The sequence below is a fragment of the Candidatus Zixiibacteriota bacterium genome, from assembly GCA_034003725.1.
Taxonomy (GTDB): Bacteria; Zixibacteria; MSB-5A5; order GN15; family FEB-12; genus WJMS01.
This window is the reverse complement of the sequence record JAVEYB010000001.1, coordinates 1-57,671: the sequence shown is the minus strand read 5'-3', so window position 1 is coordinate 57,671 and position 57,671 is coordinate 1. Positions and strand designations below refer to the sequence as shown.

48 protein-coding genes, 1 tRNA gene and 1 pseudogene (1 of these 50 running past the window's edge) are annotated in these 57,671 nt (G+C 58.5%); 39 read left to right on the top strand and 11 right to left on the bottom strand.

Annotation, left to right across the window (positions count from 1 at the left end; genetic code table 11):
* The 3 genes in view from RBT76_00250 to RBT76_00240 are tightly spaced (each overlapping or abutting the next) and all read left to right on the top strand, a layout consistent with a single transcriptional unit that may run on beyond the window.
* Positions 1-709, top strand: the 3' portion of a protein-coding gene (locus RBT76_00250) for a glycosyltransferase (GenBank protein ID MDX9856201.1). The gene continues 368 nt to the left of window position 1, outside the view; only the last 709 of its 1,077 coding nucleotides appear in the window; its start codon lies off the left edge, out of view; its stop codon occupies positions 707-709.
* Complete coding sequence (locus RBT76_00245; protein MDX9856200.1) at positions 706-1,947, top strand: hypothetical protein; 1,242 nt, start codon at positions 706-708, stop codon at positions 1,945-1,947. The genes RBT76_00250 and RBT76_00245 overlap by 4 nt, the downstream gene beginning before the upstream one ends.
* Entirely contained in the window at positions 1,944-2,849 is a 906-nt protein-coding gene (locus RBT76_00240; GenBank protein ID MDX9856199.1) for a glycosyltransferase family 2 protein, read from the top strand. The genes RBT76_00245 and RBT76_00240 overlap by 4 nt, the downstream gene beginning before the upstream one ends.
* On the opposite strand, the gene RBT76_00235 is transcribed toward RBT76_00240, so the two are convergent.
* On the bottom strand, positions 2,815-5,115 hold the full coding sequence (locus tag RBT76_00235) for a C25 family cysteine peptidase (GenBank protein ID MDX9856198.1): 2,301 nt from the start codon (positions 5,113-5,115) through the stop codon (positions 2,815-2,817). The genes RBT76_00240 and RBT76_00235 overlap by 35 nt on opposite strands.
* A 418-nt stretch (positions 5,116-5,533) precedes the next feature.
* On the opposite strand from RBT76_00235, the gene mraZ reads away from it, so the two are divergent.
* The 16 genes from mraZ (at position 5,534) to RBT76_00155 (ending at position 25,610) form a co-directional block, all read left to right on the top strand.
* Positions 5,534-6,010: a division/cell wall cluster transcriptional repressor MraZ gene (mraZ, locus tag RBT76_00230; GenBank protein ID MDX9856197.1), complete on the top strand. Its 477-nt coding sequence runs from the start codon at positions 5,534-5,536 to the stop codon at positions 6,008-6,010.
* On the top strand, positions 5,991-6,932 hold the full coding sequence (gene rsmH, locus RBT76_00225; GenBank protein MDX9856196.1) for a 16S rRNA (cytosine(1402)-N(4))-methyltransferase RsmH: 942 nt from the start codon (positions 5,991-5,993) through the stop codon (positions 6,930-6,932). Before mraZ ends, rsmH begins: the two co-directional genes overlap by 20 nt.
* 2 nt (positions 6,933-6,934) lie before the next feature.
* Positions 6,935-7,435 carry a hypothetical protein gene (locus RBT76_00220; GenBank protein ID MDX9856195.1) on the top strand — a complete coding sequence of 167 codons (501 nt, stop codon included), beginning with the start codon at positions 6,935-6,937 and terminating at the stop codon, positions 7,433-7,435.
* Positions 7,432-9,543 carry a penicillin-binding transpeptidase domain-containing protein gene (locus tag RBT76_00215; protein MDX9856194.1) on the top strand — a complete coding sequence of 704 codons (2,112 nt, stop codon included), beginning with the start codon at positions 7,432-7,434 and terminating at the stop codon, positions 9,541-9,543. Before RBT76_00220 ends, RBT76_00215 begins: the two co-directional genes overlap by 4 nt.
* Positions 9,483-11,006 carry a UDP-N-acetylmuramoyl-L-alanyl-D-glutamate--2,6-diaminopimelate ligase gene (locus tag RBT76_00210; protein ID MDX9856193.1) on the top strand — a complete coding sequence of 508 codons (1,524 nt, stop codon included), beginning with the start codon at positions 9,483-9,485 and terminating at the stop codon, positions 11,004-11,006. Before RBT76_00215 ends, RBT76_00210 begins: the two co-directional genes overlap by 61 nt.
* Positions 11,007-11,011: 5 nt before the next feature.
* Positions 11,012-12,397: a UDP-N-acetylmuramoyl-tripeptide--D-alanyl-D-alanine ligase gene (gene murF / locus RBT76_00205; GenBank protein MDX9856192.1), complete on the top strand. Its 1,386-nt coding sequence runs from the start codon at positions 11,012-11,014 to the stop codon at positions 12,395-12,397.
* Entirely contained in the window at positions 12,397-13,485 is a 1,089-nt protein-coding gene (gene mraY / locus RBT76_00200; protein ID MDX9856191.1) for a phospho-N-acetylmuramoyl-pentapeptide-transferase, read from the top strand. Before murF ends, mraY begins: the two co-directional genes overlap by 1 nt.
* Positions 13,482-14,873, top strand: a complete 1,392-nt coding sequence (gene murD, locus RBT76_00195; GenBank protein ID MDX9856190.1) for a UDP-N-acetylmuramoyl-L-alanine--D-glutamate ligase — start codon at positions 13,482-13,484, stop codon at positions 14,871-14,873. The genes mraY and murD overlap by 4 nt, the downstream gene beginning before the upstream one ends.
* Positions 14,854-15,951 carry a putative lipid II flippase FtsW gene (gene ftsW, locus RBT76_00190; protein ID MDX9856189.1) on the top strand — a complete coding sequence of 366 codons (1,098 nt, stop codon included), beginning with the start codon at positions 14,854-14,856 and terminating at the stop codon, positions 15,949-15,951. Before murD ends, ftsW begins: the two co-directional genes overlap by 20 nt.
* Complete coding sequence (gene murG, locus RBT76_00185; protein ID MDX9856188.1) at positions 15,948-17,099, top strand: undecaprenyldiphospho-muramoylpentapeptide beta-N-acetylglucosaminyltransferase; 1,152 nt, start codon at positions 15,948-15,950, stop codon at positions 17,097-17,099. The genes ftsW and murG overlap by 4 nt, the downstream gene beginning before the upstream one ends.
* Complete coding sequence (murC, locus tag RBT76_00180; protein MDX9856187.1) at positions 17,089-18,522, top strand: UDP-N-acetylmuramate--L-alanine ligase; 1,434 nt, start codon at positions 17,089-17,091, stop codon at positions 18,520-18,522. The genes murG and murC overlap by 11 nt, the downstream gene beginning before the upstream one ends.
* Positions 18,519-19,241 (top strand): hypothetical protein, encoded by a 723-nt coding sequence (locus RBT76_00175; protein MDX9856186.1) that lies wholly within the window; start codon positions 18,519-18,521, stop codon positions 19,239-19,241. Before murC ends, RBT76_00175 begins: the two co-directional genes overlap by 4 nt.
* A gap of 1 nt (position 19,242) precedes the next feature.
* A complete protein-coding gene (gene ftsA / locus RBT76_00170; protein ID MDX9856185.1) occupies positions 19,243-20,466 on the top strand; it encodes a cell division protein FtsA in 1,224 nt (407 codons plus the stop codon).
* 31 nt (positions 20,467-20,497) lie between these two features.
* Positions 20,498-21,802: a cell division protein FtsZ gene (gene ftsZ / locus RBT76_00165; protein MDX9856184.1), complete on the top strand. Its 1,305-nt coding sequence runs from the start codon at positions 20,498-20,500 to the stop codon at positions 21,800-21,802.
* Between the two features lie 331 nt (positions 21,803-22,133).
* Positions 22,134-22,910 (top strand): flagellin, encoded by a 777-nt coding sequence (locus tag RBT76_00160; protein ID MDX9856183.1) that lies wholly within the window; start codon positions 22,134-22,136, stop codon positions 22,908-22,910.
* Between the two features lie 519 nt (positions 22,911-23,429).
* Complete coding sequence (locus RBT76_00155) at positions 23,430-25,610, top strand: T9SS type A sorting domain-containing protein (GenBank protein ID MDX9856182.1); 2,181 nt, start codon at positions 23,430-23,432, stop codon at positions 25,608-25,610.
* A 127-nt stretch (positions 25,611-25,737) separates the two neighbouring features.
* Here the strand turns inward: RBT76_00155 and rpmB are convergent, their stop codons facing one another.
* On the bottom strand, positions 25,738-25,968 hold the full coding sequence (rpmB, locus tag RBT76_00150) for a 50S ribosomal protein L28 (protein MDX9856181.1): 231 nt from the start codon (positions 25,966-25,968) through the stop codon (positions 25,738-25,740).
* A 260-nt stretch (positions 25,969-26,228) separates the two neighbouring features.
* Between rpmB and serS the strand changes: the two genes are divergently transcribed.
* The 14 genes and pseudogenes from serS (at position 26,229) to RBT76_00080 (ending at position 40,849) form a co-directional block, all read left to right on the top strand.
* Entirely contained in the window at positions 26,229-27,494 is a 1,266-nt protein-coding gene (gene serS, locus RBT76_00145) for a serine--tRNA ligase (protein ID MDX9856180.1), read from the top strand.
* Positions 27,494-28,750 carry a HAMP domain-containing sensor histidine kinase gene (locus tag RBT76_00140; protein MDX9856179.1) on the top strand — a complete coding sequence of 419 codons (1,257 nt, stop codon included), beginning with the start codon at positions 27,494-27,496 and terminating at the stop codon, positions 28,748-28,750. The genes serS and RBT76_00140 overlap by 1 nt, the downstream gene beginning before the upstream one ends.
* 9 nt (positions 28,751-28,759) lie before the next feature.
* Positions 28,760-30,319: a bifunctional response regulator/alkaline phosphatase family protein gene (locus RBT76_00135; protein MDX9856178.1), complete on the top strand. Its 1,560-nt coding sequence runs from the start codon at positions 28,760-28,762 to the stop codon at positions 30,317-30,319.
* Positions 30,320-30,327: 8 nt separating this feature from the next.
* Positions 30,328-30,762 (top strand): tRNA (adenosine(37)-N6)-threonylcarbamoyltransferase complex ATPase subunit type 1 TsaE, encoded by a 435-nt coding sequence (gene tsaE / locus RBT76_00130; protein MDX9856177.1) that lies wholly within the window; start codon positions 30,328-30,330, stop codon positions 30,760-30,762.
* Positions 30,759-31,445, top strand: a complete 687-nt coding sequence (gene tsaB / locus RBT76_00125; GenBank protein MDX9856176.1) for a tRNA (adenosine(37)-N6)-threonylcarbamoyltransferase complex dimerization subunit type 1 TsaB — start codon at positions 30,759-30,761, stop codon at positions 31,443-31,445. Before tsaE ends, tsaB begins: the two co-directional genes overlap by 4 nt.
* Complete coding sequence (gene rimI / locus RBT76_00120) at positions 31,423-31,911, top strand: ribosomal protein S18-alanine N-acetyltransferase (protein ID MDX9856175.1); 489 nt, start codon at positions 31,423-31,425, stop codon at positions 31,909-31,911. The genes tsaB and rimI overlap by 23 nt, the downstream gene beginning before the upstream one ends.
* 9 nt (positions 31,912-31,920) lie before the next feature.
* Entirely contained in the window at positions 31,921-32,763 is an 843-nt protein-coding gene (gene accD / locus RBT76_00115; GenBank protein MDX9856174.1) for an acetyl-CoA carboxylase, carboxyltransferase subunit beta, read from the top strand.
* A complete protein-coding gene (locus RBT76_00110; protein MDX9856173.1) occupies positions 32,763-33,119 on the top strand; it encodes a hypothetical protein in 357 nt (118 codons plus the stop codon). Before accD ends, RBT76_00110 begins: the two co-directional genes overlap by 1 nt.
* A gap of 17 nt (positions 33,120-33,136) precedes the next feature.
* A pseudogene (locus RBT76_00105) lies at positions 33,137-34,042 on the top strand (cyanophycin synthetase).
* On the top strand, positions 34,039-35,469 hold the full coding sequence (locus RBT76_00100; GenBank protein MDX9856172.1) for an ATP-binding protein: 1,431 nt from the start codon (positions 34,039-34,041) through the stop codon (positions 35,467-35,469). The pseudogene RBT76_00105 and the gene RBT76_00100 overlap by 4 nt, the downstream one beginning before the upstream one ends.
* Positions 35,462-37,606, top strand: coding sequence for a GAF domain-containing protein (locus tag RBT76_00095; GenBank protein ID MDX9856171.1), 2,145 nt, complete (start codon positions 35,462-35,464; stop codon positions 37,604-37,606). The genes RBT76_00100 and RBT76_00095 overlap by 8 nt, the downstream gene beginning before the upstream one ends.
* A 109-nt stretch (positions 37,607-37,715) precedes the next feature.
* Entirely contained in the window at positions 37,716-39,146 is a 1,431-nt protein-coding gene (locus tag RBT76_00090; GenBank protein MDX9856170.1) for a sigma-54 dependent transcriptional regulator, read from the top strand.
* A 220-nt stretch (positions 39,147-39,366) separates the two neighbouring features.
* Positions 39,367-39,831, top strand: a complete 465-nt coding sequence (locus RBT76_00085; GenBank protein MDX9856169.1) for a hypothetical protein — start codon at positions 39,367-39,369, stop codon at positions 39,829-39,831.
* A 463-nt stretch (positions 39,832-40,294) separates the two neighbouring features.
* Positions 40,295-40,849, top strand: coding sequence for a hypothetical protein (locus RBT76_00080; GenBank protein ID MDX9856168.1), 555 nt, complete (start codon positions 40,295-40,297; stop codon positions 40,847-40,849).
* Positions 40,850-40,937: 88 nt separating this feature from the next.
* Here the strand turns inward: RBT76_00080 and RBT76_00075 are convergent, their stop codons facing one another.
* The 4 genes from RBT76_00075 to RBT76_00060 all read right to left on the bottom strand — a co-directional run bounded on the left by RBT76_00075 (position 40,938) and on the right by RBT76_00060 (position 46,926).
* Positions 40,938-41,363, bottom strand: a complete 426-nt coding sequence (locus tag RBT76_00075; GenBank protein ID MDX9856167.1) for a hypothetical protein — start codon at positions 41,361-41,363, stop codon at positions 40,938-40,940.
* A 43-nt stretch (positions 41,364-41,406) separates the two neighbouring features.
* Entirely contained in the window at positions 41,407-41,925 is a 519-nt protein-coding gene (locus RBT76_00070; GenBank protein ID MDX9856166.1) for a hypothetical protein, read from the bottom strand.
* Positions 41,926-41,947: 22 nt separating this feature from the next.
* Positions 41,948-42,409, bottom strand: a complete 462-nt coding sequence (locus tag RBT76_00065; GenBank protein MDX9856165.1) for a hypothetical protein — start codon at positions 42,407-42,409, stop codon at positions 41,948-41,950.
* A gap of 1,844 nt (positions 42,410-44,253) precedes the next feature.
* Positions 44,254-46,926: a valine--tRNA ligase gene (locus RBT76_00060; protein MDX9856164.1), complete on the bottom strand. Its 2,673-nt coding sequence runs from the start codon at positions 46,924-46,926 to the stop codon at positions 44,254-44,256.
* Positions 46,927-47,070: 144 nt separating this feature from the next.
* Here RBT76_00060 and mazG point away from each other — a divergent pair, with 144 nt between their 5' ends.
* Both mazG and RBT76_00050 read left to right on the top strand, forming a co-directional pair.
* On the top strand, positions 47,071-47,874 hold the full coding sequence (gene mazG / locus RBT76_00055) for a nucleoside triphosphate pyrophosphohydrolase (protein MDX9856163.1): 804 nt from the start codon (positions 47,071-47,073) through the stop codon (positions 47,872-47,874).
* A gap of 423 nt (positions 47,875-48,297) precedes the next feature.
* Positions 48,298-49,644: a hypothetical protein gene (locus RBT76_00050; protein MDX9856162.1), complete on the top strand. Its 1,347-nt coding sequence runs from the start codon at positions 48,298-48,300 to the stop codon at positions 49,642-49,644.
* A gap of 148 nt (positions 49,645-49,792) precedes the next feature.
* Here RBT76_00050 and RBT76_00045 read toward each other — a convergent pair whose 3' ends face one another.
* From RBT76_00045 to RBT76_00025, 5 genes are all read right to left on the bottom strand, one after another.
* Complete coding sequence (locus RBT76_00045; GenBank protein ID MDX9856161.1) at positions 49,793-50,491, bottom strand: type 1 glutamine amidotransferase; 699 nt, start codon at positions 50,489-50,491, stop codon at positions 49,793-49,795.
* A gap of 115 nt (positions 50,492-50,606) precedes the next feature.
* Positions 50,607-51,500, bottom strand: coding sequence for a polyamine aminopropyltransferase (gene speE / locus RBT76_00040; protein MDX9856160.1), 894 nt, complete (start codon positions 51,498-51,500; stop codon positions 50,607-50,609).
* A 13-nt stretch (positions 51,501-51,513) separates the two neighbouring features.
* Positions 51,514-52,683 (bottom strand): type III PLP-dependent enzyme, encoded by a 1,170-nt coding sequence (locus RBT76_00035; GenBank protein MDX9856159.1) that lies wholly within the window; start codon positions 52,681-52,683, stop codon positions 51,514-51,516.
* 24 nt (positions 52,684-52,707) lie between these two features.
* A complete protein-coding gene (gene speD / locus RBT76_00030; GenBank protein ID MDX9856158.1) occupies positions 52,708-53,115 on the bottom strand; it encodes an adenosylmethionine decarboxylase in 408 nt (135 codons plus the stop codon).
* Between the two features lie 45 nt (positions 53,116-53,160).
* Positions 53,161-53,703 carry a helix-turn-helix domain-containing protein gene (locus tag RBT76_00025; protein MDX9856157.1) on the bottom strand — a complete coding sequence of 181 codons (543 nt, stop codon included), beginning with the start codon at positions 53,701-53,703 and terminating at the stop codon, positions 53,161-53,163.
* Positions 53,704-53,970: 267 nt separating this feature from the next.
* Here RBT76_00025 and RBT76_00020 point away from each other — a divergent pair, with 267 nt between their 5' ends.
* The 4 genes from RBT76_00020 to RBT76_00005 all read left to right on the top strand — a co-directional run bounded on the left by RBT76_00020 (position 53,971) and on the right by RBT76_00005 (position 57,571).
* Complete coding sequence (locus RBT76_00020; GenBank protein ID MDX9856156.1) at positions 53,971-54,531, top strand: outer membrane beta-barrel protein; 561 nt, start codon at positions 53,971-53,973, stop codon at positions 54,529-54,531.
* 15 nt (positions 54,532-54,546) lie between these two features.
* Positions 54,547-55,107, top strand: coding sequence for a hypothetical protein (locus tag RBT76_00015; GenBank protein ID MDX9856155.1), 561 nt, complete (start codon positions 54,547-54,549; stop codon positions 55,105-55,107).
* Between the two features lie 221 nt (positions 55,108-55,328).
* On the top strand, positions 55,329-56,708 hold the full coding sequence (lpdA, locus tag RBT76_00010) for a dihydrolipoyl dehydrogenase (protein MDX9856154.1): 1,380 nt from the start codon (positions 55,329-55,331) through the stop codon (positions 56,706-56,708).
* Positions 56,709-57,497: 789 nt separating this feature from the next.
* Positions 57,498-57,571, top strand: a tRNA-Met gene (locus RBT76_00005).
* Positions 57,572-57,671: the final 100 nt, after the last annotated feature.

Genomic DNA, 57,671 nt, shown 5'->3' with positions numbered 1-57,671 from the left:
GACTGCCTTTGCGCTCGCGAAAAGTGACCTCGTCGCAGGTGATTCGCAATACCTGCTCGATGCGGCCGCACGACTGGCTGCGCTGCCCGCCACTCGGCTGATCCCCTGGGGCATTGAATCCGGATTTCTGGAATGGCACAAACCGACGTACGATCTGAGTAGACCTCTTCGTATCATCGTGCCCCGCCCTCACGAGAAGGTATACAATAATTTGTTTCTCGTGCGGGCGCTCGCCCCGCTCGCTGCCGAGGGCCTCATTGAAATGACATTCCCGGCGGCCGGTTCACTCTCCGGACACTTCCGTCTCCACGCCCGTTCCATGATCGGCGATCGCCTGAAAATCTACGAACGCATGCCGCGCGATCAGTTTATGCGTTTTATGGCCGGGCACGACGTCTATCTCTCCAGCGCCCTGTCGGATTCATCCCCCGCCTCGATGATCGAAGCCATGGGTCTCGGTCTGCTGCCGATTGCCGCCGACATCCCCGGCGTACGCGAGTGGCTGTCAAACGAGAACGGATACCTCTACGAGCTCTATAACGAAAAGGCCCTTCGCAATATTGTCGACTGGTTCATTCGCGACAACGACCCCAAAACCGCCTGGCGATCTGCCAACTTCGAACGCGTCAAACGCGAGGCGGTGTTCGAAAACAATGTGGCCGAGATGATCCGGATCATGAACGATCTGGTAACCCGGAGGCGGAGATGAGCCGGCGGGTCATGGTGGTATGCTATTACTTCCCGCCGCTCGGTCTTGGCGGAGTGGGCCGACCGCTGAATCTCTATAAGTATCTGCCGGGGCATGGCTGGGACTGTGACATCTTAACCGTCAGATCCGTTGCGTACCGCGCCTACGAGCCTGAACTGCTCCACGGCGTGCGAACCGACGGCATCTTTCGCTCCGGTTCCTATGATCCTCAACGCATGCTCTGCCTTTTGGGCATTCGTACGCTCAAACACTCGACTATAAGGCGGGGACGGCCGGTTTCGGACAGGTTCTTTCCCGACTCTAAAGTGGGCTGGGTGCGTCCCGCCGTACGACTGGGCACGCGCCTCATGCGGCGACGGAAATACAACGCAATCATCTCAACATCGCCGCCCATATCGTCTCATCTGGTTGCCATGGAGCTCGCGAAACAGCACAGCCTCCCATGGATCGCCGATTTCCGTGATTTCTGGACGATGTACAAAATCGACGAAAGCTACGCCGATGCGCGCAACAAGGGCAGGGCTCACGAGCTTAAAGAGAGTATAGTCCGGACCTGTTCTCGGATCACTGCCGTCAATCCTGCGATTACTGATTATCTCGGGCAGGGAGAGGTCATCACCAACGGCTTCGATATCGACCGAGCTGAGCAGTGGAAACCACCGGCCGACAGTACATCGTTTGTCATCGGCATTCCCGGCACGTTCAACGAAGAGCGGGTGGTCGAACCGCTGCTCGCGGTTGTTGAAGCCGTGAAGCAGCGTCGCCCCGATTTGTACGATCGTATTCGATTTGTGCAGGTCGGCCTGGTCGAACCGCAGTGGTTGGGGGCGATGTTTGAATCGCACGGCCTTCGCACCCGAGTAGAGATCCACGGCCTGCAGAAGCGCGACCGCACCATTGAGATATTCTCGCAGTGCCACCTCTTCTATCTGGGTTTGACCGCCGAGCGGGAACAGGGTATCCTTCCGCAGCGCATGTTTGATATGGCGGCCTCAGGACGGCCGGTGCTGGCCTCGGCCTCTGCCGACAGCGAGATCTGCCGGTTCATTCGTCTGACCGGCGCCGGGTTCTGTTTCACGGAGCGCGATCGTGATCGTGCAGCCGGCTATCTCACAGACACCATCGAGCGCGCAATCCGCGGAGAACTGGCAATCACACGACTTCCTGACTATGCCTTGCCGTATTCTTCGGACGCCATGGCCTGCTCGTTCGCGAAACTACTGGATGCGCTCACATGAGTTCCGATCGCCCCGAAATATCCGCCGTCATCATTTCGTACAACGGGATGACATTCCTTCCCGACTGTCTTCGCACGCTGTCTGAGGAACTTCGCGGGCTGACCCATGAAATCATTGTCGTGGACAATGGCTCCCGCGACGGATCGCCGGAATTCGTCGAGCGGACCTACCCCCGGGTGACGCTCATCCGCAATGCGTCGAACCTCGGATTTGCCCGGGCCGTAAATCAGGGCTTCGAGCGCGGAAAAGGTGAGTACTACTATATTCTCAATCAGGATCTTCGTTTTGGTCACGGCGCTACCGCAAGGCTGCTCGAACGGATCAGACAGGACGATACAATCGGTATGATCGGCCCGAAGTTCATATACTTCGGCGGCGGTACGCAGCGCTCCGTACGATCGTTTCCCACCTACCGTCATGTGCTCTACCGGGCGCTGTTTCTCGACCGAGTTTTCCCGGATCATCCCACATTCGGTTCGTGGCGCATGGGATTCTTCGACCACGAGACGGAGGCGTTTGTCGATCAACCCATGGGAGCGGTTATGCTCATACCCAGACGCGTCGTCGACGATATCGGCATGATGGACGAACGCTTCCCGATATTGTTCAACGATGTGGACTTTTGCCGGCGACTCGCCGACGCGGGTTACAAGCGGTTGTATTATCCTGACGCGGTGGTGGAGCACTATGTCGGAGCGTCTACATCGACCATGCCGGTACGGATCCGGATCATTTCGCACACGTCGATGTATCGCTATATGCGAAAGTACGCGCGGCCGATCGAACTGCCGCTGTTGTGGCTCTGCGGCGCGCTGCTGATGATCTCCATTCCCATATCGATTGCGGTTAACCAGACGCGTCGCAAGCTCACTGCAGCAATATCATCTTTTTCACGGCGCTGAACGGCCCTGCGTCGAGCCGATAAAAATAAACCCCGCTCGCCAGACGGCTGTCGGCCTGCCAGACCGTTTCGTGGGTCCCCGCTGCGAAATCCGCTTCGACAAGCGTCTGTACCTCCTGCCCGAGCAGGTTGAACACTCGCAGGGTGACATGCGCTCTCTCAGGGAGTGAAAAGCCGATCCTGGTCGAGGGGTTGAATGGATTCGGATAGTTCTGTTGCAGATGAAAGACGTTCGGCACCGTCACGTTCTCGTCGTCACCGACATCGGTGACAATCGATGGTGCGAGTTCGGAAACGGATACGGTGTGGCCCGGCTTCACGACTCCTGCGGTGAATACCGCATTACCGGGCAGGCCCTCGAAATCGGCTCGACCATCGGCGCCGGTAACAGTCTGCCGCACGATCCCGCCGACATGGTCCACAATCGTTATCAATGCGTTATCCACCGCAGCGCCGCTGGCCGTAACGCGCACGGTCAAATGCTCGTCGGTCCGTTCGCAGGCGACAATCAGGTCCGTCGGTATCGCGGTGTAGACACGCAGCGCGGGGTCGCCGAAATAATTCTGCCCGAGCACGAGATCGCGGTAGTAGGGGAGAGCCTGCTTCGAGGCGTACATAGCCTCGACAGCCGGTCGGTCGGGCCGGGCGAACAGCGAATCGAAAAACGCCTTCTGCAGCAGGTGGCTTGAGCCGACCCAGCCCCAGCGGCTGTACGCTACCATGCCGACCGCGCCATCAGCCGCGCCGATCAAATGCTGCACCATCGACCGCCCCCCTGCAAAAGGCGCCTGGTCCTCGTCGAATCCACCGTTGTCGCAGGCCAGTGAATACCAGAACCCCGGCCTTCCGGTTTCCAGGGTCGAATCGAAACACCCGTGTCCGCCCGATTGCCCGGCGGTGAGCATGTATACCTTCGGCCAGTTGTTGTACCCCGCCGAGCGAAGCACATACCCGTCGGCGCGTCCGTGTGCGATGACGTTCACTATTCCGTAGCCGTCGGCCATCGCCGACGGCAACTGGGCGCCGTCGAGATTCTGCGGCGACAGGTCCGCGCCGCTTGATTGCTCGATGGCCAGCGTGGTGTCGATACCGAAAGTCGAGGGATACGCCCGTGCAATGTACTCATGCTGTCCAGCGGTTTCATAATCACGCATCTCATCGGAGCTGTAGAAGAAGGATCGCGTGAGCCAGGAACGATCGCTGCCGCCCGCATTGGTTTCATAGGCTATCAGGTTGTCGATATAACGCTCGAATTCGAGGCTGTCGCTGCACGGAAGCCGCCCCACCAGCAACTCCGGCACGAGGTCAGCCTCGTCATGCGTGCGTTCCCCCCAGACGCCGTCGTTATCGACATCCCACTGACCGGTCACGTCGGCGAAGTACAAGTCGCAAATCTGCAGCACATCAAGCTCGACCGGAGCGTAAGCGTTGTAGTAGTACGCATAGCGCACCGGCAGCAGGGATTCGTCGCCCGCCAAAAGCACATACAGCCCGCCGCCGCTATGATAATCCTTCAGGTACTCTCGAAGTTGTTCGGCGGCGTCACGACCGGAGTAGCCGGCGAGTATGGTCTCGATCGATACAAGTTCCGCCTGATACCCGCACGCGCGACGGTATTCCGCGAGTCGGCTCAGCACCGGCAAAAAACCCTGCGCGCCGACAATCAGATACTTCGGACCAAACTCGGCGGCCGCTGCCCGGTCCGGACGGTCGTACGTACACTCGGTAGGGAGGCTGCCTTGACTTATCATATCGGCACGGCCGATACTCCGACCGCCAACCGACAATTCTATCTGCTCCGCCACGGCAACTACTCCGTTGCCTGCCACGATTGCAGGGTAAAACACCAACTCGAGATAGCGCTGGCCGGCCCTAGTGTAGACGCCAAGGACATCGACATGCTTTGTGCCGGGAAAGCCAGAAGCCGTTGCTCCGAGAATCGACTCGATTCGTTCGGGCGATTCCGACGTGGGAAGATCGGTTGGAGCAATTGCGCTGACCTGACCGACCTCTGTCTTCGCGAGCACCTGGAAGGCAAAATCGGCGGCGTGTTCGCCCGGCTCAAGGCTGATTGACGTGCGCAAAACCGGGAGGGTAAAACCTCCCACCTTTATGCTTTCCATGCCGGGATAAGAGATCATTCGGTTGCCCGGATCTACTACCGCTTCCAAAGGCGAGAACTCGATTGTCGCTCGCTTGTCGTCCGCCAGCGCGAGAGTATTCGTCATCGCCATGATTATCTGCAGAAAAACCACTAGCCTCTTCATGTTCGCTCTTCCCTTGTTTCAGGCTGAAACCACCGTCCACTACGGCAAGCGGATTGCCGATAACGCCCTGCGGGCCGGACCCGGATCGTCTGCTAAGCCCTTGCAAAAGGGGGGATTGCCGTTATTACCCTCGCTTTGGTAGTCATTCTGCAGGTGGGGGCGCTGGGGTTATGGGGAGAAGCCGACAGACTGTTGGCGGTCCCACCACGTATCCGGAAGTTATCCACATTCTGCAGACGTCGCTGAGCCGTGGCCGGATATGACGCGATCGTTTTTGATCACCATTACACCTTGACTGCGAGCAGCTTAGATCAAAGAAAAACTGGCTTTTCGTCCGATTATTTCCTTGACTTGTGGTGGGAGAAAAGTGATAATAAGTGCGATTTTTGGGTAGACGTGGGATTTTGTGGAGGGACTCTTGACCGGTTTCTATGGACAATACACGACGACCATGGACGACAAGGGGCGATTCGCGCTCCCGGCCAAACTTCGTCATGTCACCGGTCCGGACAAATCTCTCCTGCTCGACGGAACCATCATTCTGAACCGCGGCCTCGAAGGGTGTCTCTCCATTTACCCCGAGCACGAGTGGGCGGCGATTCAGGAGCAGATGGCGACGCTGGATTTTACTAATCAGGATTACCGTTACTTCAGTCGGCGCTTTTACTCCGGGGTGTCACCGGTGGTGCCGGACAAAAACGGGCGGGTCCTGGTGCCGCAGCATCTCATCGCCGAGGCGGATCTCAAAAAAGAGCTTCTGATCCTCGGGGTGAATCGATGGATCGAGGTCTGGAATCCCGACCGCTACAACTACTACCTCCAGCAGTATCGCGGGACGTACGAAGAGGTGGCGGGACGGTTGTTCACCGGGAAGCATGACCAGCCCGGCGAATGACGTGTATCACGTGCCCGTGATGGCCGCGGAGGTCGTCAGGCACGTCGTCACGAACACGGACGGTACGTATCTTGATCTGACGGTCGGCGGCGGCGGACATCTGGCGGCGATGGCGGCGGCTGTAGGTCCCGGGGCGCGGCTTTATGGCGTGGATCGGGATCCCGACGCGGTCTCTCACGCCTCCCAATTACTACGAGTTTACACGCAGGTCCGGCAGATAGTCCGGGCCGAGTTCGGCGCCATAACGACGGTTGCAGGGGCATTCGATGACAGTCGATTCGACGGCATTCTACTCGATTTGGGCGTTTCCTCGCACCAGATCGATGATGCCGCTCGCGGATTCGCATTCGGACAGGACGGCCCGCTCGATATGCGGATGGATCGCCGCTCCGGGCCGAGCGCCTCGGATCTGATAAACAGCGCCGACGAAAAGCAGCTGACCGAAATCATCCGTGATTTCGGCGAAGAGAGACAGGCGGCCAGGCTGGCCAGAGCAATTGTCAGGGAACGACAGAAGGACATGATTCGCACTTCGACACAACTAACCGCGATTGTCGGCCGTGTCGTGACGGGACCACACCGCATCAAGTCGCTGGCGCGAGTCTTCCAGGCGTTCAGAATCGCCGTCAACCACGAGCTGGATGAACTTCGCTCTGTCCTTCCTGCCGCCTTCTCTCTGCTGGTACCCGGCGGCCGACTCGCCGTCATCTCCTACCATTCTCTCGAAGACCGCATCGTAAAGCGGTTTTATCAGTCTGAGGCGCGTCCTGCGGAGATTTACGGGCCCGGCCAGATCGTGCCCGAATATCCGCCTGCCCGTCTCCGCCTGGTCACTCGCAAGCCGGTGACCCCGTCGCCGGACGAAATTACTCGCAACCCCCGGGCACGCTCCGCCAAGCTGCGCGTGGCTGAAAAGGTGTGATGATGGCCAGATCGGTACGGAAGTTTTCGGAAACGCTCGATCTTCGCAGGCTCCCTGCCGTCCGTATCCGCTCGCATCGGTACTTCCCGATCGCGATGGTCGTGGCTGCGTTTCTGGTGCTTGCCTGCAGCCACATCTGGCAGCGTGTAAGGGTGCTGACGCTCGTGCATGAGACCGCCCTGCTTCGTGAACAGCACCGTCTCCTCGCGGATGCCGCGTCAAAAGTACATGATGACATCGCCTCCCTCTCGCTGGCCAGTCGAATCGAAACATACGCCGTCGACACACTGGGCATGATCCAGGTTCCGGTCGACCGGCTGTATACTTTGCAGTTCCGCGACGAAGAAGTGGAACCCGTAGACGAGCTGACGCGCGTTTTTTCCTCGATCAAGCGCGTGACCGATTACCTCCCGGTTATTACGGAGTCGCAGGCGACCGCCGGGGAGCTGCCGCAGTTCATGCTTGAGCCGGAAGAGCTGTACGGGGAAGGGGCTCAACAGTGAAGCGCACACGTTCCGAGCGTATCCGCCTCGGCGTCCTGCTCATTCTCATGGCAGTCTTCTTCACCGCAATCGCCACGCGCCTGACGCATCTGCAGGTCTTCCAGCATTCCCGCTACAGCCAGATTGTGGAACGTCAGTCCGGCGGCACAGTGGGAATCCCGGCGCCACGAGGCCTCATCTACGACCGCCGCGGGCAGGTCGTCGCCAAGAACGAAATCGCATCCTCTCTCTATGCCTACCCGACGTCGAATGCGCAGATCAACAAGGTCGGCGCGTATCTCGATAAACTGTATGGCTACAAAAAGGGTACGTCGGCAAAGAAATTTTCGCTGCGGCTGAGACGCTTCAGCTGGATTGACCGAATGCTGGACGACCGCCTCGCGGCCCGGATCGATGGCGAAGCCCCGGAAGGACTCTACCTCCGCGAGGAAAGCCGGCGGTCCTATCCCTTCGGCATCGTCGGGCGTCAAGTCCTCGGTTTCACCGATATCGACAACATCGGCCGATCCGGCCTCGAGCTCTCGTTCGAGCAGACGCTCGCCGGCGACAGCGGTATTGCGGACATTCGCCGCGACGGAACGGGTAACACCTATCGCGTTCACGAGGCCGCGCTGATCCAGCCCAAACCCGGCCAGTCACTGGTGCTGACCATGGATTGGCGGCTGCAGGACATAGTCGAAGACGAACTGCAAAACGCAGTCACCAGGTACAACGCACAGCGGGGAACCGCCGTCTTTCTCGACTGCAACACCGGTGATGTACTCGCTATGGCGCATGTTGATCCCGAAGAAACGTATCCGGATCGCCCGACAAAAGCGCGCGCGGTGACCGACTGGTTCGAGCCGGGATCGTCATTCAAGGCGTTTGTGGCGGCCGGTATGCTCGACGCCGAAATGGTCGATTTCTCGGATACGACCTACTGCGAGATGGGCAAGTGGAAACTCGGCCGACGGACTCTTCACGACGACAAGGAACTCGGCTGGCTGACCTTCCGCCAGATAATCGAACAATCCAGCAACATCGGCATAGGCAAACAAGCCTGCAAGCTTGGCGGTGAGGAGTTGATGGCGACCGCCCATCGCTTCGGCTTCGGTCAGAAGCTCCGCTGCGGTCTGCCGGGTGAAGAGGCGGGCCGGCTCGTGCCACCCAACCGCTGGTCCGAGTATACCATCTCCGCGCTCGCCATGGGACACTCAGTTGCCGTTACGACATTGCAGATGGCGACCGCGTTTGCCGCTGTCGCCAACGGCGGCAGCCTCTACCGACCGCGCACCGTGCTCGGCTATGTCGACGAGGATGGCGTGCTGATCAGCCGCAATACCCCGGAACTGATAGGACGAGCCATGCGCCGGGAGTCCGCCGATTCCCTTCACGCGTTCCTCCGTGGCGTCGTTGAAAACGGCACCGCCAAGCCGGTCAATTCACCCGTGATTGCGATCGCCGGCAAAACCGGCACCGGCGAAATGGTCAACGTGGAGACGGGCCGCATGGAAAAGAACAAGTTCGTCGCGAGTTTCGGCGGGTACTTTCCGGCCGACCGCCCGCTCATCGCCGGTATAGTCGTGCTGTTCCGTCCCCGTCCCGTCACCTATGGCGGACACACGTCGGGACCGACCTTCCGTCGCATCGCAGAACGGTACGCAGTCGTCAACCCGGACCTGTTTCTTGCCCCTGAGCATGTGCTCGTGGAAGCCGATCGGCGAGACGACCGCACGGTCGAAGTCCCCGACTTTTTGGGCAGAGACATGGTGCTGGTAAAACAAATGGCGGAAAAGAGAGGGCTCGTCGTGCGGGCCACGGCTGACGAAGGTGTGGTCACCTGGCAGTTCCCGCCCGCCGACCGCTTGCTCTTCCCGGGCGACGAGGTACTCGTGGAGGTTGTGTCAACCGGTCCGACCGATGAACGCGTGCCTGACCTGACCGGATTGAGCGTCCGCACCGTTTCGGCGTATCTGCATAAGATCGGACAGACGTTCCGTGTGACCGGGTCCGGACGCGTCGTCAAGCAGACGCCCGCGCCGGGTGAAACTTTGAATCGTGCGGAGATATGCTGGCTGACCTGCAAGCCGGGGTACGGGGAGAGTGCGCCATCACGCTCGAGCAACTGATAGAGGCGGTCGAGGGCGCCGTCCTGACGGGCGACGGCTCGATTGAAATTGAGAATATCGAATACGACTCACGGCTGGTGAAGCCGAACAGTCTGTTTTTCGCCGTCAAGGGGTATCGGGTCGACGGGTATGATTTTGTGAGACAGGCAAAAGAAAATGGCGCCGTTGCGGTGATGGGGGAACGCGAAGGGTGCGACGAGATCGGCATCCACGTGCGCGTTCCCGATATTCGCGCGGCCATGGCGAAGTGTGCGGCGGCATTTTACGAATACCCCGGGCACAAGATAAAATCCTGTGGTGTCACCGGAACCAACGGCAAAACGACGACTTGTTTCATGATCAAGTCCATTCTCGAAGCGCGCGCCAAGCGCACGGGGCTGATTACCTCGCTGGTCTACGACACCGGCAAGGACAAGTTCAAAGCGGAGCGTACGACGCCCGAGTCGCTCGACGTGCAGCGCTTGCTCTTCCTGATGAAGCGCAACTGGTGCGTCAATGCGGTGATCGAGGTTTCGTCGCATGCGCTGGTCCTGCACCGGGTCGATGAGATCAATTTCCGGGTCGCCGTCTACACCAATTTCACCCGCGATCATTTGGACTTCCACAAGACCATGGACGCGTACCTCGAGGCGAAAGCGCTGCTGCTGCACAAGCTCGAGGGACCGATGAGCTATGTGGTGATCAATCTCGACGTCCCGGAGTTTCGCCGTCTGCTGCCGGAAATCAAGTCGGCCCACATAAGCTACGCCGTTGAGGACACGTCTGCCGACGTCCGATGTGAGGCGTACGAGCTCAGGGCCGATGGCACGACCTTCGATCTGAAAACGCCGCTTGGAACTCGCACCATAGAACTGCATTTGCCGGGTCGATTCAATCTGACGAACGCCGTCGCGGCGGCCGCCGGTGGGCTTGCCAGCGGCGCTGATCTCGACAGCGTGGTCCGCGGCCTCGAGGCGGTGCGGCCCATCCCCGGACGGTTTAATCACGTCTCCGCCGGGCAGCCCTTCGCGGTGTATATCGACTATGCTCATACACCGGACGCCATTGAACGGCTCTGCAAGTCGGCCCGTGAGTTGTGCGACGGCCGTCTGCTGCTGCTTTTCGGGTGCGGCGGCGACCGCGATACGGGCAAGCGTCCCCTGATGGGAAAGGCGGCCATGGACTTCGCGGATTTCGCCGTCGTTACCTCGGATAATCCACGATCGGAGCGGCCGTCCGCGATTATCGATGCGATCCGGCCCGCTCTCGACGACGACCGTTCCGCCGTTGTAGAAGACAGAAGAGAAGCGATTTGTACGATACTGAAAATGGCCCGGTCCGGCGATGCTGTCCTGCTGGCCGGAAAAGGGGCCGAGACCTATCAGGAAGTTGCCGGCGTCCGACATCCCTTCGAAGATCGCCTGGTTGCGCTCGATGCGCTGGCATCGATGGGATTCACCGGATCCGAATCCGAGGAGTCGTGATCACCTTGCGCTTTGACACACTTGCTCTGGACCTTCGCGGTCGTCTCAACAGCGCTGAGTTCGCCGAGCGTACGTTCTCCGGTGTCTCTATCGACAGCCGGACGATCACGAACGGTCGGCTGTTCGTCGCGCTGCGCGGCGAGGTGCACGACGGCCATGCGTACATCGCGGGAGCGCTGGAACGCGGGGCGGCCGGAGTACTCGGCGAGCAGGATCATCCGGCGCTGCGGACGCTGCCCGCCCGCACGCCCGTCGTGACCGTCGAGGACCCGCACACCGCGCTGATCGAACTGGCGACACGGTATCGCCGTTCGCTCCAATGTCGACGGGTCGCGATCACCGGCTCAAACGGCAAAACAACCACCAAGGAGATGACGTACCGCCTGCTGCTCGCAGTCGAACCGTCCGTATATCGCACGCCCGGCAATCTCAACAACCTGTTCGGTCTCCCGTTGACGATCCTGGAGATGCCGGCGGGGACCAGGGTGGGCGTTTTTGAACTTGGTATCTCGGTCCCCGGTGAGATGTCTCGGCTCGCCCCGATTCTCGAGCCGGACATGATCGCCATCACCAATGTCGGACCGTCGCACCTGGAGTTTCTGGGTACGGTCGAAATGGTGGCGGCGGAGAAACTATCGCTCGCCGGCGCGTCAGCTCCCGACGCCCCGCTGATCGTCAACGCCGACAACGAGGTACTCATGAGTGCGGCACGGCGCGCGGACAGGCGACTGGTGACGTTTGGTATGGCCGCTGGTGCCGACTTTCGGCCGTCGTCCGTCGCCACCGGCGATGACGGTCTGACGCGCGTGGTTATCGACGATCACGAGTTCGTCTTGACGCTGTTCGGGCAGTACCAGGTTATGAATCTTCTTGCCTCGTACGCGATCGTTCGCGAATTGGGCTATTCGTTCGAGAATATTGATACGACCACCATCGAGCTGACGACCGCTCCCATGAGAGGTGAACGGATGAGCCTGCACGGAGTGACAATCATTGCAGACTGCTACAACGCGAATCCGGACTCGATGACCGGCGGCCTTCGCTCGCTGGCGGACCTGCCGCACGAGGGACGGCTGCTGGTGGTGTTGGGTGATATGCTTGAACTCGGTGAGCACAGCCGCGACTTCCACCGGCACATCGGGTCTCTCCTCGCCACGCTTGACATCGATCGCGCTTTTCTGGTGGGGCCGTTGTCCCAGTCGATGCTTGATGGCGCCCTGGAGGGAGGCGCCGACCGGTCGCGGCTGGCTCACTTCGATAACGCCGCCGCCTGTGCTGAAGCGCTCGCTGCGCAACTCACCCACGGCGATCTCGTCTACATCAAGGGCTCTCGCGGAGTCGGACTCGAAGTCGTCATTGAACGGTGGCGCTCCGGGGGAGGGAAGAACTGATGTTGTATCATTTGCTGGCCCCGCTTGCCGATCAAATCCCCGGCCTGAATCTGTTCCGGTATATCACGTTTCGCACAGCGGGCGCGACCCTCACGGCCATCATCATCTGCCTGATACTCGGACCATTCTTCGTAAACCTGCTCCGAAAGTACCAGGTGAAAGAGAAAATTCGCGCCGAGGGGCCGCAGTCGCACAAAGCGAAAGAAGGTACTCCGACCATGGGCGGGCTCATTATCCTCGCCGGAATAGTGATCCCGACGCTGCTGTGGGCGCCACTGACCAACTTCTATGTGCTCACGGTCCTGCTGGTGACCGTGTGGATGGGCATCCTCGGCTTTATGGACGACTACCTGAAAGCCATCGCCAAACAGCCCAAGGGACTGGTGGCGCGAAAGAAACTCGTGGGACAGGTCGTGCTCGGCCTGATTTTCGGCGTCGTTCTCACCTGGCTCGGTCCCGAAGGGCAGTACGACAACACCACGAATATTCCCCTTTTCAAGAATTACGTGCTGAATCTCGGCATTCTGTACATCCCATGGGTGATGCTCGTTATCGCCGGATCCTCGAACGCGGTCAACTTGACGGACGGTCTTGACGGGCTCGCGATCGGCCTGTGCGGACTGTGTTTCGCGGCGTTTGCCGGGTTTGTTTACGTTTCCGGTCGACTCGACTACTCCAGTTATCTGCAGATCGAGTATTTCGCGGGCAGCGGTGAACTCACGGTGTACTGCGGCGCCGCCATCGGCGCGGCGCTCGGCTTCTTGTGGTTCAACAGTCATCCGGCACAGGTCTTTATGGGTGACACCGGGTCGTTGTCGCTGGGTGCGGCGCTCGGCGCCATCGCCATCCTCATCAAGAAGGAACTGGTGCTGCTCATCGTGGGCGGCGTGTTCGTTGTCGAGGCCTTGTCGGTGATCCTGCAGGTGCTCTCATACCGCTACCGAGGCGGCAAACGGATTTTCAAGATGGCGCCCCTGCATCACCACTTTGAACTCAGCGGGTGGGCGGAACCGAAAGTAGTTATTCGCTTCTGGATAGTCGGCGCCCTGTGCGCCCTGTTAACCCTTGCAACGTTGAAAGTACGATGACCATCGAAGAACGCATACGAGGACGACGCATCGGCGTGATCGGCATGGCCCGCTCCGGCTTGGCGGCTGCAAAACTCGCCGTCCGGCACGGCGGTATTCCCTTCGTCTCGGACAGCGGCCGGGCCGAACTGCTGGCCGACCCCATCACCGAACTCCGCGCGGCCGGCGTTGCCTTCGAGTCGGGACAGCATTCCGATCGGGTGCTCGAGTCGGACTATGTCATCGTCTCGCCGGGGGTGCCGCTCACCGTGCCCATTATCGTTGAACTCCGCGAACGAGGCATCCCGATTTTCTCGGAACTCGAATTCGCCTCATGGGTGTGTCGCGCCCCGATCGTGGCGGTGACCGGTTCAAACGGCAAGACCACGACGACCACGCTTATCGGCGAAATCTTTGTCGCCGCCGGGTGGCCCGTCGAAGTCTGCGGCAACATCGGTAAGCCGTTTTCCGACGTTGCCGACCGTCTTCACGAGCGGGGCGCCGCCGTCGTTGAGACTTCGTCCTTCCAGCTCGAGACGATCGCTGACTTTCGCCCCCGCGTCGCTCTTTTGCTGAACATCCAGCCGGACCATCTCGACCGCCACCGCACCTTTGACGCATATCGGACGATCAAATACCGCGTCTGCGAGAATCAGCATCACGGCGACTTCTTTATCGTCAATCACGACGATCCCGAGATCGACACTGCGACTGTGACGACCGCGGCCACCATCGCGTCGTTCTCGATCGTGGCTCCCAATGGTGCGATGACTTTCGTTGAAAACAACCACCTGTTCGTACGCCGCGACGGTATCGTCGAAGACGTGATACATGTCGATGACATCCGTATCCGCGGACGTCACAACCTGCAGAATGCGTCGGCCGCTGTCGCCGCAACCGCCGTGGTGGGCGTGCCGGCTGCCGCGATGGCCGAGGCCCTGAGATCGTTTGCCGGTGTTGAACACCGTCTCGAACCCGCCGGAACCGTCGCCGGCATCGCCTTCATCAATGACAGCAAAGCGACCAACGTGGATTCGGTGGTGGTAGCCTTGCAGTCCATGACGACACCGGTGTACCTGATCGCGGGCGGTCGGGATAAGGGCGCGCCGTACACGCCGATCGTCGAGGCCGGACGCGGCAAAATCAAAGGTATTCTCGCTATCGGTGAAGCGCGTGACAAGATCTTCCACGACCTCGGACAGGCCTTCCCGACCCAGTTTGCGGCCACCCTCGAAGAGGCCGTGCTGAAAGCGTTTGAGCTCGCCCTTCCCGGCGAAACCGTGCTGCTGTCGCCGGGCTGCGCCAGCTTTGACATGTTTGAGAATTTTGAACACCGCGGCCGCGTCTTCAAAGCGGCGGTCGCCGGACTTCGTAACGGCAAGAAGAAAAATGAAACGCTCCACGGGTAAACGGCCGTTTGATGAACGCCTCCTCGCGGCATACGGCCTGCTGCTGCTCATCGGCCTGGTGATGGTCTACTCGACCTCCTCCATCATCGCAGCCGGCCGGTTTGGTTCGCAAATGTATTTCTTCAAACAGCAGTTCATCTGGGTGCTGTTGTCGGCGGCCGCGATCTTCCTCATTGCCCGGCTCGATCTCCCGAGGCTCGCCGTCTATTCCGCCCCGGCCCTGCTGGTCACGTTGCTGCTGCTGGCGCTGGTGTTCACCATGCCCGCCCGCAACGGCTCGCAGCGATGGCTGTTCCTTTTCGGATTCAGCCTGCAGCCGTCGGAGCTCTTTCGGTTTCTCATGATCGTATACTTCGCCTTCAGCTTGTCGAACCCGAAACGCAATATCACGCAGGTGAAGGATTTGCTCTATCCCTACCTGCCGATCATCGGGCTCGGACTGCTGCTTATTGCGATGGAGCCCGATTTGGGGATGGTCATCGTGATGACAATCAGCACGGTCGGCATCTTCTTCCTCGCCGGTGCGCGTATCAAGCACCTTGCCGTCGCCGTCTTGCCTGCCATCTGCCTGGCGTCGTTCATGGTATTCGTCATCGGCTACAAGAGGGCTCGCATCATAGATTACATGGCGTCGATTCAGGATCCGCTGCAGGGAAGCTACCAGGTCAAGCAGGCGGCGCTCACACTCGGCTCCGGCGGACTGCTCGGCGTCGGCCTCGGTAACGGAAGCCAAAAATTATTCTTTCTGCCGTACCCCCACACTGACTTCATATTCGCGGCCATCGGTGAAGAGCTGGGTATGATCGGTCTTTTGTGCATACTCGCGCTGTTCGCATACATTCTCTGGCGCGGATTTAAGATTGCGGCCGCACAGCCGGACAAGTTCGGCTATCTGCTGGCCGCGGGGATGTCCTGGTCGCTCTTCGTCAGCATCGCCATAAACATCGGTGTCGTGACCGCTATTCTGCCGGTGACCGGGCTGCCCCTGCCGTTCATTTCCTATGGCGGTTCGTCGCTGTTGATGTCAAGCGCCGCCGTCGGCGTGCTGCTGAACCTGTCTCGGAGGGTGGTGCAATGACCACGCCACGGAAAGCCACACTCCTGTTTGCGGGCGGCGGGACCGGCGGACACCTGTACCCGGCAATCGCAATCGCCGATCGTATCAGCGAACTGCTGCGCGGCCGTTACCCCGTGGACATTCACTTCGCGGGAACACGCCGAGGGATCGAGTACCGAATTCGCGAATCACTCGGGTATCCGTTGCACATCGTCAATATCCGTGGTCTTGTTCGCTCGCTCACCCTGAAAAATCTGCTGGTGCCGTTCGTGTTGATCGGCGCGATAATCACGGCCTGGCGCCTCATCAGCCGATTGCAACCGGATGTCGTCATCGGGACGGGCGGATATGTCGCCCTGCCCGTCGTTCGAGTTGCAGCCTTGCGCAGTATCCCGACCGTTATTCAGGAACAGAATTCGTTCCCCGGGATCACCACGAGAAAGCTGGCCCCGCACGCCACCCACGTCTTCCTCGGCTTCGGCGGGGCCGGCTCCCTCATAAAAGCGCGCGGCCGCGTGACCGTAAGTGGCAACCCCGTGCGAACCACCATCAACAGGGGCGACCGCATCGACGCGCTCCGTCACTTCGCACTCGACCCGACCAGGAAGACCATACTGATAATCGGCGGCTCGCAGGGCTCGCGGCCCGTCAACCAGGCAATCCTGTCATACGTCGAACACGCGCCGCTGACTGACGCATACCAGGTGCTCTGGCAGACCGGCCGCGGCGATTACGACGAAGTGAAAAGCAGGCTCGCGGATTACTCCGGCAAGCTTGCCGTGTTTCCGTTCAGCGACCGCATGGAACTCGTGTACGCGGCGGCCGATATCGCCGTCGCACGCGCGGGCGCTCTGACCATCGCCGAGCTGGAAGCGTGCGGGCTGCCGTCGATTCTGATACCGTACCCGCACGCGGCCGGGGATCACCAGCGCAAGAACGCCGAGGAATACGCTGCGCGCGGAGGCGCGATCGTTATCGCCCAGAAAGATCTTGATCTCGTCAACCCGCTGGACCGTGCCGTGACACTGCTTGCGGACGGGTCGGCCGAGCGAATGCGCCGGGCGCTGGCATCAACGGTCCGGCCGGAACCGGCGGTGGATATTATCGCAAAACGGATTATCGAGATGATTCAACAGGCGCCGACAACAGGAGGCGACGGTGAGACGTGATGCGTCGATTACCCCTAAAGCCAAACGGTTTGTGCGTGACACTATGATGTTCGGACGATTCAAACGGCTCTTCTTCGTCGGTATCGGCGGCGCCGGCATGTCCGGTATCGCCGAGATCCTGAAGAATCTCGGGTACGAGATTTCCGGCTCGGATACCACGCCGAGTGAGGTCACCGATTACCTGCAGTCGATCGGTATCAAGGTTGCCGCGGAACATCGCGCCGCCAACATCTCCGATATCGACGTCGTCGTGATTTCCTCGGCGGTCGGTGAAAACAATCCCGAGGTGGTCGAGGCCCGTCGGCTCGGTATCCCGGTCATCAAACGCGCCGAGATGCTCGGGGAACTCATGCGCCTGAAATTCTCGGTCGGGGTGGCCGGGACCCACGGCAAGACCACGACCACGTCGATGATCGGCAAGATTCTCCGCCAGGCTTCACTGCACCCGACACTCATCGTCGGCGGCGTCGTGGCGGAACTCGGCACCGGGGCCTCGCTCGGCGAGGGAGACTACCTCGTGGCCGAAGTCGACGAGTACGACCGGTCGATTTTCGCGATGTTTCCCAGTATGGCGGTCGTGCTGAACATTGAGGCCGATCACCTTGACTGTTACTCGGACATGGACGATCTGCGCGGCGCGTTCCTTTCCTATATCAACCGCGTGCCGTTTTACGGCTCGGCGATTATCTCGGCCGATGACCCGAACCTCTCCTCGCTGCGCGGCAGAATCACCCGCCCGTTTGCCACGTTCGGCTTTGCCACCGATGCCGACTACCGCGCCGTCGAGATCAAACAGGAACCCGGACGAACGACCTTCTCGGTCTACTGCCGAGGCGACCTGCTTGGAGAAATCATTCTCCGCGTTCCGGGCCGGCACAATGTCGCCAACGCCCTTGCCGCCACTGCTGCCGCACGCGAACTCGATGTCTCCTTCGAGAACATCGCCGATGCGCTTCGCCAGTTTAATGGTGTCGGCCGCCGCTTCGAACTGATCGGCACGGCGCACGGTGTCACCGTGATCGATGATTACGCGCACCATCCGACCGAAATCGCGGCTACCCTCGATACCGCGCGAACCAACTTCAGCGGCCGGATCATCGCAGTCTTCCAGCCGCACCTCTTCAGCCGAACGAAACACTTCCTGCGTGAGTTCGCCGATGTGCTCAGCCGCGCCGACCACTGCATTCTCACGGACATTTACCCGGCGCGGGAATTGCCGATGCCGGGCGTGACCTCGGATTCGATTCGTGAAGAAGCCCTGCGGCAGGGACACCGCAACTTCACGTATGTCGGCAAAAAGGAGAACGCGATAGACGAGGTCGTCGGCATGGCGAGACCGGGTGATACGATCGTCATAATCGGCGCGGGTTCCATCACTCACATTCGCAAACCGGTGCTGGAAAGGATTACATCGCAGTCATGACTTTTTCGCCTCGCGTAAAATACGTCCTTGGCGCCGTCACTCTCGCGCTGGCGATGCTGGTCGGTGCCGTGCACTACACCGGCATATGCGACCTGCAGGCTGTCACGCTTGACGGCCGGACCGTCGACAACTTCGACCGCCGGTTCGGCCTTCACTCCGAGCGCAGCGTGGTGCGGCAACCCCTTGACTCGATTGCGCGTGCCCTCCTGCGCGACAAGGATGTCCGTCGGGTTGATATCCGGTTCGCCATCCCGAACGGGTTGGAAATCATTACCAATTCTTTCACGCCGGCCAGCTTCGTGTTGTCCGAGAAAACCGGCAAGCTGTATGGCCTGGATCGGCAGGCGCGCGTTGTGGCCATTCCCGACCACTGGGACGACTGGGAGCGCCCCGTGCTGGTCAATGCCCGGGTCGAGGATATGTTTGAGCCGTGCCGCGATGTTCGAGTGCCGATCGTGCTCGACGATCTGCAGCGCCTTCGCGACGAGCACGCCGATCTGTACCGGGTAATCACCGAGGTCGATTTCGCACAGCCGGACTTCCTCGTCGTTTCACTGGCCGGCCTGGACAGCCGGCTCTGGGTGAATGCCGCCGACGTCTACGATCAACTCGAACGGTTCGTGCGGTTCGTTCATAATTTCACGCCCGATCTGGACTCCACCCGTGTCATCGATCTTCGCTTCGAAAACCAGATCGTCTGCAGTGTGAAGGGACGCTAGCATGTCTGATGAGACCATTGTCGCCGCCCTCGATATCGGCACCACCAAGATTGAAGCCGTTGTCGTCTCGGCTGATCGATCCGGCGGCGTCTATGTGCTCGGCGCCGGACAGGCGCCTGCCGAGGGTCTGCGCAGGGGCGTGGTCGTCGATATGGACAAAACCGTCAAGTCCATTCGGCAGGCCGTCCAGGACGCCGAAATGGTGACCGGCACCACCATTGACTCGGTGACCGTGGGCATCGCGGGCGAGCACATCCGGTCCATCAACAGCCACGGCGTGGTCGCTGTCGGTCGCGCCGACAACGAGATTCTCGCTTCTGATGTCGCGCGGGCGATCGACGCTGCTCGCACGGTAGCAATACCGGTCGACCGTGAGATCATCCACGTGATCCCCCAGGTGTATTCCGTCGACGATGAGGTCGGCATCAAAGACCCGGTCGGCATGTCGGGCGTGCGGCTCGAAGTCGAAGCTCATATCGTCACGGCGTCGGTGACGTCGGCAAAAAACATCTACCGCGCTCTCGAACGCTGCGATCTCACGATCGATCACATGGTCCTTGAGTCGCTGGCCCTTTTTCAGATTCTGCTCGACGAGCGCGATTCCGATCACGGCACCGCAATCATCGATATCGGCGGTGATATCACCAATCTCTCGGTGTTTCACGACGGCGCCATCCGTCACACGGCGGTGGTTTCCCTCGGCTCGCGTAACGTGACCAACGATATCGCTATCGGGCTGCGGACGTCGGTGGAGCAGGCCGAAGCGCTGAAAATCAGTCACGGCTCCGCACTCGCATCGAAAGTCGACCCGGAGGAGATGATCTTCGTGGAGGGAATGGCCGGACGACCGTCCCGGGAAATCTCCTGCAACGTGCTCGCCTCGATTATCGAACCGCGCATGGAGGAGATTCTCTCGCTGGTGGCGCGCGAACTCAAAAAGGCGGTGCGCACCGATCAATTGACCGGCGGGCTGGTCCTGACCGGCGGCGGCGCCTTGCTTCCGCACACCCTCGAGTTGGCGGAACAGATGTTCGATATGCCGGTGCGGCTCGGCACTATCGGGGGCCTGGCTCATGTTCCGGACGACCTGAACTCAAATAGATACGCGGCCGCGCTGGGACTGGCGCTCTATGGCGCCACGCACGAGCCTGTCGCCGAAAGCAGGAGGTCGGCGGTCGGCGGATGGCTGCGCCGCCTCGAAAACTGGATATCCAAGCAATTCTAAGTCATATGGATGGTTCATGGAGGAACACACAATGACGGATCACAAGCACACCTTCACCTTTGCCGAAGACTTCGTCGGCTACGCCAAGATCAAGGTTGTCGGAGTCGGGGGCGCCGGGGGCAACGCTATCAACCGCATGATCGCTTCGGAACTCAAAGGCGTGGACTTTGTTGCCATTAACACTGATGCCCAGGTACTGGACCAAAACAAGGCGGAGAAACGTGTTCAAATCGGAACTGAACTCACCGGCGGTCTCGGCGCCGGAGCCAACCCCGACATCGGCCGACGGGCAGTCGAGGAAAGCCGGACGGCCGTGGAAGAGGCGCTGGGACGTCCCAATCTGGTTTTCATTACGGCCGGCATGGGCGGGGGTACCGGGACGGGGGCGGCGCCCGCTGTCGCGGAAGTATCTAAAGCGGCGGGCGCGCTCACGGTCGCGATCGTAACCCGACCCTTCCGCTTCGAAGGACGCAGACGAATCGAACAGGCCGAACGCGGACTCGCCGAACTCAAATCCAAAGTCGATACCCTCATCACCATCCCCAACGAGCGCCTTCTCGAAATCGTCGACAAACGAACGACCTTCACCGAGGCGTTCGCTATTGCCGACGAGGTGCTCCATCAGGCCACGAAAGGTATCTCCGATTTGATCACCGTCCCCGGCCTGATCAACTGCGACTTCGCCGACGTGCGCACGATCATGAGAGAAATGGGTGACGCCCTCATGGGAACCGGCGCCGGTGAGGGAGAGGACAAAGCCACCGTAGCCGCCCAACAGGCTATCTCCTCGCCACTGCTCGAAAATACCTCGATCTCCGGGGCGAAAGGCGTCCTCATCAATGTCACCGGCGGCGAAGATATGACCTTGTTCGACGTCAACACCGCCACCTCGCTCATCTACGACGAAGCCGGTCCCGACGCCAACATCATCTTCGGCGCCGTGATTGATCCGTCCATGACCAACCAGATGCGGGTCACCGTGATCGCGACCGGTATCGGCGAGTCGCGCCCGATGCCCAAAGCCGAACCCGAACCGAAAAAGGAAAGCGCCCGGCCGGGCAAAGTCATGTCGTTGTTCCCGGAAGAATCGATGACCGCGCATCCGATCCACCGCGCCGAGCCGAGACCCGAACCGATCGAAGTCCGCGAGGCGTTCAAGTCGGCGCAGCCGATGATGCCCGAGGCCGCCAACCTGATGCCGACCGAACCGCATCCCGTCCGCTCAGGCGGAAACGGTAACGGCAACGGGACTCACCACGGGCCGCGCGTCCCCATTTTCTCACAGGAGGACCTCGAGATCCCGGCGTACATCCGCCGGCTCGACGACAACCGATAGAAGCAACTGTACACGAACGTCACATAAAGATATCGATCACGGATTGATCGATAAAATAAGAGCTAGCTGCTCTTAGTTTGGTTCCTCCACTCCAGTGCCGCCGGTTAAACTACCCTGCCGGCGGCATTTTTTTGTCCATCTGAACTCACCCGGCCGTCCCTCCCATAGAGTAAGGACTGCTTCCCATAGCAATGGCTGTTCGCCCATTCCGCAGATATCGTAATGATCTCCCGGCCTTGAACTTACATATCCTGCCTCTCCGGCACGGGAATTGTACATTAATACGTGCCACTGTCCGTGAGCACGGCCGTCCAGCGCCGGGAGGTAACCGATGACTATTACGTTATATCCGAAAAGCTCTATGCTCAGTTCTTTGAGCAATATCGATCGCAATTATCGCGCCCTGTACAGCGCCATGGAGAAGCTGTCATCCGGCATGCGTATTAATCGGGCGTCCGATGATCCCGCCGGGTTGGTGATTTCCGAGCAGCTGCGAAGCCAGATCGCCTCGCTCAATCAGGAAATCGAAAATGTCACCCAGACCATCAGCAAGTACGAAACCGTCTCGTCGACCGTTCTGCAGCTCCGGGAACACCTGACCGAGCTCCGGTCATACGCGGTGGGCGCGTCAAACGAGTCGGTCAACAGCGACACGGCACAGGCCGCATTCCAGTCCGCAGCCGATAGCCTCGTTGCCACCTACAACGACACGATCGCTGCCGCCGAATACAACGGCGCGAAAACACTCGATGGCTCGGCCGGCTCGCTGGCCACCCTCTCCGAGCTGACCGGCATCGACCTGTCAACGGAGGAATCATCGGCGTTGTCGGTCGAAACGATCGACACCGCCATTCGCGAAGTGGACTCGGCCCTCGTTGAACTGGGCGCCCGCCAGAAGAACGAACTGGAATCAACCCGCGCCTCCCTGCAGATCTCCAGACAAAACCTGATCTCGGCGGAATCGCAGATTCGCGATACCGACTACGGCGACTTCATATCGGAGTACGTCGGGGCCATGATCCGTGAAAAAGCGTCAATGGCGCTGCTGGCTCACTCCCGGGTGATGTCGGAGACCCTGCTGGGGCTGGTGATCCCGCGAAACCGGTGAGACGCGGCGGTCATGTGCAGTCAAGGCGCAGTTGACGGACAAACATCTGTAATCGCGAAAACGCCCGGCGGCGTATCACACACCGCCGGGCGTTTCTGTTCCACCTAGCGCCTCCGCATCGGCACGATGCCGTGTTGCAAAACGGCAATGCGGGCGTGGACGATTCCCGGCCATGGCCCGTGCGCACTGCATTGAGATTCAATCGGACATCCGTTCGAGCTCAAACTGGGCGGTTTGAGTTCAGGCCCTCTCTCAGAGAGTTCAAACGCTGGTGTCATTCAGACATGGCGCTCGCTGTCTGATTCAAGTCATCGTGACACTGTGATCCCGACTCAACGTCCGGCACGACATCGTAAAGGGTTCAATCATAGCTACTTACGGTCGGAGTGTTCGCCGTCAAGATTTGGCATGCGGTTTGAACATGCCGAAGAGTGTGTGTCTCACTTCACTGGTGGGCCGGTCAATCCGGATCCACTTCACCACAAGGGTACATCGACCAGTATCGGAGGATCAAGTACGATGAAACTGCTTCTAAACATCGCAATACTGCTAAGCTTGGGAGGGCTCACGGCCCGCTCGGAAACGTCCATTGCCACTATGGATCCGGACGGCGGACGCAGACAACTCATGGCGGTGGTTCCCCAGGACAACATTGAAGGGCTTGACTGGACACCCGACATGACGAGATTCGTTTACAATTCGAAGAATACGGGTGTGGCGGAAGTCTATGAGTTTGATCGGGGCACCCAGTACGCCTGCCAATTGACCAATTACGGAGGTTCATGGGGTCAATGGGCAGGCCGATATGATAGCACAGGTGAAATCTGGTATCGGCATACAAACGCGAGTGGAAGTTACTTCGAGATTAGACGCATCGAGAGGGAATTGTGCGAAGTACTTAGCGAGGACAGCCTGTTCAACCATCCGGGATGGGAACTTGCAGTCTTTGATTTGTCGCCCAACTACATCGCGATTAATAAAGGCGGTCCCGCAAGTACTGAGGAAATCTACATAGCACCACTTGCCAATCTGGCGAACCTGACTCAACTGACTTCAAACTCACTTCCGGACAGGGCGCCCGACATCTCACGCGACGAGTCCAAAATTGTGTATGTCCGGGGATTCGGCTCCAATACCAGTCAGAATATCTTCACTATGAACATCGACGGATCCGACACTACTCAATTGACGTTCGAGCCAGACGTGTCTCCGGACATTTCTCTGATTCACTTCCCGCAATGGTCGGACGACGGCACCCAGATCGGTTATACATACTGGAACGGGTCTCAACATGATATCTATGTCATCAACGCTGACGGAACAGGAGAGCCGCTGAACATCACGAACACACCCTCGGAAAACGAAGAATTGTGGGATTGGAGAGATGGAAGATTGCTCTACACGACTGACGGTGAGTTTTCGATAGTTCAACTACCGACAACGACTTATGGTCCGTGTGATACTGATCAGCCTGTAGTCGCAAGTCTCTCTAAACCTGCTGGTGGTGCGACCGTCACGCTCAAGATTCCCGATGGTGTTGAGGTCGCCGATATCTCTCGGGAGGGTCTGTTGACGGAGGATTGGGACTTTGTCACAGAGATCATCAATACCGATTCGGCATACTTGCTCGTCAATCTTGTGAACACATTTGGGGAATGGATTCCGGCAGACACGACAACTTTGTTCTACGTCGAGTTCACGACCAGTCGATTGTGTGAAGAGAGCAAGTCTATCCATTGGGACACTGCTTTGTCCGATGATCCTTCCCGGTCGACGCGACTCTTCGATACTACCGGAACGATCAGAATCTACCCGTATTTTGATGGTTCGGCGGACTCCACCGAGATTCTCGGCTATCTGCCCGGAGACGCATTCGGCGACCCCTCTCTCGATCTCAACGACCTTATCGGTACTACCAACTTCCTCTATCTTGGCGGAGCCAGACCGTGTGTTATCGACGCCGCCGATGTCAATGGCGACTGTCTGGTGGACTTGGGCGATCTGATTTACCTTGTGAACTATCTGTTCGTCAACGGACCGGAACCGCAGTGCGGCTGTGTGTCTACGGGCGAGCCTTTGGCCCGTAAGGTGTCCTCGCAGGTTAGCGCAAACGCCAGTTACCGCGAAGGCTGGACCGTAGTGACATTGAGCTCCGAAATCGACCTTCGCGGGATCCAGTTGAAGGTTGTTGGTTCCGATGCGGGTCAGCCCGAGGCACTCGTTGATTGCGGTTGGAATCTGATCGCGGGACGAGACGAGAGTGGATATCGGGTCGGAATGCTCGATTTGGACGGCGGCGACGTGCTCCCGGCCGGTAGCGCGACGCTGATTCGCATACCAGGCGAGTACGAGATTGAGTCAGCTTTGGTGGCCGACCACTCAGGGCATGTGTTCTCCGTCCAGATCGGAACGGCCACCATCGAGAGTTCACTCCCGACCAGCTTTGCCCTCGCCCAGAACTACCCGAACCCGTTCAACCCGAGCACCGAGATCAGCTTCAGCCTGCCGAATGCATCGGATGTCCGGCTGGAGGTCTTCAACGTGCTCGGGCAGAGTGTCGCGATCCTTGTCGATGGTCGCGTGGAAGCTGGCACTCACTCGGTCAGGTGGGATGCATCCAACTCCGCAAGCGGTGTGTATCTCTACCGCATCCAGGCTGGGGAGTTTACAGATACGCGCAAGATGATGCTTTTGAAGTAACTCGATATCACTCTTGAGTCAAGCGGGCGGCTCGCAGTTGCTGGCCGCCCGCTCTTCTATGCCAATTCCCAAAATAAAAGAAGCCGCGCTCTCGCGCGGCTTTCTTACGTCATCTCGCGGTGTACAGTCACGCCTGCGCGCCGGTCAGGCTCGCCGGCTTGCGCGTCCGGGTTGCCTTGATTACCTTGCCCGCCTTCAAACACGACGTGCACACTTCGATCCGCTTCGGCTGACCGTTGATCAGCGCACGGACACGCTGAAGGTTCGGCACCCACCGGCGCTTGGTGATATTGTGCGCGTGGGACACGTTATTGCCGAACATCGGCTTCTTACCGCATATTTCGCAAGCTTTTGCCATAATCCAGTCTACTCCCGAGAAATTGACAAGTCACCAATTATAGAAAATAATCGGCCCGGGGCAAGAAAAATCTTGAAGAAATAGCCCATTTTATTGACATTCGGGCAGTTAGGACGGCCCGGGTACCGCGAAACCAAACCCCGATATCCCTGTAGCGCGCCGGCCGGTCAGGCCGATTGACGGCCGTCCGCCCGATGTATATACTTGGGAACCAAACGGTCAGCCCGGCTTACGAGAGTATACAGCAGTCAGGAATCAGCATGCTCGATATCAAATTTATTCGCGAGAATCCGGACCTGGTCAAAACGGCCATCTCCAACAAAAACGAAAAGGCCGATGTCGATCATATCCTCCGGCTCGACCAATCCCGCCGCGAACTGATCGGCGAAGTGGAACAGCTCAAGGCGGCCCGCAACAAAGCCTCGGCCGAGATCGCCCGGAAGAAAAAGGCCGGGGAACCGGCCGATGACGCTATTGCGTCGATGCGCCAGGTCGGCCAGAAAATCACCGAACTCGATGAGCGCCGACGCCAGATAGAAGACGAACTCCAGTCCGCACTGTCCTGGGTCCCAAACGTCCCGCATCAGTCGGTCCCGGTCGGCAAGGATGAATCCGCCAATGTTGTCGTCCGCGAGTGGGGCAAAATCGTCAAGCGGGACTATCCGGTGCTGCCGCACTGGGAAGTCGGCGCGAAACTCGGGATTCTCGACCTCGAAGCTGCCGCCCGCGTCTCCGGCGCAGGTTTCTATATCCTCAAAGGACTCGGCTCACGGCTCGAGCGTGCCCTGATCAATTTCATGCTGGACCTGCACACCGCCGACGGGTTCACCGAAGTAACCGTCCCGCACCTGGTAACCGCCGACACCATGTTTGGCACAGGGCAGCTCCCCAAACTCGATGAAGACATGTATCGCGAACGCAACGACGGGCCGTACCTGATCCCGACCGCCGAGGTCCCCATCACCAACATGTTCAAGGATCAGATCCTGGATCACGAGCAGCTCCCCATCTGTCTGGTCGGCCACACGCCCTGCTATCGACGCGAGGCCGGCTCCGCCGGCAAGGATACCCGCGGCATGATCCGCGTGCACCAGTTCTCGAAAGTGGAACTCGTGAAGATCGTGCGGCCGGAGACCGGTTACGATGAACTGGAGTCACTTGTCGCGCAGGCCGAGAAGGTCCTCCAGTACCTTGAATTGCCGTACCGCGTCAGCGCCCTCGCCACCGGCGATCTCTCGTTCGCGGCCGCGAAATGTTACGACCTCGAGCTGTGGGCGGCGGGTATCGAACGCTACCTCGAAATCTCCTCGGTGTCGATCTTCGAGGATTTTCAGGCACGCCGCATGAATTGCCGATTCCGCGATGCCGATCGGTCCGTCCGCTTCCCCTTTACGCTCAACGGCTCCGGCCTGGCGCTCGCCCGACTTATTCCGGCGATACTCGAAAACTATCAAAACGCGGACGGGACCGTGACCATACCCGAACGGCTCCGTCCCTATATGGGCGGGATTGGGAAAATCGGCTGATGGCACCTCGGTGGCGCGCTTTTAACCGTACGTCGGATCTCTACGTCGGCAAGTCTACCCTGTTCAAGACGTTCCTGCTGGTCGGTATCGCCATCATCTCGATCGGCTTCATCTGGTACACCTTCGACGTCATCGATACTCTCCAGCGTGATATCCGCTCGCAGGTCGAAAAGTACGTCCAGCTCTGGCAGCTGGCTGCGAATTCGCCGATGTCCGGCAGTGAATTGCAGTTCATCTTCAACGAAATCATCGTCAAAGCCACCTTCCCGATTCTTGTCGTCGACCAGGACGGGGAACCGCTCTACTGGCGAAACATCAAAGATATCGATCCCGAGCTGCGCAACCCCGATGCGCCGACGATGGCCCGTCTGAAGAAGATCGCCGCCGACATGAAGAAACAAAACGGCGAATTCAAACTGCACTACGGCGACGACTTCGTCCACCATCTGTACTACGGCGACTCCGAGGTCATCAACGAGCTGAAACTCATGCCCTTTGTCGAAATCGGGATCGTTCTGGCTTTTCTCATTGTTGGTATGATCGGGTTCCAGACCATTCGCCGAAGCGAAGAGCGCCATATCTGGGTCGGCATGGCCAAAGAAACCGCGCACCAGCTTGGCACCCCGATATCGTCGCTCATGGGCTGGATCGAGGTGCTCGAGTCGGAGTCGCCCGTGCGCGACGGCGCGGAACCCGGCCTGATCGACCAGACGGTCGATAACATGAAAATCGATGTCCGCCGATTGCAGCGGGTCGCGAACCGGTTCGGCCAGATCGGCTCGATCCCGGAATTGAGTCCATGCAAACTGAACGAATTGATCGAAGAAGTGGTAGAATATTATCGGCGGCGGCTGCCGTTCGAAGGTCACGGGGTGCAGATCACCTTCCACGGGGGAGACATACCGGAAGTCGACCTGAACCCGGAACTGCTCACGTGGGCCCTGGAAAACCTGGTGAAAAACGCACTGCAGGCAGTCGATTCAAAGACCGGTGTGATCGAAATCACCAGCACGCACGGCAGTGATCCACGTATGGTCGATATCGAAATGAAAGACAACGGCCCGGGTATCTCACCGGCCGCCGCACGCAAAATCTTCAGGCCGGGCTTCACCACCAAAAAACGCGGCTGGGGTCTCGGCCTCACTCTCGTCAAGCGGATTGTCGAAGAGTATCACGACGGACAGATCCGGCTGGAACGATCGCACCCCGGCGAGACTGTCTTCAAAATCACCCTGCCGGTCGCAGCGCGGCGCTAAGGAGTGCACATGCCGATTCCCTCGGACAAGAAAAGAATTCTCTGGGTCGACGATGAAATCGATTCCCTCAAACCGCACCTGTTGTTCCTGGAAAAGAAAGGGTTCTCCGTCACGCCGGCCATGTCGGGCGATGACGCGATCGTGGCCGTGCGCGACGGCAATTTCGACCTGGTGCTCCTCGACGAAATGATGCCGGGCAAGGACGGTCTCACCACGCTCGAGGAAATCAAGGACCTCCGCCCGCACCTGCCGGTCGTTATGGTCACCAAATCCGAAGAAGAGTCGCTGATGGAAGACGCCATCGGCTCGAAGATCGATGACTACCTTGTCAAGCCGGTCAATCCGTCGCAGATATTGCTCGTTATCAAACGGCTTCTTGATGCGAAAAAAATCATCAGTTCATCGTCCATGCGGCGATACGTCACCGAAATCAATAAGTTCAACCAGAAGATGTATGGGCCGATGCAGCCCGACGACTGGCACGAGGCGGCGCGGCTGCTGGCCGAGTGGGATCTGGAACTGGACAACAGCAACGACGATGGTCTCAAAGAAACCCACACCGGTACCAAGCGCGAATGGAATACCGAATTCACCAAGTACATACTGAACACCTATCAATCCTGGCTCTCCGGCGACGATCGCCCGCTGATGTCGCCCGATATCGTCGCCAGATTCGTGGCGCCGCCGCTCAAGAGTCGACGGCAGGTGTTGTTTGTCGTCGTCGACTGCATGCGCCTCGACCAGTGGATGCTCGTCGAGCCGCTGATGTCCGAGTTTTTCAATATCGAACGCTCGTACTACTTCTCGATCCTGCCGACAGCCACGCCGTTCGCCCGCAACGCCGTCTTTGCCGGGATGTTCCCCGATGAGATCAGCAGGATCTATCCGGACAATTACCAGGTCCAGGACGAGGGGTCACTCAACCGCTACGAAGACCGCATGTTTGCCGACAACCTCGCCCGCCTCGGAATCCGTTTCGACAGACCGATGCGCTACGTCAAGGTGTATAACAACACGGAAGGGGAGGAGCTCGTTCGGCGCGCCGGTGACTACTTCGAAAGCCCGGCCGTGACGTTCGTCTTCAACTTCCTCGACATCCTTGCCCATGGCCGGTCGAATAACGTCATTCTCAAGGAGATTGCCGGCACCGACGCCGCCTTCCGTTCCCTTATGCGGAGCTGGTTCGTTCACTCACCGTTGTTCGCTCTCCTCAAGCAGTTCGCCGAGCGCGACTTCACCGTCATCGTCACATCCGACCATGGCTCCGTGTTGTGCCAGCGCGGAACGATGGCTCACGGTCGACGCACGACTTCGACGAACCTCCGCTACAAGTACGGAGACAACCTCAAGTCGGACCCAAAGGACTCGGTCCTCATCAAGAAGCCCAAAGAGTGGCGGCTGCCCATGTTCTCGCTGGCCACGACGTTCATCATCGCGAAGGAAGACTACTATTTCGTCTACCCCAACAACTATAACGAGATGGTCAGGCAGTTCCAGAATTCCTTCCAGCACGGAGGCATCTCGCTGGAAGAGATGGTCGTGCCGGTTGCGGTGATGACTCCGAAGTAGGTCGATCCATGTCCGTACTGCATGTCGTGTCACACAGCGAAGATGAGACCATGGCGCTTGCCGAGAAGCTCGCGAAGTCGTTTTTGCCCGGCGATGTGCTCGTGCTGATTGGCCCGCTGGGTGCGGGCAAGACGGCGTTTGTCCGAGGTCTCGCCAGGGGACTTGGGATCGATCCCTCCTTGGTCAATTCCCCGTCTTACACGTTCGTCAATGAATATCCGGGCGGAGATCGCAAGCTGTACCATTTTGATCTGTACCGTATGCAGCAGTCAAATGAGCTGTACGAGATAGGCTGGGACGAATATCTTTCCCGGGAGGGTATCATGGCGGTGGAGTGGGGCGATAAGGCCGCCGAGCTACTCCCGCAGAAATACTACGTGCTGGAGTTCCGCATCGCGGGCGAAACGGAACGCCAGATCGACATTGAACTGGTTCAGGTATGAGCGGACTCGAAACACTGCCGATGCTTGCTGTCGATACTTCGGGCCCCGCGCTTCGCATGGCGATCGGGTTCGGCGAGGACCGTATGGTCACCTATGAAGAGAAGCTCGTCATCTCGCACGGCCGTGTGATGCTCAAGAAGATCGATGACCTGCTGCACTCATCCGGACTCGCCGGACGCGACTTGCGCTCCCTGACCGTTTCTGTCGGCCCCGGTTCCTTTACCGGCCTGCGGATCGGCCTGTCCATGGCCAAGGGACTTGCAACCGCCCTCGATCTCGTGATGGTTTCCGTGTCGGCGTTCGAACTCGCTGCATTCAAACTCGCTGAGCGTCCAAATCCGGTCACCGTGCTTGTCCCGTTCAAGAAGGACGCCTGCTTTTCCGTCACTGTATCCGGCGGAGAGTGGATTGAACCCTCCGTTGCAGCCGTTGCATATCGCGACCTGCGCGCGACGACCGATGGGGAAGACCTGGTCGCACTGGACGAGGGTGTCGTGACGCGCGCCCGCGACTCAGGCGTGGAGAGGGAGATTGAACTGATCCCGCTCGCGGCCGCCGATTTGATCCATCTGGGACGGCAAAAGTTGCGCCGGGCAGATGTTGCCGATATCGATACGCTGGAACCATTGTATCTCCAGAAATCACAGGCGGAGATTCGCTTTGATCAGCGACAGCGTCCATAGCGGCACGAGGGTCGTCTACCGCGACATGACCAATGCCGATATCCCAGCCGTCGCTGAGATGGAGAAAGCCGTTTTCTCCGACCCCTGGCCGCGTTCGGCCTTTATCGATGTCGTCACGGCTGCCGGGTGGGGCGGGCTGGTCGCCGAAATCGACGGTGTCATAATCGGATACGCCTGCTATCTTGTTGTCGACGTTGAAGCTCACCTGACCAACATCGCAGTCGCCCCGGAGCACCGCCGGAAATCCGTTGCGCGCCATCTCCTGAGCCGTATTTTGAGTATTGCGGATGGTCGCGGATGCGAGTTTATTCTACTGGAGGTCCGACCATCAAACCACGAGGCGCTGGCGTTTTACCGTAAGTACGGGTTTAAAGTACTTTACCAGCGGCCCAACTACTACCGTCGGCCCGTCGAAGATGCGATCGTTATGGTCCACTATTTCGACCGGGACGACACGGCAACGTAAGGGTTGAACATGGCCTGGTTTCGAAAAGAAAAGACCGGACTCGCCACTCAGGAAAAGAAGAATATCCCGGAAGGGCTCTGGACCAAGTGTCCGTCCTGTGGCGAAATCGTTTATAGTAAGAAAATGGAACAACTGCTCTGGGTATGCCCCACCTGCAGTTACCATTTCCGCATTTCCAGCCAGAAGTACATCCAGATGCTTCTCGACGGTGGAAAGCTGGAAGAATACGATGTACACCTCGTCTCCGAGGACCCGCTGAAGTTCAAGGACTCCAAACGCTACACCGAACGCATTAAAGCTGCACGGGAAAAGACCGGACAGAACGACGGCGTCATCGCGGGTATCGGCGAGATTGACGGTATGCCCGTGTCTTTCGCTATTATGAACTTCGAGTTTGTCGGCGGATCGATGGGTTCCGTGGTTGGTGAGAAAATCGCGCGCGCAATAGAGCGCGCCATCGACCGCGAGATTCCGCTTATCATCGTATCGTGCTCGGGCGGCGCCCGCATGCAGGAAGGTATCCTGTCACTCATGCAGATGGCGAAAACGTCGGGCCTGCTTGCGGTCCTCGCTAAAAAGCGCGTCCCGTACATCTCGGTATTGACCAACCCCACGACCGCCGGCGTGATGGCTTCCTATGCATCGCTGGGCGACGTCATTGTCGCGGAGCCGAAGGCGCTGCTTGGATTCGCCGGCCCCCGCGTGATTCAGCAGACAATCGGGCAGGATCTCCCCGAAGGGTTCCAGTCGTCCGAATTTTTCATGGAAAAAGGGTTCCTGGACAAAATCATCGACCGCAAACACCTCCGCGATACGATCATCAAACTTCTCCGTTACATGAAGAGACAGTAATGCATCGCCACACCTATGCTGCCGCCGAGCGGTTCATTCTCTCCCGCGAGTTTTTCGGGATGAAGCTCGGTCTGCAAAACATCACCGAGTTCCTCGAATCCATCGGCCGGCCGCAGGCCCGATTCCTTTCCATACACATCGCAGGCACCAACGGCAAGGGATCGACCTCGGCTATGCTTGACGCCGTCCTGCGAAGCGCCGGGTACCGCACCGGTCTGTTCACCTCGCCGCATCTCGTCAGTTTCCGCGAACGAATCAAGGTTGATGGCGAGCGCATCCCGCGCGCCGATGTCGCCCGATTCGTTGACCGCTACCGACGCGCACTCGTAAAAAAAAACTCTCGTTCTTTGAATTAGTCACCGCGCTCGCGTTTGACCATTTCTCCCGAAACCATATCGACATCGCCGTCATCGAAACCGGCCTGGGCGGTCGGCTCGACGCCACCAATGTGCTGGACCCGATCCTGACTATCACGACCGACATCAGCCGCGACCACGTCGAAATCCTCGGATCGAGCCTGCGCAAGATCGCCTGGGAAAAAGCCGGGATCATCAAGCCCGCGGTGCCCCATCTGATCGGTTTGCTGCCCCTGGAAGCCGAGACGGTAATCCGGGATGTTTGTCGCACCCGCAAGGCCCCCCTCCATCGGTTGCGCAAGTCACGGCTGCGCGCCGATCTCGAGAATCTCCGGCTCGACTATACGAGCGATCGCTTCACCTTTCGAAATGTCGCGCCCTCCTTGAAAGGCACGCACCAACTGAAAAACACCGCCCTCGTGCTCGAGGCCTGCTCCATCCTGCGCGACAACGGCCTTGCTGCCGTCACGAAAAAGGCGATTCTTGACGGCATCACCCACACCGACTGGTCCGGTCGCTTCCAGATTATCCGTGCCGACAGTTCGCCGACCCACGTCCTCGACGTCGCCCATAACGCCAAAGGAATGGAATCTTTCGTAGATACCTTCGAACGCCTTTTCCCCGGCCAAAAGGCCGCCGTGATCGTTGGTTTCGTGAAGCGCAAGCCGCATCAGCAGATGTTCAATTCGTTGTCGCGTATCGCGTCGTCGTATGCCCTGGTGCCGCTGCAGACCAAACGTTCGATTGATATGAAGGAAATGGAGCGGACGCTCAACTGGCGGGGAATCGAGCGCCGCCGATTCGGCTCCGTTCGCACGGCGTATCGCCGGGTGTTGAAAAACTCCGCGTCCGACGATATAATAGTCGTAATCGGCTCACACTATCTGGTCGGGGAGTTCCTTACGATGATCGGCTGGAAATGAGTAAGACGCCCAACAAAAAGTCGCCCTCGCGCGCCACTCGCTCGACGACCGCCCGGCGCCCTTCGACGCCGCGGACGCGCCGCTCCGCCGCGAAACCGGCGACCGCCCCCACCGACATCTCCGTCGCCGAATTGCAGGGGCAGCTCGAAGAGAAGCTGGCGGAACTGACGATGACCAACCGCCAGCTGAAACGTAAGATATTCGATCTGTACACGATCTTCGAAATCTCCCGCAATTTCAACGCCGTGCTCGATTACGAGATGCTCCTCGACACGTTTATCTTCACCTGCCTCGGCCAGATCGGCGCGCTCAAAGGCGCCATCTTTCTCCAGCGCGAGGCGCACAGCGATCGGCTCTATCCGATCAAGTACAAAGGCTCCGGGTCGCTTCCCGCCGAAGACGACTACTTCTCGGCCGCATCCGCCCTCGCCGATTACCTCACCCGGCTCAATCGACCCGTCCCCACCCGCGAACTGATCAGCGATATTTCGTCCGCCGATGAACGTCGCATTCTCGGCAACTTCGAACCGGGCATCGTCGTCCCCCTTATTTACCAGACCCGGCTTACCGGGATATTCGCCATGTCCGAGAAAGTCTCAGGAAGAGATTTCCAGCTCGACGATCTGGAATTCCTCTCCATTCTCGGCAACCAGATCGCCGTCGCCATCGAGAACGCCCGCCTCTACCAGGGAGAAAAACAGGCCATTCAGCAGCTTCGCGCCGCACAGCAGCAGTTGCTGCAGACCGAACGACTTGCGGCCCTCGGAGAAATGTCGGCGAAAGTCGCGCACGAGGTCAATAACCCGCTGGGCATCATCAAGAACTACGTTCTGCTTATCCAGCGGGCCTGCCGGAACAACGACCAGGCAAACAACTTCGTGGGAATCGTGTCGGAAGAAATCGACCGCATCGCCCGCATCGTCAAACAACTGCTCGACTTCCACCGCCCGACCGGACTCGCCGTCCAGCGGGTGGACATCGTGAAGCTGCTTGATGACGTGCTTCGGCTGGTGGACCGACAGCTCGCCTCGCATGACATCAGGATCGTCCGCAACTACGATGCCTCGATCCCCGAATTGAGCGCCGCCCCCGAGGGCCTGAAGCAGGTCTTTCTCAACCTCATAATAAACGCCCGTGACGCCATGCCGAACGGCGGGTCGCTCTCTGTCAGGCTTGAAGCGCCATCGAAACGTGTACGGATCTCCTTCTCGGACACCGGGCCGGGTATCGCCCCGGAACACATCCCGCACATTTTCGAACCGTTCTTCACCACCAAAGAAGCCGGCGGTGGGACCGGACTCGGTCTCTCCGTGTGCTATGGCATCATCAAAAATCACGGCGGGTCGATTTCTTTCCGAAATCTCGAACCGGGCGGCTGTTTCACCATAGAATTACCAGTAGCGGAAGGCAAAATCGCCCATGACTGAAAAGACCGAACGCATAATCGTCATCGACGACGAGAAACGCATGTGCGAATCTCTCTCCGCTCTGTTGCAGGGGGGCGGCATCGAAGTGCGTGCCTTCCAGGATTCTCCCGCGGCCGTCGAGATGATCCGCAACGAACGAGTCGACCTCGTCGTTACCGATATCAAAATGCCCCATATGGACGGCCTGCAGATACTCAAGGCCGTCAAAGAGATCGACGACGGCATTCCGGTTATCCTGATGACCGGGTACGGCTCCATGGACACCGCCCTTGAAGCGATCGCGCAGGGCGCCTACAACTACCTTCTGAAACCCGTCGAGTTTGCCCAACTCGAACTGGCCGTCAAACGCGCCCTCGAGAAGCGCCGGAGCGACCTTGCCCAGCGCTCCCTTATGGAGCAGTTGAAGCTCTCCAACTTCATTCTCGAAAGCAGGATCAGCGAACTCAACGCTCTCTACGAGGCCGGAAAGTCGATTGGCTCCACGGCCAACCTTACCGAGTTGCTCAAACAGCTGGTCGCACTGGCCTCGGCGGTGACCAACGCCGAAATCGGCTCGATCATGCTCGTGGACGATCGCGGCGAATACTTGACCATCGAGGCGGCTACCGGTCTCGATGAAGATATCATACGCTCCACCCGCCTCCCGATCGGCGCGTCCATTGCCGGCTATGTCGCGAAAACCGGCGAGCCGCTTATCATAGAAAACATCGAACACGACGAGCGCTTCGCCCGCATGAATCGCGAACGCTATTCATCCGGCTCGCTGCTCAGCGTACCGCTCATCATCAAAAACAACGTGCTCGGCGTCATCAACATGGCCAACCGCCACCGAGGCGACAGCTTCGACAAAAACGACCTGCGCCTGCTCACGACCTTCGCGTCGCAGGCGGCCGTGGCGGTCGATGACGCCCGGCAGTTTGAGAACAGCCGGCGCCGACTCGTCGAATACCAGATCCTCCACGAGTTCTACCAGGAAGTCCCGTCCATCCAGAGCTGGTCCGCGTTTCGCACCGTCATGGTCGACAAACTCAATCGTGTCTTTCCCATCAGGTACGCCGTCTGGTTCATCTGGGACGACTACAACAAGGTGCTGACGCCCGACGGCGTCTTCGGCATCAGTGACATTCCGTCGACCGAATCAGGCAAAATCGACCTGCAGCGTGTCCGTCGCGATGACCTCCTCCTCGAAGCCGAGGACCTGGCGACCATGGACCTCGATGACATCCAGCGCGTTTCTCTGTACGTCGGTGAACTCATCCGCAAATCGAAAGCATACCCGGAGCCCCGGCAGGCCTATCTCGCCGTCCCCATCCGCGAATCAGGCGACCTGACGGCAGTGTTTTACATCGGGGCCGATGACCCGCATCCGTACAGCGACGACGACATATCAATTGCGCGGCTGGTCATCTCGCAGGCAACCTATCTCTTCGAAAAGGAGAAAGCGCTGTTAAACGCGACCCGCCTCATGACTATGGGCAACATGATCTCCGAAATCTCCCACGACCTGCGAAAGCCGCTGACCTCCATCAAAGGCGCCCTCCAGATTCTTAAACAGCGCTGGCCACAGATAATGGACAAGTCCGACCTGTTCCGCATGGCCGAAGACGAGATTCACCGCATGAACGAGCTGGTACGTGAGCTGGTCGACTTCTCCAACCCCAACAAATACGAGACCAACAAACTCGACCTTCGGCAGATCGTCATGCGGGCCTCCGAACTTGTCGCTCCCGACATGCGAAAACACAACATCGATTTCGAAAGTCAATTCGACAGCCAGGTCAGTTGGGATGTCATCATCAACAAAAACCAGTTCATGGAAATATTCCTCAACCTGTTTATCAACGCCATCGATGCCATGCCCGATGGAGGGAAACTCCGGGTCGAAGGGCTGGTCGAAAAGCCGGACCACAAGAAGTCGCTTTATCTGGCCATCAAAGTCATGGATAGCGGTGTCGGCATCCGCAAGGAGAACCTCGCCAAAATCTTCGACCGCTATTACACCACCAAGGAAACCGGAACCGGGCTCGGACTCTCGGTCGTGGAACGCATTATCTCAGCGCACAACGGCACCCTGAGTGTCCACTCGGAAGAGGGCGATGGGACTACCTTTACCGTGTACTTGCCGTATGAACCGTAAGTCACCGTGCATACTTTTGCCGAAAGTTAGCAATTCGGACGTGAAATATACTTGATTTCCGGCCCTGACGACCGATACTTACCTAAGAACCGAGACCCTATTACATACTATGGCCAAGCAGAAAACCAAGATCCTCGTCATTGATGACGATCCCAAGGTCTCCTGGATCCTCTCCGAGGGACTGCCGTCGCACTTTGAGTTCGTGTCGGCTCGCGACGGTATCGAAGGGATTCAGATGGTCTCGACGGAGAAACCCGACCTCATCCTCCTTGACATCAAGATGCAGGGCATGTCCGGACTCGAAGTTCTTGAAAAGTTGAACAAAAGCGAATCGCGGCCCGACGTTATCATGTTGTCCGGACACGGCGACACACGCTACGTTGTTGATTCGGTCCGGCTCGGCGCCGCCGAGTTTATCAACAAGCCGTTCGACGTCAAGGAAGTCGAGATCCACATCAACGGCGTGCTCGAACGAAGCCGGCTTCGCCGCGAACTGGCGAAGGCCAAAGAAGAACTCCGTTCCCAGAAAAAGTACGCCAATTTCATCGGCGATTCGGAACCCATGGTCAGAGTCAAGGCCCTGATCGAGCAGGTCGCCGACTCGGAGTTGACCGTCCTCATCCGAGGAGAGTCGGGTACCGGCAAGGAGATTGTCGCGCGGTCGCTGCACGAATTGTCCAGCCGGAGAAGCCAGCCGTTCATGAAGGTCAACTGCGCCGCGATCCCGAGGGACTTGCTCGAGGCGGAGCTGTTCGGCTATGAAAAAGGCGCTTTCACCGGCGCTCACAAGAACAAGCAGGGACGATTCGAGGTCGCCAACAAGGGCACCATCTTCCTCGACGAAATCGGTGACATGCCGATGGAACTGCAGTCCAAGCTCCTGCAGGTCCTCGAGCAGCAGGAGTTCGTCCGGGTCGGCGGTGTGCAGACGATCTCGGTCGACGTCCGGATCATCTGTGCCACCAACCGAAATCTCGAAGAGGCCATCGGCGAAGCGGGATTCCGCGATGATTTGTTCTACCGCCTCAACGAAATAACCATCTTCCTGCCGCCGCTGCGTGAGCGCCCCGAGGACATTCCGCTGCTGGTCAATCACTTCCTGGAGAAGTACAACGGGCTCTACAGCCGCCAGTACGCCGGGCTGACTCCCGAGACCATCGCGCAGCTGTTGGGCTTCCACTGGCCCGGTAATATCCGCCAGCTCGAAAACATGATAAAGCAGGTGGTCGTGCGCGAAGACGAGTCCATCATCGACGAGCTCATCCGGTCGGCGAGCCACCAGTCGCTGAAAGCTCCGTCGGGAGCCTCCGGCGGACAGCCGGGATTCTCGGGATATACGCCGGCGGCGGCTTACGACCCCAATGATCTTTCGCTCAAAAGCGTGGTCGGCAAGCGCATCGCCGACGAGGAGAAACGCCTGATCAGCCATGTCCTCGCCAAGACCAATTGGAATCGGCGCAAGGCCGCCGACCTTCTCCAGATCAGTTACCGCTCCCTTCTCTACAAGATCAAAGAGTACTCCCTGAACGCATCGAAGTGAACCGCGGCCACCCGAAGTCGTTGGACCGTGGTACGCTACTGTGTGCAAAGTTTGCGCACAATTCTGCATCTATCGGCATGTGGAAAAGCCCGCTCGATTCTGGATAACCTGTGGATACATGCTGTTATGTTGTTGTCGCAAAAATTCTTACGACACCGCTCGGCAAAGCTTGGAACGAAAATTGCTTGCTTCGGTTAGAATAGTCGTACAAGGATAGTTGATGGTCGACCCCATGCCCAGCCCCTTCGCCGTAGAAAACTACCTGCCCGTCAGGACGTTCCTGAATCAGGCCGGAATCGAGATTATTCGTGCAGAACGGTATCGTACGTTTGTCTCGCTGGTTTCACTTGATTTTTCATTCGCGCGCGCCCATTTCAACGGCAACGCAGGCCCGGCCTTCGAGCAGATCCGTCACACTATCCAGAAAAATGTCCGCGCCAGCGACAATTTCGCTTTCATCGACGACCGGGTGGTGGCGATCCTCTTTCCGGAGACGTCTCGTCAGGACGCCGAACTGACCGCCCGTCGCATTTCCGATATCATCCTCAAGGAACTGGCTGCTCTTTCCGGCAACGGCTTCGAGAAAGTCATCCCGATGGAGATGGCGTCATTTCCCGACACGGCCGGCGCCCGCACGGTCGGCGAGCTGCTCGGCTCTCTCGCCGAACGCGCCCCCCAGTCGTAGCCTTGTTTTCCCATTACATCCGAAAAGTCTCGCCCACCCGTCCCGGCTTGTTGAATAAGCTTATATAAGTGCGGCCAGGCGACCCCGCCTGACTGCACTCACTACCCCGAGCGGCCCACCCCCGCACGCCACGGGCGCACCGGTCGGCCTCGGCGGGCTGGCGTCCCGGGCTTGTTGAAATAGCGTATATCAGTGCGGTCAGGCGACCCCGCCTGACCGCACTCGCTACCCTGAGTAGCCCACCCGTCCCGGGTGGGATTCACTCAAGCTCTGTGTGTTTCTCGACATGGGTAACAGAATGGACTCACTACATGGGTAACAGAATGGACTCACTACATGGGTAACACTTTTGTGGTTTGTGATCAACGGGTACCCCACCCCTTGCGGTGGGCTCGGGATAGCGCTATCTTGGCATAGTATATAGTTGCTCCGGATGCACTACTCACTCACGGGGAGGATTTCAATGCGAGCATTTCTGAGAACTTCAGTCTGCCTCACGCTGCTCCTATTCGCAGTCCCGCTGTCCACCGCACAGGCCGAAAACCCACCCGGCAGTCGTCGCGGAATGGCAGCTCAATTCAGCGCATCGTTTCTTCCGGCCGCCGATTGGCCGGACTCACCCTACAGTCCCTTCGGTAACGAGACAGCCTACGGCTGGGGGTTTGGTTTCGGCATCGGGGCCGGCTGGTCGGACGGTGACATCCTCCTGTTCGAATGGAACTTCGACTTTGAGAGCGAGGGAGACGCTACTTTTCGGGGTTACTTCGGACCGTCCTGGTACCACTACTTCGACACCCGTCTGCCCTGGTACTCCAATATCGCAGCGGGGGTGCTGCGCGGTGTCTACGAATCCGGCGGAGAGAATGGTATCGGTCCGTATGTGACGATCGGCAGTGGAGTCGAGCCGATCAAGCACGTGCAGATTGGCGCGCGGTTTCTCCTGGGGCATATTTCCTGGGACGCTGCCAACGCCACCCACACGGCCGTGTCGCTGGTGGCGACAGTGATGATGTATTGATCGACTGGGCGGGCCACGTTGCTGAAACGCGTGATCGAGAGAACCCATAGCAGCTATGGGCGACCTACCCACGACTTCGGATCAGCACTCATCCATAGCCTCCCGTATTTGGCCAGAACCTTGGCTCGAAGAAAATCAGCGTTATCACGTACGCCAGGAGCACGAGGGAAATCGGCGCGGTCGCTATGAGCCAGCCGCGAATCTTTCGAGTGGTCGGTGACTCCGAAGACCACCTATCGCGGAATACTGCGAAGTCGTCTTGCGAAATCGACTTCAAATGATAACGCACGAAGTTATACATCGGAGAGATAAATAGAAGCCTGACTGCGTCGTTCGACCGCTCCACCAACTCAAGTCCCTTCGGCAGGAGGGCGAGGTTAAACACAATCCCGAGCTGGATAATTCCCACCCACGATGCCGCGTTGTCTACGGGAGGCATCGCAAAGCCACTCTTCTCGAAGAAGAGCAAGGAGCGGAAGAAGATGTAGTCAAAGAAATCGATCAGAAATCTCATGCTCTCTCGTGTATCCTATGGTGGCCCATCCCGCTGCATAGCCCTACCGCAATCTCTCCAACCCCTCACGGATCACCGACATCACCCAGCCGCGGCCGACCGCGATCTCCATCCCCCGCGCGATGCACTCAAACGTCGAGTCGTGAAACGTAAATATGAAATGCCGCTTCCCTTCCATAAACCACTTCTTGTCGTGTTTGGGATGCACGGCGTTCATCCGCTCCAGCTGCCTGATCCACGAAGATCGGTGGACCTCGAACACACCATAGCGCTCCAGTCCCCGCTCGCTTAAGGGATGCCCCGCAAACGCTTCATCGTTGGGCGGGCCAAACAGGTGCGCGGAAGGCCGAACGAACGTCACCAACGCAACGGGCGGTCCCTCCGCGTGCGACTCGAGAAGCAAAACATTGTCGGCGGCCTTCACATCGGACTCGTGTTCGAGAGAGTACGCCAGGAGCAGCGAATGCTCAGAAGCCAGCACGACCGGCTCCGGCGCGCCAACAGACGATTGCGGAACGTAGGTAAGTTCCTCGACCCGGTCATGTTTATCGATCGAGTACATCAATGCTCCGTCCGTTGATCTCTCATGGATACACTATCCTATAGTTCATCCGCTTGACATCGGCCTCGCTGAGATCATAACGGCGAAGGATCATATAACCGTCTCTCACTTCCTCCCACGTGTACTCGTTAAGCGTGTCGGTGTGGAAGATGAACAGCGAGAGCGTGTCGCGCGGCAGGCCGTCGAAGAACTCGTCCCACGGCACGCTACTACCGAGCCCCGGGCTGGTGACCTTACTTATATCGTACACGACATATTCACTGGTTTGCGGAAGCGAGTCGGGGTAATACGTGCCGTACTTGCCGCCATCGGCGAAATAATAGCCGATGTTGTGATCAGCATTGTTGACGAGATCGATCTCATAGAACTCGTCTACGGGGCATCTGCACTGTGCCAGGAGCATCAGCAGCGCACAGGCCAACATCGGGCCCGCTCGCTTGAGAAGACGGCGGAAGCGCGAGGGTTCTGGTTCGGGTGTTACCAACAGAGTCTCCCTTTCATTTTCCCCACCAACTCGATGGTGATCGAGCGGCTGTCCCAATCTATGAAAGAACTAGTGTAGAATGAAGAAGAAAAAGGACGGCGGCCATGCGGCTGGGTGGCCCACCCTTTGGGTGGGTTTCTTCTTCTGTTTGTGCATTTCTCGACATGGGTAACAGAATAGACTCACTACATGGGTAACACTTTTGTGGTTTGTGATCAACGCCGATTCCTCGATGCGATCATGGGTTTTGTCAGTTTTCGTGTTCTTTCGTCGTAGACGGCGATCTTGAGTGGTCCAAAGTGGACCTGGTAGAGACCATCGTGAATTGGGTCAAATGCGATCGGTTCGCCGATCAGGGCTTCGCTGAGCTCCCGCAGGGCGGGTCCGTCTTCGAACCCGCCAGCGAGCGGCCGACCCCCGCACGCCACGGGCGCACCGGTCGGCCTCGGCGGGCTGGCGCCCCGAGCTTGTTGAAAATGCCTATATCAGTGCGGCCAGGCGACCCCGCCTGACCGCACACGCTACACCGAGTAGCCCACCCGTCCCGGGTGGGATTGACTTGAGGTGTAAACAGGCAGGCTGTCGGTTCCCCGCGAAAGCTCCCGCAGGGCCAGTCCGTCTTCGAACCCGCCAGAGATCGGCCGAGCCCCGCACGCCACGGGCGCATCGGTCGGCCTCGGTGGGCTGGCGCCCCGGGCATGTCGAAAAAGCCTATATCAGTGCGGTCAGGCGACCCCGCCTGACCGCACTCACTGCCCTGAGTAGCCCACCCGTCCCGGGTGGGATTGACTTGAGGTGTAAACAGGCAGGCTGTCGGTTCCCCGCGAAAGCTCCCGCAGGGCGGGTCCGTCTTCGAACCCGCCAGAGAGCGGCCGACCCCCGCACGCCACGGGCGCACCGGTCGGCCTCGGTGGGCTGGCGTCCCAGGCATGTCGAAAAAGCCTATACAAGTGCGGTCAGGCGACCCCGCCTGTCCGCACTCACTGCACCGAGTAGCCCACCCGTCCCGGGTGGGATTGACTTGAGGTATAAACAGCTCCCGCAGGGCCAGTCCGCCTTCGAACCCGCCAGAGAACGGCCGAGCCCCGCACGCCACGGGCGCACCGGTCGGCCTCGGTGGGCTGGCGCCCCGGGCTTGTTGAAAAAGCCTATATAAGTGCGGTCAGGCGACCCCGCCTGACCGCACTCGCTACCCTGAGTAGCCCACCCGTCCCGGGTGGGATTGACTTGAGGTGTAAACAGGCGGGCTGTCGGTTCCCCGCGAAAGCTCCCGTAGGGCGGGTCCGTCCGTCTTCGAACCCGCCGACTTCCCACCGTGCATGGCGCCCGTCCCCGTGCACCACGCAACCCCACACTTTCCCTACCACTTCGATGGAAAAAATGCCCGGCCCCCTTAGTAAAGACCCGACTCACACGGAGCGCAAAAACAATGGTACCTCTGCATCGCGACCGATTGTCAAAAACCTGCCCAAATACCGGTTATTCCCCTGCCGGATATCATGATCGGGGGAAAAGAAAAGAATGGGGTCCCCATAAAAATGACAAAACGAACCCATTTGCCCGTAACGTGCAGGGCGCCACACTTGTACAACGAAAAAGTTGTTCGCACGGCTTTGTGCACGGACGGGCGGGGTGGCCCACCCTTTGGGTGGGTTTCCTTTCATCCTTCGTCAGGTAAGCGGTGACACGGTCCACCGCAAGCGGTGCGGTACCAATTGCGGACACGCCATTGGCGTGTCCGGTCCGCGTCACGTGTCGCCCGCCTCCGGCGGACTAGCACCTGACGCAACATGAGCGGGGTATCGTGGTGCACGAGAACGTACACCACGCACAGATTCGTTGCGCTACCAGTCGAGGATCTGTTCGAGGTTGCGGTTGAGCCGCTCAATGCGTTCCTGGTAGTCGGCTTTTTTGGCTCGCTCGCGTTCGATGACATCCGACGGCGCGTTGGCGAGGAAGTCGGCGTTGGCCAGTTTGCGCGATACCTTGTCAAGCTGGCCGGTCAGTTCGTCGAGACTCTTCTGCAACCGCTTCTTTTCGACTTCGATATCGATCAGACCCGCGAGCGGCACGAATATCTCCGCGCCGGAGATAACCGCGGACGCCGATATCGGGGGCTTTTTGACGTCGACCCCGCAGTGCAGCGTTTCGACCCGCGCCAGCGACCGGAAGTACTCGTAATGGTTTTTCAGCAGCGCGCCGAACGACTCGCTGTCGACCCGGATGTACAGGTCGGACTTCTTGCCCGGCGGGACATTCAACTCCGACCGGATCGATCGCACGGCCGTTACCACTTCCTGTATCTGTCGAAGCGATTCTTCGAGTCGCTCGTCCTTGCGGCGCTCGTCGATCGTGGGCCACGGCCCGAACGTGAGGGTAGGGGCGCCGTTGGACTGCTCCCCGCGCAGCAGCCGACCGATCTCTTCGGTGACAAACGGCACGTACGGGTGCAGCAGCTTCAGGATTTCGCCCAGCACGTAGGTCGCGACTGTCAGCGAGTCCGCACGAATGGACTGGTTGGGCTGATCGGGTTTGATCAGTTCGATATACCACGAGCAGTAGTCTTCCCAGACGAAGTTGTACAGCACTTTCGCGGCGTTGTTCAACCGGTACTCGCTGAAGGCGCGCTCCACCTGTTCCTTGGTGCGCTCGAGGCGGGAGAGGATCCAGCGATCGAAAATGACCAGGTCGATATCGCCGAGCTTGTCCAGCGTCGGCGGCGCTCCGTCAAGACGCATCATCACAAAGCGTGAAACCTGGTACAGCTTGTTTACGAAATTCCGGCCGACCTCGAACGTATTGCGGCTCACGCACGGATCCTGGCCGTCGGGTGTGGCCAGCACCATCGATATCCGGAGCGCATCGGCGCCGTACTTGTCGGTTATCTCCAGCGGGTCGATCCCGTTGCCGAGCGACTTGGACATCTTCACGCCGTTGGCGTCGCGCACGGTGCCGTGGATATACACGTCGGTGAACGGGCAGTCGCCCATAAACTCGTAGCCGGCCATCACCATTCGCGCCACCCAGAGGAAGATGATCTCCGAGGCGGTCACCAGCACTTTGGTCGGATAAAACTTCTCGAGGTCTTTCGTTTTTTCCGGCCAGCCGAATGTAGAGAAAGGCCACAGCCACGAGGAGAACCAGGTGTCGAGCACGTCCTCGTCCTGAACCAGCCTTGCCGGGTCATAGCCGGGGCACTGGGCCGCGGTTGGGCGGTCGACCGAGACAAACATGGTGCCGTCCTCGGCGTACCACACCGGGATACGATGGCCCCACCAGAGCTGTCGAGAGATACACCAGTCACGGATATTCTCCATCCAGTGCAGGTAGGTCTTGGTCCAGTACTCGGGATGGAACCGGAGCTTGCCCGACTTGACCGCTTCGACCGCAGGCTGCGCCAGTTCGCTCATCTTGACGAACCACTGGTCCGACAGGTACGGTTCAACGATCGTGTGGCAGCGATAGCAGGTCCCTGCGGACAGTCGATAATCTTCGGTCTTTGCGAGTTGGGACTTCTTTTTCAGTTCCTCGACGAGCGCCTTGCGGCCGTCGTACCGGTCCATCCCTTTGAACTTGCCCGCATTCTCGTTGAGGGTGCCGTCGATATTCAGGATGTTCACTTCGGCCAGGTCGTGCCGCTTGCCGATTTCGAAATCGTTCGGATCGTGCGCGGGCGTCACCTTCACGATGCCCGTGCCGAATTCCGGATCGACATAGCTGTCCGCAACGATCGGGATTTCCCGTTCCAGAATAGGAAGGATGACCGTTTTGCCGATATGCTTTTTGTACCGACTGTCCTTGGGATTGACGGCCAGCGCGGTATCGCCGAGCATGGTTTCCGGCCGCGTAGTCGCCACCGTCAAATACTCGTCGGAGCCTTTGATCTTGTATTTAATGTACCAGAGATGGCTGTCGAACTCCTGGTGCTCGACCTCGTCGTCGGACAGCGAGGTCTTACACGACGGGCACCAGTTGACGATCCGGTGGCCCCGGTATATCCAGCCCTTTTCGTACAGATGCACGAACACCTCAGCGACCGCCCGCGACAAACCCTCGTCGAGCGTGAAGCGCGTCCGTTCCCAGTCACACGAGCAGCCGATTCGTTTGAGCTGGTTGAGGATCTGGTCCTTGTTTTCGATCGCCCATTTCCAGGTCCGTTCGACAAACTTCTCCCGGCCGATCTCTCGCCGCGTGGTGCCTTCTTTCACCAGTTGCTTTTCGACGATAACCTGTGTGGCGATTCCGGCGTGGTCCGATCCCGGCAGCCATTCCGCTTCGAAACCCTGCATGCGGTGTTTGCGTACGAGTATGTCCTGAATGGTGTTGTTCAGCGCATGACCCAGATGCAGCACTGCCGTTACGTTGGGCGGCGGAATGACCACCGAGTAGGATTTCTTGTCGGAATCCGCCCGGCCGTGAAAATAACCGGATGCCACCCAGTGATCGTACAACCGTGATTCCACTTCAAACGGGTTGTACGCGGCGGACTTTCTGCTGTCGTCGTTCGTATTGCTCATAAATCGGGGTATCCGTATATTGTTGTCTTTACAGCCCGCGGGCTGCGCCGGATCAAGGCTCCCATAATAGGCCGGGGTGCATTTTTTGTCAAGGCTGACCGACCGGCTAGGGAATAAACCGTTAGGACAGGTATCGGCAACTCTATGAAAGACTTAAAATCCCGCGTCTACGACCCCGATCTCGCCCCCTTCGAACGACTCACCGTTCTGATGGAAATCCTTCGCTCGCCGGAGGGTTGTGCCTGGGACCGCAAACAAACCCATCAGTCACTTCTGCCGTACCTGGTGGAGGAAACGTACGAGGTGGTGGAAGTGATCGAGTCCGGCCGCCACGAACAGCTTGCGGAAGAACTTGGCGACCTGCTCACCCAGATCGTTTTTCATGCCCAGCTGGCGAAGGAACGGGGGGAGTTCGACATATACGACTCCGTGTCGCACGTGGTCGACAAGCTCGTCAACCGGCATCCGCATGTGTTCGGAGAACGCAAGGATCTCAAACCGCAGGAGGTACGCGATCAGTGGGAAAAGATCAAAACCTCGTCCGGTGAAAAGCAATCTGTGCTCGGAGGACTGCCGCGAAACATGCCGGCGCTGACGGCGGCGTTTCGGCTCGGGGAAAAAGCGGGCGGTGTGGGCTTCGACTGGAAATCGGCAACCGACGTGCTCGATAAGATTGACGAGGAAGTGGCCGAAGTGAAGGCGGCCATGTCGCACCGGCCGACTCCCGACCGCGAAGCGCTTGCCGACGAGATCGGGGACCTGTTGTTCGCGGTCGCATCGCTTGCCCGCAAGCTCGATGTTGATCCGGAAATCGCCCTGCGCCGCGCGCTGGATAAATTCCGCACACGTTTTGACCGGATGGAAGACGAAATTAGGGAGAGAGGCCACAGTTTCGATCGGTACACGCTCGATGAACTCGAGGCGATCTGGCAGCGAGTGAAGCGATAGGTTTCCGCCGGAACTCGTCCCCAAGGTTTTATCGCAGGCGACGGCGGGCAGGCTTCTGCGACATAGTGGATCCGATCTAACCTCAAATCATATCTCTATTATGGGAATTTTTTTCCCGTTCTGTGTGGCGTCAAAAAGGTGTCATTTTTTACTTGTCTTAAAATCCAACAAGTGTATTATTGGGCCCGATTTCAGAGAAATCCGAAAAAGGTGGACCTACAAAACCTAACCATACATACGCAGTACACAATGGTGGACTAGTAACGAGGGCGCATCGGATTCGCCCCGGAACCATGGAGGGTTGCCTATGAAGCACTGACGCGGGCCGTATGTAGGGGCCCGGGTGCCATCCCGGCACCGACCTAACTCAAAACTCGAAACTAATAACAGACTTCGGTTGATTACATAGAAGAGGATTTTGCGATGAAGAAACTGGTAACGCTTACCCTGTGCTTTGTGCTGTTGTTGAGCGCAGCGTCGTTCGCGACCAACACCCGCGTCCGTTCGATGGGTGAAAACAACGAGATCATGCTCGACGAGGCCAACATCTGGCTGTATCCGTCGCGTCTGTATGACTATCCGGATGTGGCAATCGGAGAGTTTTCGTACGATGACTACTTCGACAAGGATGCTGCCCAGTACTATGGCTACGAGCCGACGTTCAATCAGTTCGGGGTTCACTGGAAGTTCGGCAAAGACAAGCCGTTCGTCCTGGGAACGTATCTCTACAATAGCGTCGGCCAGTTTTATGACCAGGCTTACCTGGGCGCCATGTTTATGCCGGCCGGTCTCGACAACATGTTTTTCGACTACTGGTGGGGCGGGATGTTCGATGAAGATGAATGGGGCATGCCGATTGCCGAGTACTTATTCGGTAACGAGCGGATCTCCCTGCTTTACTCACGCATGCTCGGCGGGAACAAGTTCGGCTTCTCGTTCTCGAAGCTTCATTCGTCCTATCGTGACGAGGATGCGGACGGTAACACCTCCGAAGATCTGTCCTTCAGCCGCTACAACTTCGGTTTCAGCTTGACTGAAGCCACGGGGTTGTGGGATGTCGCCGCGCACATCCAGATGCTGACCTGGAAAGACAAGACCTATGGTACGCCTCCCGGTGGCGGCGATGATACCGAACTGGATTACACAAAGCCGTCCGGCAACATGTCTTTCACGCTACTTGGCCGTTACTTCAAGCAGATGAACCCGGTGGTAACGCTGGTCCCGCACGCGTCGTTTGTGTATGCCAAGTTCGAGTCTGAAGACTACTACGACGGCGGCTTCTTCGAAGACCCGAACACCGCGAAGCTGAACCTCATGGCTATTACGGTTGGAAGCGGCATGCACTATATGCCGTCGGCCGGTATGCTCGCCGTACTCGATTTCGGTCTCTCCTACACCAAGGCCGATTATGAATACGTCGACAATCAGGCCGATCCTGCGGTTACCGAGGAGTACAACACAACCATCACGACCCTGCCGTACGTGCGCATCGGCTTCGAAGGCGAAGTGCTGAGCTGGCTGGATGTCCGGTTCGGTGCGACCAGCTACTGGCGCAACGTCAGCGAAGAGGACATCTACGACGGCGAAACCGAGGATAAGGATATCTATCGCTGGCCGGATAACCGCACCTATCTCGGCTTTGCGTTCAACTGGGGCCGGTTCACGGTCGACACCTGGACGAACCCCGAGTTGTTCCTCGAAGGTCTGAATTTCATCTCCGGCGAGACCAATGGTATGAACGCCGGTATGTCTGCGATCTACAGCTTCTAGTCGAAGCTTCTCTCGACGACAAAACCCGGTCCGGCAGGGCCGGGTTTTTTTTGTGCTTCGTGGAATCCAGCGTGGTGCACGGGGACGTACACCACGCACGGATCATGGCGATGGTACGTGGTGCACGGGGACGTATAGCACGCAGGGATTATTTGGAGATCAGGTTGAAGAAGTTGTCGAGGAGTCTGAAGCCGAGGGCGCGGGTATGGTCGGCGGAGGCTCGGCAGCCGTCGATTATTCCGTCTTTGGTCTTGCCTGCTTCGGTTAGTTCACCGGCGTACGCATCACACCATTGCGGGACCTCATCGGGGTCGGCTTCGAGGTGGAACTGCAGGCCAACCAGGTTGCCTTTCCGGAAAGCCTGATTCTTACAATCGTCGGTCTTCGCCAGATGGGTCGCGCCGAATGGTATCCGGAAAGTGTCGCCATGCCATTGGAAGACCGGGAACTCCCGGTCGAATCCGGCAAAAAGCGGATCCGATGCGCCTTCGTCGGTGAGTGTGACCGTCATGGCCCCGATCTCTTTGACCCTGTTCGGTTCCACCCGGGCGCCGAGCGTGTGGGCGAGAAGCTGCGCGCCGAAGCAAATTCCCAAGATAGGCTGCCCTCGGCGGATCGTCTGCGTCATAAGTGTAAAGAGTTCCACGAGATACGGGTGTTGGCGGTACTCGGTGACCGATTTCGGCGTCCCGAGAACAATCAGGACGCTGAAATCCTCAGGTGCGGGCAACCGCTCGCCGGCAAACGAACGAACCACGGCGAACGGGATCCGGCGATCCTGCAAGTACAAACCGATCGTGCCGGGAGATTCTATTTCGCAGTTTTGTATAACAATCACAGGCTTCATACGCTTCCTCTGTGATAAAAGACAAAGCCCGGCTCGCCCGGGCTTTGTTGTGTATTTCCGTTTTTCGTTCGCACCTGCCATTCGCCATGGTCGAACTTCAGGTGGGCCGCCGGGCCTACACCAGTTCTTTTGCGAACTGCGGGAGAGCGAAGGCGCCGACATGCGTTTCCGCGTTATAGTAGCGCGTCTTCAGAGCCAGCCTGTCCCATCGGGCGCGATCAAAATCCCGGATCGGGTCGTGTTTCTTGCTGCAAAACGCAAACGACCACAGGGCCGACGGATAAATCGGCATAAAGCAGAAATACATCCGCACGATCGGGAAAATGTCCTTCAGGTTCGCATACATTCGCCGGATGATCTCCTTGTTGAAGTACGGCGATTCCGACTGCGCCACCATAATGCCGTCATCCGCGAGTTTGTCATACACCGTCTGGTGAAACGGCTTCTGGAACAACTCCTCGGCAGGACCAACCGGATCGGACAGGTCCAGGGCGATGACATCAAAACGGCGGTCGGTCGTTTCGATATAGCGCTTGCCGTCGTCGAATATCAACTCGGCGCGCGGATCATCGGCCCCTATCGTCAGATGAGGAAGATGCTTCCGGGTGATGTCGACCACCATGCGATCTATCTCGCACATCGTGCAGCGCCCGACTTCAGGGTGCTTCATAACTTCGGTCAGCGTGCCGCAGTCGCCGCCGCCGATGATAAGGACGTTCTCCGGTTTCGGGTGCGAAAACAACGGCACGTGCGCGAGCATCTCGTTGTAGGCGTTGTTGTCGTTGTCGGCCACCATGAGCGAGCCGTACAGGACAAGCAGCTTGCCGTACAGCTTGTTCTGGATGACCTCGATACGCTGAAACTCCGACTCCGTCGACTCGAGGAAGCGGTCGACCTTGAGCGTCAATCCGGCGGCCCCCTGGGCCAGTTCGCTGTACCAGAGGTTCATCGGATTTTCCAGCGCCTTGTCTGAAACCCGGAGACCCTGTTTCGTTTCTTTGCTTGCCATGCTTGTCGGTCCCTCAGTCGATCACGCGGTACTGCGGCCGCTTGAGTGAGTTAAAGTCCGACCCGGAGACGGCGCAGTAGGCGCCGGTACGGGGGAAGATCAGCAGGTCGCCGATCTCGAGTTCCGGCAGCAGGAGGCCGTCATAGAGGGTGTCAAACGAGTCGCAGGTCGGCCCGGCGAGCACGGACAGGTATTCGTCGCCCTGGCTGTCGTGGACCACGGGATACTGACAGTGGTCGAACACGATACCCGAGAAGGTCGAATAGATGCCGTCGTCGAGATAGTACCACATCTTGCCGTCGCGCTCGGACTTGCCGATCACGCTGCAGACCAGGGTTACGGCCCTTGCCGAGACGAAGCGTCCCGGCTCGCAAATGACGCGGATGTCAGGTCGAATCAGCTCATCCAGCGCTTCGCGAATCGGCTCACAGAAGTCGTGGATGTCGGGCACCGGCTCGACGTACGGGACCGGGAACCCGCCGCCGATATCGAGCAGGCGGATGGTGTGGCCGGCCTGGGCCAGCTCGTCGATCAACTCACCGCCCGCGGCGATCGCCTTGACGTAGTTCTCGGGATAGATGCACTGCGAACCGATATGGAAGCAGAGCCCGTGGACCACGTGACCGGCCTCTCGGACGGCGTCTGCCAGCGCCAGCACGTCGTCGACCGTGCAGCCGAATTTGTACTGCAGGTTGACCACGGCGGTCGTGTTGAGATGCACCCGGTAGCGAATGAGGATTTTCAGCTTCCGGTCGGTGATCCGTTTCAGCTTGGCGATTTCGGAAGGATTATCGACCACGAACATCTCCACGCCCGCTTCGAGGGCGAGGTCGATCTCCTCGGCCGTCTTGATCGGGTGCGTATGGAGGAGGGTTTTTGGGTCGATACCGGTTTGCATGACGCCTTTCAGCTCGCCGGCCGAACAGACGTCGAAATTGCCACCGGCCGCGAAGACCTCCTCGATGATCGCGGGGTGGTTGTTCGACTTGACGGCATAGAATATTTCCGCCCGTGGCAGTGCGGAGCGCAGATCTTCGATCGCGCGCCTGACTTCCGAACGGGACAGCAGCAACAGGGGGGTGTCGAGCCCTCTGGTTTTGAACAAATCCTTGACCAGCCCGACGTCCAAACCGCCCATCAGGGCAGTCTGCTCCATCGTGCTGACGTCAAACGAATACGTCATCCTTGGTTCCTCCGTGCAGCCGTGCTACCGGGCTGCAGTGATAGGGAGAGCGACCGGTTTGTGGTCGATTACTTCGTCCACGTCCGAGGGAATTCCACGGCGCAGTTCCTTGATCTCGGCCCGCTTGCATCCGAGTTTCTCTTTCATGTACTCGGCTGCTTTGGTCGGATCCACTGACTGACCGCAGGTGAAGAAGTCGACTGCCGCATAGCCGTATTCCGGCCAGGAGTGGATCGAGATATGCGACTCAGCGATGATCACGGCGCCCGAAACCCCCTGGGGATTGTAGCGATGGAACATCGACCGCACGATAGTGGCGCCCGATTTTCGGACGGCCTCATTCATGTGGTGCTCGAGATATTCGAGGTCGTCAAGTGCCTTGCGGTCACAATCACAGTACTCGACAATGAGATGACGTCCGAGTATGCGCATTTTTCGATCCCTCCTTCAGCGGTTAAGGGTTCCAGGCATTTCGTGTTACATCAACGGCGGGCTCGTCACCCACACAAGTTTGACTTTTTCAGTACCGTCGTTCCGGATCTGGTGTTCCCGGTCGGACGAAAAATAGAAACAGTGATCGGTCGGTACCCGGTGCGCCTTGCGGTTGATGGCCAGTGTGGCAACCCCGCGTATCACGTAGCCGAATTGCTCGCCGGGAAGCGGTCCCTGCTTGTCAAGCGCCTCTCCCGGGTCCAGTTCGAGCACGATCGGGTCCATCAGGTTGTTGGTCGACCCCGGCACGAGCACGTCGAAGTGTTTCACGCCCCGCCGTTCGATCGGTACTCGGTCATTAGGACCGAAAACGACCTTGGTATCTTCGACTTCAGAGAAAAACTCTCCCATCGAGACTCCCAGGGCTCCCAGGATATCAGCCAGCGAGTCGACCGAGATCGATGTCTGGTCGTTTTCCAGCTGGGAAATGAACCCCTTGGTCAGCTGGGCGCGGTCGGCCAGTTCGGCCTGTGTCAGGTCGGAGGCCAGCCGTAAGGCCTTGATTTTCTCACCGATACGAAGATCCATCGTTTACCCGGTCGCTCGGCCGTGGTTTAATAAACACAACCTTTTTGTTTAATAAAGACCGCCAAATATACAAAGCAGGTTACCGTTGTCAAGGCCTTTTTGCCCCCCAAACCAAGCTTTTCGCGATTTCTTCTGGAGGCAGCACGGCGTTTGACCAGACATCTGCAATGGGGGTCTATTTTGGCGTGGATCTGGTTGACATTGGATCAGCAGAGTGCTATGTTTCCAGAGCCATCCACCCACTAATTTTTTCATTCAGGAGTCAACATGAAAAGAGCAGGAGCGCTGTTATTTGGTCTGTTACTCTGCGCGTCGATCGTGAGCGCCGGGCCGGCCAAGCTAGGAATCGGCGCGTTCGGGGGCTTGAACATACCGGTGGTGCAGGATGACCAGGCATCGGGGCCGGTTTTTGGATTCAAGATCCGCTACCAACTGATACCGATTCTGGTGATCGAGCCGAACATTTCGTTTACGAGTTACGGGGCGCCCGACAACGACGAATTCGAGTTTGACATCGACGGGTCGTCGGTGACGGCATTCGGTATTGATGCCACGCTGGGCAACCAGGTCGGGAAGATGGGATTCAAGCCTTACTTCGTGGCAGGGCTCGGATTCTACAATCAGAAAAACGATGAGATTGATGCCGTGTTCGGCGAGGTCGGCTCCAAAGCGGGCATTTCGGCCGGATTCGGATTTGGTATCGGGTTCTCCCCGCAAATCGATATCGATCTTCGCGGCAAAGCCCACATTGCGGGGTCCGAGGGTGACGTCTCGAAAAAATCGGTTTCGATCACCGGCGGCCTCAACTACTACTTCGGCGCCAACTAGGCAGGAGAAAACGTCATGATGAAGTCAAAAGCTGTTTTGGCACTCGCCGGGCTTGCTCTCCTTGCACTGGTGGTTGTCGGATGCAAGATAGTGTCCGGCACGTTCGTGGTGGTGGAGTCGTTCTCATTTACCACCCAGACCGGGTTCTATCCAACCGCGGTGGACTTGACTGAAAACGATACGTGGGAGGAACACAAAGACGATATTGACCGGATCGAAGTGGTCGGGTTCGAACTGTGGATCACCAATAATGAGACCGCGGAGTGGACCTATACCGGGTACGTTCATGAGGCTACGATGCCGGACGACACGCTGGATCAGGCTGACGTGGACTCTCTCGCAACTCTCGTGTTCGGTCCGTTGACCGTGCCGGCCGGGACGCCGGGCGCAGGGACCCAGAGATTTGTTACTTATGCCGAGTCCCTGGGATTGCTGAGCAATATCAGCACGCTCCAGACGCTGGTGAAAGGCGGGTTGTTCGACTACTATGCGATCGCCACGGGCGGTTCGGGCGGCCTCGGCGGTCAGGTGGACTCGATACGGATTATCATTACTCTCGCCGCCAAGGACAGCTAAGCGGCGCTTCGCTGAATCTGACAGGCGGACTGGCTCTCCGGGGTCGGTCCGCCTTTTCTTTGCCCAATCTCGGCAGTAATCCTTCTCGGTCCCGACGGCACGAGTCGGTATGTGGTTGCGCCTCCGGACTTGCCAAATGCGCGAATTCTCGTACATTACCCCCCAACGTGGAACAGTTGGGCTAATGTAAAGGAGAGACCACCATCGCCAGCTATGATATAGTGATAATCGGAGGCGGCCCCGGCGGTTATACGGCCTGCATTCGGGCAGCCATGAAGGGCGCGAAAACTGCCGTTATCGAAGCGCGTGAACTCGGCGGCGTCTGCCTGAACCGGGGCTGCATACCCTCGAAAGCGCTTATTGCCTCCGCGACCCAATATCACAGGATGAAACATGCCGGGGAATTCGGCATCACACTGACGGCGCCGCCGGTCTACGACTGGCCGGCGATGCTTAAGCGCAAGGACAAGGTTGTGAGCACCATGACCGGCGGTATAGGGCAGTTGTTCAAGTCGCACGGTGTTGAGCATGTCGCGGGATTCGGGCGCATTTCCGGCCCGAATGAAGTCTCAGTCGTTGACGACGCCGGCAAGGAGACCCGACTGGAGGCGAAGAACATAATCGTGGCGACGGGGTCGCGCTCGCTGAGTTTGCCCGCCTTTCCGATCGACGGGAAGCGGATTCTCACGTCCGATCATCTGCTTGAACTTGCGCACCTCCCAGAGAAGATGCTGATAATCGGCGCCGGGGTGATCGGCTGCGAATGGGCCTTCATGCTCTCCATGCTGGACGTACAGGTGGAGATGGTTGAAATGCTTGACCACGCGCTGCCGATGGAGGACGAGCACTGCTCGACCCTGATTGAGCGGGAACTGAAAAAACTGAAGGTGAAGCTTCATACCAAAACGCGCGTGGAATCGGTTACACCCGGGCCCGAAGGAGTGCAGGCGAAGTTGTCGAGCGGGGAGACGATCAATGCCAACCAGGTGCTGGTCTCGATAGGTCGGGCGTTTTTGACGGAGGATATCGGCCTGAGCGAGGTCGGTGTGACCCTCAATAAGAACGGCTCCATTCCGACCGGTCCGGACATGCGCACCAACGTCAAAAACATCTATGCAATCGGCGACGTCCGAGGCGAGATTCTTCTGGCGTACACGGCTGTGCATGACGGCACGGTCGCGGTCGACAACTGTCTCGGCGAGAAGTCGACCAAGAACTATCACGGGTGTCCCTCGGTGATCTTCACTCACCCGGAAGTTGCGTCGGTCGGGCTACGGGAACGGGAGGCCTCGGAGAAACATGATGTGGCGGTCGGCAAGTTTCCGCTGCGGGCGCTGGGCAAGGCGCACGCCGAGAACGAAATTGCCGGGGAAGTCAAAGTAATCGGCGACAAGAAGACTGATCGGTTGTTGGGCGTCCACATTGTCGGGACGCATGCGACCGAGATTATTCATACGGCGGCGCTTGCGGTGAACCAGGGGCTGACGGTGGCCCAGCTGGGGTCGCTGATTTTCGGTCATCCTGTGATTTCCGAGTCGATCATGGAGGCGGCTCACGATTTGCACGGAATGTCCGTGCACCTCGCGAAAAAGCGGCTGTAGACGGGCCGGTGTGCCGTAGAACCTGCGAGTGAGGTTCACGGTTGGCGCAAATACTGCGTATCAGACTTCAATGCGCAGAAACCGCATTGTGCCGGATTGGGTGTCGCGATCGTTTGAATCGTCTTTAAGGCATTGATATGAAATAAGATATTTGTCATTGAGCCTGATCTTAGGCCGATTCGATGGCGCAGAAATTGCGATTTGCGAGGCGGAGAGAGTAGCCTGACGGGCTAACGGAGATAAGATATGATATTGTGCCGTAGCAAGTTAAATGACATGTTCAGAGTTTGAACGACACTGGCACGACTGTTGCAATACATCCCCACGTAGTTACTCTTGAATATACGCAGTATGGCGGTGAAGGGTATTTAAGAGGTGGGGATGAAGGAGTTGGTTTGTGAGGGACCAACTCCTTTCTTTTTTGCCCAATCGTCGATGTGATCCCCAGCCCGCGTATCTGTCGGTTCTTCTTATCTAACGGCATCCCGAGAGTCTGGTCAGCAAGCGGCCCCAGGCGCTGTCATGTGCGGGTATTATTGACGGCGGTGGCCGTATCGAGAAGTTGTTCCCCGGGCGCGAAGATCGATTCTGAGTGGTAGTCTTGCGGTGGAGGCGACAGTGAGGATGCGAGGTAGCGAGGGCAGGGTCGGCGCCGGATCAAATGGTGCGCGAAGGCTCTGGGTTGGCCGCGCCCGGTCGGGTGTTGGTCCGGTTTCGGCGGGCGAGTATTGACTTGACAAAACTCCCGTTTGTTATAATTTCTGTGTCTGCTCATTTGGCGGACAAGATGGCGGTGTAGCTCAGTTGGTTAGAGCAGCGGAATCATAATCCGCGTGTCCGGGGTTCGAGTCCCTGCACCGCTATTTTTTTGTGCCGGTTACACCTTGCAGGGGAGGTTGCCCGGAAGACTTTTTCACTGTACAAAGCGATATGGCATCGGGTTACGGGGAAATGGGTTTGTTT

What these genes read in the sequence shown, in the direction of transcription:
- RBT76_00245 (MDX9856200.1), top strand. Translation starts at nt 706, where the DNA reads ATGAGCCGGCGGGTCATGGTGGTATGCTATTACTTCCCGCCGCTCGGT.
- RBT76_00240 (MDX9856199.1), top strand. Translation starts at nt 1,944, where the DNA reads ATGAGTTCCGATCGCCCCGAAATATCCGCCGTCATCATTTCGTACAAC.
- RBT76_00235 (MDX9856198.1), bottom strand. Translation starts at nt 5,115, where the DNA reads ATGAAGAGGCTAGTGGTTTTTCTGCAGATAATCATGGCGATGACGAAT.
- rsmH (MDX9856196.1), top strand. Translation starts at nt 5,991, where the DNA reads ATGACCAGCCCGGCGAATGACGTGTATCACGTGCCCGTGATGGCCGCG.
- RBT76_00220 (MDX9856195.1), top strand. Translation starts at nt 6,935, where the DNA reads ATGGCCAGATCGGTACGGAAGTTTTCGGAAACGCTCGATCTTCGCAGG.
- RBT76_00210 (MDX9856193.1), top strand. Translation starts at nt 9,483, where the DNA reads ATGCTGGCTGACCTGCAAGCCGGGGTACGGGGAGAGTGCGCCATCACG.
- mraY (MDX9856191.1), top strand. Translation starts at nt 12,397, where the DNA reads ATGTTGTATCATTTGCTGGCCCCGCTTGCCGATCAAATCCCCGGCCTG.
- murD (MDX9856190.1), top strand. Translation starts at nt 13,482, where the DNA reads ATGACCATCGAAGAACGCATACGAGGACGACGCATCGGCGTGATCGGC.
- ftsW (MDX9856189.1), top strand. Translation starts at nt 14,854, where the DNA reads ATGAAACGCTCCACGGGTAAACGGCCGTTTGATGAACGCCTCCTCGCG.
- murG (MDX9856188.1), top strand. Translation starts at nt 15,948, where the DNA reads ATGACCACGCCACGGAAAGCCACACTCCTGTTTGCGGGCGGCGGGACC.
- RBT76_00175 (MDX9856186.1), top strand. Translation starts at nt 18,519, where the DNA reads ATGACTTTTTCGCCTCGCGTAAAATACGTCCTTGGCGCCGTCACTCTC.
- ftsA (MDX9856185.1), top strand. Translation starts at nt 19,243, where the DNA reads ATGTCTGATGAGACCATTGTCGCCGCCCTCGATATCGGCACCACCAAG.
- ftsZ (MDX9856184.1), top strand. Translation starts at nt 20,498, where the DNA reads ATGACGGATCACAAGCACACCTTCACCTTTGCCGAAGACTTCGTCGGC.
- RBT76_00160 (MDX9856183.1), top strand. Translation starts at nt 22,134, where the DNA reads ATGACTATTACGTTATATCCGAAAAGCTCTATGCTCAGTTCTTTGAGC.
- RBT76_00155 (MDX9856182.1), top strand. Translation starts at nt 23,430, where the DNA reads ATGAAACTGCTTCTAAACATCGCAATACTGCTAAGCTTGGGAGGGCTC.
- rpmB (MDX9856181.1), bottom strand. Translation starts at nt 25,968, where the DNA reads ATGGCAAAAGCTTGCGAAATATGCGGTAAGAAGCCGATGTTCGGCAAT.
- serS (MDX9856180.1), top strand. Translation starts at nt 26,229, where the DNA reads ATGCTCGATATCAAATTTATTCGCGAGAATCCGGACCTGGTCAAAACG.
- RBT76_00140 (MDX9856179.1), top strand. Translation starts at nt 27,494, where the DNA reads ATGGCACCTCGGTGGCGCGCTTTTAACCGTACGTCGGATCTCTACGTC.
- RBT76_00135 (MDX9856178.1), top strand. Translation starts at nt 28,760, where the DNA reads ATGCCGATTCCCTCGGACAAGAAAAGAATTCTCTGGGTCGACGATGAA.
- tsaE (MDX9856177.1), top strand. Translation starts at nt 30,328, where the DNA reads ATGTCCGTACTGCATGTCGTGTCACACAGCGAAGATGAGACCATGGCG.
- tsaB (MDX9856176.1), top strand. Translation starts at nt 30,759, where the DNA reads ATGAGCGGACTCGAAACACTGCCGATGCTTGCTGTCGATACTTCGGGC.
- accD (MDX9856174.1), top strand. Translation starts at nt 31,921, where the DNA reads ATGGCCTGGTTTCGAAAAGAAAAGACCGGACTCGCCACTCAGGAAAAG.
- RBT76_00110 (MDX9856173.1), top strand. Translation starts at nt 32,763, where the DNA reads ATGCATCGCCACACCTATGCTGCCGCCGAGCGGTTCATTCTCTCCCGC.
- RBT76_00100 (MDX9856172.1), top strand. Translation starts at nt 34,039, where the DNA reads ATGAGTAAGACGCCCAACAAAAAGTCGCCCTCGCGCGCCACTCGCTCG.
- RBT76_00095 (MDX9856171.1), top strand. Translation starts at nt 35,462, where the DNA reads ATGACTGAAAAGACCGAACGCATAATCGTCATCGACGACGAGAAACGC.
- RBT76_00090 (MDX9856170.1), top strand. Translation starts at nt 37,716, where the DNA reads ATGGCCAAGCAGAAAACCAAGATCCTCGTCATTGATGACGATCCCAAG.
- RBT76_00085 (MDX9856169.1), top strand. Translation starts at nt 39,367, where the DNA reads ATGGTCGACCCCATGCCCAGCCCCTTCGCCGTAGAAAACTACCTGCCC.
- RBT76_00080 (MDX9856168.1), top strand. Translation starts at nt 40,295, where the DNA reads ATGCGAGCATTTCTGAGAACTTCAGTCTGCCTCACGCTGCTCCTATTC.
- RBT76_00075 (MDX9856167.1), bottom strand. Translation starts at nt 41,363, where the DNA reads ATGAGATTTCTGATCGATTTCTTTGACTACATCTTCTTCCGCTCCTTG.
- RBT76_00070 (MDX9856166.1), bottom strand. Translation starts at nt 41,925, where the DNA reads ATGTACTCGATCGATAAACATGACCGGGTCGAGGAACTTACCTACGTT.
- RBT76_00060 (MDX9856164.1), bottom strand. Translation starts at nt 46,926, where the DNA reads ATGAGCAATACGAACGACGACAGCAGAAAGTCCGCCGCGTACAACCCG.
- mazG (MDX9856163.1), top strand. Translation starts at nt 47,071, where the DNA reads ATGAAAGACTTAAAATCCCGCGTCTACGACCCCGATCTCGCCCCCTTC.
- RBT76_00050 (MDX9856162.1), top strand. Translation starts at nt 48,298, where the DNA reads ATGAAGAAACTGGTAACGCTTACCCTGTGCTTTGTGCTGTTGTTGAGC.
- RBT76_00045 (MDX9856161.1), bottom strand. Translation starts at nt 50,491, where the DNA reads ATGAAGCCTGTGATTGTTATACAAAACTGCGAAATAGAATCTCCCGGC.
- speE (MDX9856160.1), bottom strand. Translation starts at nt 51,500, where the DNA reads ATGGCAAGCAAAGAAACGAAACAGGGTCTCCGGGTTTCAGACAAGGCG.
- RBT76_00035 (MDX9856159.1), bottom strand. Translation starts at nt 52,683, where the DNA reads ATGACGTATTCGTTTGACGTCAGCACGATGGAGCAGACTGCCCTGATG.
- speD (MDX9856158.1), bottom strand. Translation starts at nt 53,115, where the DNA reads ATGCGCATACTCGGACGTCATCTCATTGTCGAGTACTGTGATTGTGAC.
- RBT76_00025 (MDX9856157.1), bottom strand. Translation starts at nt 53,703, where the DNA reads ATGGATCTTCGTATCGGTGAGAAAATCAAGGCCTTACGGCTGGCCTCC.
- RBT76_00020 (MDX9856156.1), top strand. Translation starts at nt 53,971, where the DNA reads ATGAAAAGAGCAGGAGCGCTGTTATTTGGTCTGTTACTCTGCGCGTCG.
- RBT76_00015 (MDX9856155.1), top strand. Translation starts at nt 54,547, where the DNA reads ATGATGAAGTCAAAAGCTGTTTTGGCACTCGCCGGGCTTGCTCTCCTT.